The following is a 55885-nucleotide window of genomic DNA, read 5'->3' as shown; positions in this document are numbered from 1 at the left end:
ACGCGACCGTCGCCGGCGGCCAGATGGCCGGGCTCAACGTGCTGCGCTACGGCGCGCACCTCATCGGCGGCGGGCACGCGGACGTGCTCCTCGCCGGCGCCGTCGAGGAGTTCAGCCCGCACATGGCGTGGGGGCACCGGGCCCTGACCGAGGGGTACGACGTGCCGCTGGGCGAGGGCTCCGCCGTGTTCGTCGTCGAGGACGCCGAGCGGGTCCGCTCCCGGGGTCGGACCCCGGAGGCGGAGGTCCTGGCGTCGGCGTTCGGCACCGGCGGGCCCGACGACACCGCCCGCACCCTGGAGGCGAGCGTCGTCCGGGCCCTGCGCCTGGCGGGCGTGGGCGCCGACGAGGTGTGGGGGGTGGCCACGGGCGAGCACGGCGTCGAGGGCCTGGACGGGGCCGAGGACGCGGGCGTGCGGGCGGCCCTGGGCGACGGGCCGGTCCGCATCCGCGTCAAGCGGCTGGTCGGCGAGTGCAACAGCGCCTCCGGCCCGTTCCAGCTGGCGGCGCTGCTGGCCCACCACCGGACCGACCCCGGCCTGGACGGGCGGGTGTCCGTGCTGACCTCGGTCTCGGCCGACGGCGCCGCGGGGGCGGCCGTCGTCCGCGGACACCGCCTGCCGGACGGCACCGTTCCCGCGGAGACGCACGACGAGGAGGGTGACGAACTGTGAGGAAGCCGCCGAGACTGTACTTCGCGTTCCGCAGCCCGTTCTCGTGGATGGCGCTGCGCCGCCTGGAGGAGCTGTACCCCGAGGCGGTGGACACCGTCGAGTACCGGCCGTTCTGGGAGCCCGACGCCGACCTGCTGGCCCGGCTGCGCGCCGGTGGCGGCGAGTTCCTGTACACGCCCATGAGCAAGGCCAAGCACCTGTACATCCTCTACGACACCAAGCGGTTGGCGGCCTCGTTCGGCTACACGATGTCGTGGCCGGTCGACGTGGACCCGTGGTGGGAGGTCCCGCACCTGGCGTGGCTGTACGCGCGCCGCGAGGGGAAGGAGCGCGAGTTCTACCGCGCGGTCACCGAGGCCAGGTGGGAGCGCGGCGAGAACGTCTGCGACCCGGCCCTGGTCAAGGACCTGGCCGCGTCGGTCGGGCTGGACGGCGAGACGGCCGCGTCGGCCGCCCACGACCCGGACCTGCGCGAGGAGGGCCTGAAGGCGCTCCACGACCTGTACCAGGACGACGTGTTCGGGGTCCCCTACTTCCGGGTGGGGCGGCACCGCTTCTGGGGGCTGGACCGGCTGGACGCGGTCACCGACGCGCTCGGGCTGGAGCGGGAGGCGCGGGCCGCCGACCCTCCGTCCCTGGCCCGGGTGCCCGTCCCCGACCTGTCCCCGCCGCCGACCGACCTCGACACGGACACGGCCGGGGGCTGCGGATAGGACGGCGGCCGGGACCGCCGCCCGGGCGGGGCCGCGGACACCCCTTCCCGGTCCGCCGCCCTCCCGGACGGGCCGGGAGGGCCCGCGGCGGCCCCGGCCCCCGCCGTCCGGCTAGCCTGTGCGCATGCGGGAAGGCACACGCGAGACCGTGCTCCGGTGGGGCCGCCCGGCCGCCGGGGCGGCCCTGTGGACCCTGCTCGGGGCGCTCACCGTCGTCGAGCTGTTCGACTCCCGCGACCGGCCCCCGGTGTTCGAGGCGCTCGCCCTGGTCCTCGCCCTGGCCGTCTCCGCCGTCCTGTCCCGTCCGCACCCGCTGACCGCCCTGGCCGTCATGCTCTGCGCGGCGGTCCTCCAGATGACGGCGTCCGGGGTGCTCCTGGTGGAGACCTTCGTCCTCACGCCGTGGCTGGCGCTGCTGCCGCTGGCGTTCCTGGCCGGGCTGCGCTCCGAGCGGGTGCGCCCGGTGACCGCGATGGTGGTGGCGGCGTGCGTGTTCACCCTGGCCGTGTTCGCCGCCGCGGGACTCCTGTCCGGGTACGACACGCGCACCTTCCTGTCCCGCTCCGTGGACTGGCTGGGCGGGGCGCTGACCGTCGCCCTGACCACGGTCACCCCGTGGCTCCTCGGCCGCTACCTGCTGCTGCGCGGACGCCTGGCGCGGGACGGCTGGGCCATCGCCGAGCGGATGGAGCGCGCCCGCGCCGCGGACGCCGACCGCGCCCGCCTCCGGGAGCGGGCCCGGATCGCGACGCGGATGCACGACTCCCTGGGGCACGACCTGGCGCTGATCGCGGTGCGCGCCGCGGCCCTGGAGATGTCCGCGCCCGACGGCTCGGACCGGCGGAACGCCGCCGCCGAACTGCGCACCGCCGCCCACGAGGCCAACCTGCGCCTGCGCGAGGTCATCGGCGTGCTGCGCGAGGGCGACGGCGACGCGCCCGCCGAACCGGTGTCCGCCCTGGTACGGCGCGCCGCCGACGCGGGCATGCCGGTCCGGCTCCTGCGGGAGGGGACCGACCCCGACCCGGGTTCGCCTGGCGGCGCCGCCGTGCACCGGGTCGTCCAGGAGGCGCTCACCAACGCGGCCAAGTACGCGCCGGGGTCCGAGATCACCGTGAGGGTCGTCCGGGAGGGCGGGCTGACCCGGGTGTCCGTCCTCGACACCGGGCCTCCGGGCGCGATGCCGGCCCTCCCGGCCCGCCGGGGTCCGGAGGGGTCCGGCCTGGCCGGGCTGCGCTCCCTCGTGGAGGGGTTGGGCGGGGAACTCGCCACCGGGCCCGCCGACGGCGCCCCCGGCCGGGGGTTCTCCGTGCGGGCGACCGTCCCCGACGCCCCCTCCGGCGGGGACGGCGCCGTGTCCGCGCCGGGGGACCCGGCCGGGGCGGACGCGCCGTCGCAGACGCGGCGCGCCCACGCCGAGGCCCGGGCCCGCGCCCGCCGGCGGCTGGTGGCCGCCGTGGCCGTCCCCGCCGCCCTCGGGGCCGGGGCCGCCCTGGCGGGGTTCGCGCTGCTGTGGTGGGTCGGGACGAACAGCGTCCTGCCGCCGGAGGCGTACGGACGGATCTCCGTCGGCGACGACCGGGCCCTGGTCGAACAGGAGCTGCCCCGCTTCGCGTACCCCCGCCAGTCGGTCGACGACCGGCCGCCCGACCCGCCGGGCTCCGTGTGCTCCTACTACCTGGTCCGCCACGAGAACGGGCTGCCGCCGGTCTACCGGCTGTGCTTCGCGGACGGCGTCCTCGTCGCCAAGGACGAGATCCGGCGCTTCGAGTGAGGGGGCGCGCCGCCGGTAGGGTGTCCGGGTGAACGCGACAGACGGTGGACGCGACGCGGGCGTCGCGGGCACGACGCTGCGCGTCGTCCTCGCCGACGACGAGGCGATGATGCGCGCGGGCCTCCGCGCCATCCTGTCCTCGGTGCCCGGCATCGAGGTCGTGGGAGAGGCCGCCGACGGCGCCGCCGCCGTGGCCCTGGTGGCGGAGCACCGGCCCGACATCGCCCTGCTCGACGTCCAGATGCCCGGCACGGACGGCCTGGCGGCGACGGAGGCGATCGTCGCGGAGTACCCGGGGACGGCGGTCGTCGTCCTCACCACCTTCTCCGAGGACGCCTACATCGGCCGGGCCCTGGCGGGGGGCGCCGACGGGTTCGTCCTCAAGAGCGGGGACCCCCAGCAGCTGGTGGCGGGGCTGCGCGCCGTCGCGGACGGCGGCGCCTACCTGTCGCCGGAGGTGGCGCGCCGGGTGATCGACGAACTCGACGCCTCCGGCCCCCGCCTGTCCCGGGCGTCGGCCGCCCGCGAGCGGGTGGGCCGGCTCACCGCGCGCGAGCGCGAGGTGCTGGCGCTGGTCGGCGAGGGCTGCTCGAACGACGAGGTCGCCCGCCGCCTCGCCATCGCCCCGGGCACCGTGAAGGTGCACGTGGGGGCCATCCTCACCGGGCTCGGCGTCCGCAACCGGGTCCAGGCCGCCGTCCTCGCCCACGAGGCCGGACTGCTCCGGGGGCGCTGACGCCGCCCCGGCCGGGCTCTGCTGCTCCGCGGCTCCGCGCCCCTCCCGCGACCACCGGGCGGTCCGCCCCGCCGGAGCCGCCGACCCGGCCGCCGGGGAGGCGCGGCCTTCCGCCCGCCTACCCCTTTGTGCCTATCCGCCCGCTGCCGTCCAGGCGATGTGCGGGGGCGCCCCGGAGGGCGAGGATGCTGCACATGATCAGCACTGGCTCCGCCGGGAGGAAGCGCGCGCTCGCCTACGGGTCCGCCGCGCTCGTCCTCACCGCGACGTTCTCCGCCCCCGCCGCCATCACCGCCGCCACCAACCCGGGAAGCGTGGTCCTCCACCCTCCCGAGCCCACCGGTCCGCACCCGGTCGGCCGCACGGAACTCCACCTCGTCGACCCCGGCCGCGGCCACCCCTGGGCGGAGGGCTCCGACGACAGGGACCTCACGGTGAGCGTCTGGTACCCGGCCGTGGACGGCGGGGAGGAGCGGGCCCCGTACATGACCAGGTCTCTCCAGGGAACGCTGCGGAGCGAGCTGGAGCAGGTCGGGCTCCACCGCGACACCGTGGACCTGGAGTCGTCCCGCGCCAACGCCCTCCTGGACGCGGACGCCGCGGTTGACGCGGGCCCCTTCCCCGTCGTCCTCTTCTCCCCCGGCTTCCGGATGAACCGGTTCCTCAACACCTCGAACGCCGAGGAGCTCGCCTCCCACGGCTACGCGGTCGTGTCCATGGACCACACCTACGAGACGCCCGCCGTCGACCTGCCGGACGGGCGCGTCATCCGGACCCGGGTCCCGGACACGGAGACGGAGACCTACCAGGAGGCCATCGCGGTCCGGACGGCGGACGCCCGCTTCGTCCTGGACCAGGTGGCGGAACTGGCTGCCGGGCGCAACCCCGACGCGGACGGCCGGGAACTGCCCGCCGGCCTGGGCGGTTCCCTCGGCACCGACGCCCTGGGCATGTTCGGCCACTCCGCCGGGGGCCTGACCACGGCCGAGACGATGCTGGTGGACGACCGGATCGACGCGGGCGTCGACCTGGACGGCACCCTCTCGTACCACACGGGCGACGGGGTGTGGGCGGACTCCACCCTGGAGGGGGCGGACCGGCCGTTCGCGATCCTCGACGCCGGGCTGTCGGGTATCCGGCGCCTGCCGCACAACAGCGGGTACAACGAGGCCTTCCAGAGGTTCGTGCAGGCCTCGTCCGCCCCCGTCCTGGAGCTGTACACGGCCGACGGCGAGCACATGGGCTACACGGACCACCAGTGGATCCTGCCCGCCCTCGCCGAGGTCCACCGCCCGGACTCGAACGCGTGGCACGAGGCGGTCGAGGCGGGCATCGGCACGATCGACCCCGAGGAGTCGGTGCGGACCCAGCGCGCCTACATCACGGCGTTCTTCGACGCCCACCTGCGCGGCGAGGACGTGCCGCTGCTCGACGGGCCCTCCGCCGACTTCCCCGCCGTGGAGTTCGTGGAACAGCCCTGACCGGCGCCCGCCCCGGGCGAGGGGTCGGGCGGTCGCGAACCCGGAATGATCTGCGGCCGGGGCCCTGATTCGTGAATTGGTCGGCAATGCGGGGAGGACGCGCCGGGGCGCGGGACGCACGGAAGCGGACGGCGCCGCCTCCGCCGCGGACCGCCGCAACGGAGGCGGCGCGCACGGGCACGCGCCCCGGGCCCCGCCGATCAGCCCGCTAGACGTCGCGGACGCGCAGCTCGGTGCGGGCCACGATCTGCGCGGCCACGGCCCAGCCCACCACCGCCAGGATGTTCACCGGTCCGTCGTAGGGCGCCGTGTAGAACCCCACGTCGCCCCCCGCGTAGAACTCGACGCCGGCCAGTCCCGGCATCAGCGACGCGGCGTCGTTGATCGCCTGCACCTGGGACAGCTGCATGACCATCGGCAGGCCCAGCAGCACCAGGAAACCCAGGGTGATCGTGCCCGGCATGCTCCGCAGGGCCGTACCGACGCCGGTGAACAGCACCGCGAACAGTGCCATGCACAGGCCCGCGCTCAGCGCCGCCACCGCCGCCTCCGGCACGTCGACGCCCGTGTACGGGGCCACGAACCCCGCCAGCACCGTCACCCCCACCAGGGTCGAGAGCACCCCCACCGCGAAGGCCAGGACCGCGGACACCAGTGTGCGCGCCGCCAGCACCACTCCCCGCCTCGGCCGCCACAGCAGCGTGCTCGTGACGCTGTGGTTGGCGAACTCACCGGTGGAGGCGAGCGCCGCGAGGACCAGCACCGCGAACTGCACCAGGTAGTAGTGCCCCTGGGAGGTGAGGCGCATGAACGCGGCGCTGTCCGCCTCGTCCGGGTTCTCCAGGATGCGCGTCAGCTCGGTGTACCCCATCAGGGCCGCGAACACGGCCATGCCCGCCAGCGCCACCGCGACCACCGCCCAGGTGGACCGCAGCGACGACTGCCGGACCCACTCGGCCCCGGTCTCCCGGAGGAGTTCGGCGCCGGCCCGGGGCGGCCCCTCCCCGCCGACGCTCCGGGGCGCCCCGGCCCCCGGCCCCCTTCCGCGGGCGACCGCTCCGCCGGTCTCCTCCCCCGGAGCCCCGTTCCCCCGCCCGGCCCGTCCGACCCTGCGCGTACCGCTCATCCCGTCCCGTCCTCGCATTCCGCCGCCTCCGGTGCCCTCTCCGTCCCGCCGCCGTCCCGTCCGCATCAGGCCGCCGTCCCACCGGTCCCGACCGGGGACGCCGGACCCGCCGCCCCGGCGCCGTTTCCCGTGCCGGAGGCCCCGGCGGACCGCCGCGCGGTCCCCGCCGCACGGGAGCCGTACTCGACGGCGTCCCCCGTGAGCTCCAGGTAGGCCTGTTCCAGCGACGCCTCCACGACCCGCAGGCCGTGGACCCGCGCGCCCGCCGCGTGCGCGTGGTCGCCGACCTCCTCCGCGCCGAGTCCGAACACGCGCAGCCCGGCGGCGGGGCCGCCGCGCTCCCCCGCCGCCCGTCCCCGGCCCGGTGCGCCGGGGACCGCCTCCCCGCCGGTTCCCTCCCCCTCACCGGGGCGTTCCGCGCCGACCGCGCCCCCCGCCCCGCCCCCGCCGTCCCCGGACACGTCCTCGACGCGCACCCCCGGGCCGGCCTTCTCCAACCGCTCCCGCAGCCGACCGGCGTCCGGACTGTGCACCAGGACGTGCTTGCGCGACCACGCCGCGATCACGTCGTCGAGGGGGGCGTCCGCGATCAGCCTCCCCCTGCCCACGACGACCAGGTGGTCGGCGACCATCTCCATCTCGCTCATCAGGTGGCTGGAGACGAACACCGTGCGGCCCTCGGCGGCCAGCCCCCGCGTCAGGTCGCGCATCCACCGCACGCCGTCCAGGTCGAGCCCGTTCACCGGTTCGTCGAACAGGAGCACGCCCGGGTCGCCCAGCAGGGCGTCGGCGACGCCCAGCCGCTGCCTCATGCCGAGCGAGTACCCGCCGACCCTCCTGCGGTCGACCTCCGCCAGCCCGACCTCCCCCAGGACCTCGTCCACGCGGCGCCGGGGGATCCCCGCCCCCACCGCCTTCGCGGTGAGGTGCGCGCGGGCGCTGCGGCCCGGGTGCGCGGCGTCCGGGGACAGCAGTGCGCCGACCTCGCGCGAGGGGCGCGCCAGCCGTTCGTAGACCCGCCCGTTGACCAGGGCCTCCCCCGACGTGGGCCGGACCAGGCCCAGCAGCACCCGCATCGTGGTGGACTTCCCGGCGCCGTTGGGGCCCAGGAACCCGGTCACCCGCCCCGGCTCGGCCGTGAACGTCAGCCCGTCCACGGCCTTCCCCCTCCCGTAGCGCTTGGTCAGGTCTCGTACGGTGATCACCGCGTCCCCCTCTTCTCTCCGGAACCTCGGTGCACCACGCTAGGAACCGGCGGCCCCTCCCCACATCTGTGGTTCGTCGGGGCCCGACTACTCACTTGTGCCTAGAGTCCGGAGGCGCCCATGCGCGAGACCGACCGCCGCCACGCGGAACTGCTGTGGAGGCACCACCTCATGGGTCACGGGACGCGCCCCGCCGACATCGCCGTCGCGCTGGGCAGCACCAACCTGGGGGTGGCCGCCCACGCGGCCGGGCTGTACCACCGGGGCCTGTTCCCGGTCCTCGTCCTGAGCGGGGGCAACAGCCCCTCGACCCTCGCCCGGTTCCCGCGCGGGGAGGCCGTCCACTACCGCGAGCACGTGCTCTCGCTGGGCGTCCCGGACGAGGCGGTGCTGGTGGAGCCGGACTCCGCCAATACCGGGGAGAACATCGCCTTCACCCGCGACCTCGTCGCCCGGAGCGGGCTGGACCCGCAGACCGTGCTGGTGGTCTGCAAGCCGTACATGGAGCGGCGGGCGTACGCGACCGTCCGCAAGCTGTGGCCGTCCGTGGAGCCCGTGTGCTCCTCCGCCCCCCTCTCGCTCGACGAGTACATCGCGGACATCGGCGACGCGAAGCTGGTGGTGGACATGGTCGTGGGCGACATGCAGCGGGTGATCGAGTACCCGGCGCGCGGTTTCTCGATCCCCCAGCCGGTGCCGGAGGACGTGCTCGCGGCCTTCGACGCGCTCGTCCGCGCCGGGTACAACGGCCGACTCATCGCCCCCTGAACGACCTGGCCGGTCGGTCTCCCCGGTCGGTGGGACCGGTCCCGGACCGGCGGGCCGCCCGGGAGGGCCCCGGTGTCCGGGGTGCGCCGGCCCCGCCCGTTTCACGGGGCCGGGACCGCGGGTAGGCCCCGTTCGAGGCCGGACCGACCCGGCCGGAACGGGGGAGGACATGCGGGCGTCCGTCGGCGACCACGTGCACATGCACGGCGTCACCAGCACAGAGGGGCAGCACACCGGGGAGATCGTGGAGGTGCGCGGGGCCGAGGACGGCCCCCCGTACGTGGTGCGGTTCCCGAACGGCCAGGAGCGGTTGATCTACCCCGGCCCGGACACGGTGGTAGAGCCCCGCAACCCGGTGGACTGACGGCGGCGCGGGGCGGCGGGGCGGCCGCCCGTCCGGGAGCGGGACCCCGACCGCCCCGCACTCGGTGGTCCCGCCGTCCGGTCATTCGGTCATTCGGTCACGCGGTCACGCGGTCACGCGGTCACGCGGTCCAGGAAACCCGCCAGGTTGGTCGTGGCCCGCTCGATCTGCTCGTCCACGGTGAGGGACTCCTCGAACCGGCCGCCGGTCTCCGGCGCCTTCTTGCCGCGCACGTACAGCGAGCAGGCGAAGTCCGTGCACATGTGCAGTCCCACCGTGTTCCCCTCCCGCCCGGCCCGCCCCGCCCGGGGCGCGGCCATCAGGGTCACCCCCTGGCCCGGGTGCGTCGTCAGGCACACCGAGCACATGCTGCGGCGCAGCCCCGTTCGCACGCTCGGCAGCCGGAACGCCACCCCCACGAGCCCCTCGTCCCGTTCGATGACCAGGTAGGCGCGCTCGTGCGCGGTGTGGTCACGCCAGCCGAGGAAGTCCAGGTCCTCCCACGGACGCGTCGCGAGGTCGCGCGGCAGGGCCAGCCTCGTCGCCTCCCCCTTGGAACAGTTGACGAACGATCCGCGGATCTCCTTCTCGGTCACAGCTCTCATGGTGGAAACGCTAGACCTGCGCGGACGTCCCCGGCAACGGGATATCCACCGCGGGAGCCGGGCCCCGTGCCGTCAGGCGTCCGGGGGGACACCCTCCCGGCCCCACGCGGCCAGCACCCGGTCGATGCGGTCCGCGATGCGGGAGCGCGCCTCCTCGCGGGGGACGCCGGCCATCAGCAGTTCGTCGTAGTCGGTGTCCTCGTGCCGGATCGACGCCACGACCGCGCGGCGCACCGCCCCGGGGTCCAGGGCGCGGCCCGCCGCCGACCGGCCCACCCTTCCGCTGCCGCGGGTGCCCGCGTGCTCCGCGATCCGCAGCGCGCGGCCGTCCGGGCACCCCGGGAACCTGAGGGCGATCTCCTCGGCGAAGCGCCCCTGGAACTCCACGTCCTGCGCCGCGCGGCGGACCGCGTCGCGCTCGCGGCGGCGCTCCCGGACGTCCTCGTCCGCCAGGCACAGGGTCTCGGCCCTCTCCAGCGCGCGCTCCTCCACGAGCAGGCCCGTCCTCCGGTGCTTGCGGCGGGAGGGGACCCAGCGCATCACGACCGCCGAGAGCCCGCTCTCCTTCTTCGCGCGGCGGGTGAGCGCGGCGTCGCCCGCCGGCAGGAAGACGAGGTGGTCCATGTCGGTGCAGGACAGGCAGTGCGCGGCATCGTCCTCCACGCACCGCAGGTCCGTCCCGGGCTCCCCGCAGGAGGCGCACTCCCACGGCCCCGCGGACTCCAGCACGACGAGGTCGGGGGCCTTGGTACGGCGCTTCTCCTCCCGCTTGCGCTGCGCCCCGGTCGCGTCGGGCGATATCCAGTGGGAACGGAAGGCCTCTTCCCAGTGCGGATCCCCGTCGGCCGTGAACCGCAGGTCGCGCCGCTCACGGGACGCGGCGAGGTACTCGCCCTCCTCCCGCGTCATGCGCTGCCGCTCGGCCCACGCGCGCAGGAGCTCGACGGCCTCGCGCTGCCGGGCGGCGGGCGCCTGGACGAGCGCGTCGAGGGAGTCGGCGCGCCCCTGGCGCCAGGTGTCGAGGGCCTTGTCCGTGACCCATCCCAGGGAGGCGAACGCGTCCAGCACGGACACCGCCCCGCGCCGTGCGACGGCGCCGGTCGCGGCGGCCTCCACCCTGCGTCCCAGCTTCGTCCCCAGATCCGGCTGCATGCCCGTGTTCCCCGACCGTTCCGCTCATCCGACGTCTCGGCGCACCAGCCTAGTGTCGCCTCCGCCCTGGGCGGTCCGGCCTTCGCACCCGGCGGCCGGGGCGGCGGGGCGGGGCGCCGGGACACCCGTCGACGTGCCCGGGGGCGCGGCGGAGCCGGGGCTCAGTCCCGCCCGAGGAGGCGGGCGACGTGGAGAACGGCGCCGGAGGCGAGGGCGGCGAGTGCCAGCGAGGCGGCGAAGGAGGCGCCCCAGAGGACGACGCCCTCCAGCGCGACCCACTCCTCGAGGGCGCGGCGGGTGGCCTCCCGGGACACCATGAACACGAGCACGAAGACCGCGAAGGAGACGACGGAGGAGATCCTCACCCGGTTTCCTCCCCACTGTCCGGTGCCGGCGCAGGCACGGCGCACACCCTATCGGGGGCGCACCGGAGGCCGTGAACCGGGACGCCGCCGCGACCGGCCCCGCCCGCCGGGCCGGGCCGACCCGGCGGGCTCCGCGATCCCGGAGACCTCCGCCTCCTCCTCCCGGGGAGCCCCGTCCGGAGCACGGCCGCCCCCGCCATGACCGGGAGCCGACCCCGCACCGTTCCACCGTCCCCGCATCCGGTGACGCAGGTCACGGTCGCCGACACCACCATCCCGCCATCACCTTATGAATATGCTTGGATACTAATAGTCATGAAACATGACGGCGTCCTCCCCCTCGCCTCCCCCGAGCCCCTCGTCCGGCCGGCCCCGGTCGCCGACCCGGACGAGGAGCTGCGCGCGCAGCTCACGCACACCCTCTACGGCCCGGCCCCGGAGTTCGCCAGGATCCACGCCCCCTGGCGCGCACTGGTGGCCGCACCCGCGTTCGGCCCCCGTCCCGGACTCGGCCCGCAGGAGCGGACCGCGCTCTCCTACGAACGCCTCCGCCTGCTCAACGACACCCTGGGCTCGGCCCGCGACCTCGCCGCCTGCCCGGACCGCCTGGCCTCCCTGCACGAGTGGGCGTCCTTCGTGGACGGCGGTCTGACCACCGTGGCGGGCATCCACTACAACCTCTTCCTCGGCAGCCTTCTCGACCACGGGCACGAGGCGCTGGACGGGTTCGGGGACATGCACCGGATCGGCACGTTCCTGTGCACCGAGCTCGACCACGGGAACGACGCCGCCTCGCTCCGCACCACCGCCACCCGCGACCCGGACACCGGCGGATTCGTCCTGGACACCCCCGCGCCCGGGGCCCGCAAGTTCATGCCCAACACCGGCGCGGCGGGCGGCCCCAAGTCCGGGGTGGTGGCCGCGCGCCTGGTCGACCGCGGGCAGGACCTCGGGGTGTTCCTGTTCCTCGCCCCCCTGACCGGGGCGTCCGGCCCGCTGCCCGGCGTCACCGTCGAGCCCCTGGACGACAAGTCCGGCAGCCCCGTCGACCACTGTCTGACCTCGTTCGACGGCGTCGTCCTCCCCGCCGCCGCCATGCTCTCCGGCGAGCACGGGCGCTTCGACGGCGACGTGTTCACCAGCACCCTGGGCAACCGGCGGGGGAGGTTCCTGCGCGCCATCGACCGGGTCACCGTCGGCAAGCTGTGCATGAGCGCGGCGGCGGTCGGCGCCACCAGGGCCGCCGTCGCGATCGCCGTCGCCCACGGCCTGGCCCGCGAGGTCACCGCACCGCACGGCGGGAGGCGGATCCCGGTGTTCGCGATGCGCAGCCACCACGGTCCGCTCGTCGGGGCCGTCGCGACCGCCTACGCCATGACCCTGCTCCACCGGGCGACGTGCAGGGCCCACCGGGAGGGCGCGGAGCACGCCGAACGCCTCGCCGCGGTCACCAAGGGCTGGACCACCTGGAGGGCCCGGGAGGTGGTGACGGAGTGCCGCGAGCGCACCGGGGCCCGCGGCCTGTTCCGCGCCAACCGCCTCGCCGACCTGCGCACCGATATCGAGGGGATCGTCACCGCGGAGGGCGACAACGTCGCCGTGTGGGTCAAGGCCGGCGCGCAGATGCTGCTCGACCACCCGCTCACGCCTCCCCCCGCCGCACCCGCGGGCCGCGACCTCTCCGACCCCGTGTTCCTCCTCGACCTGCTCACCGCCGTGGAGTACGTCCACCTCTCCCGCGCGCGCCTGCGGCTGCGGCGGGCAGCCGCGGGCGACCCCCTGAAACGCTGGAACGCGGCGGCGCCCCACGCCCTGCGGGCCGTCGACGCGCACGCGCAGCGGCTCGCGGCCCGGGAACTCCTGGCGGCCGCCGTGGAGGGCCCCGCCTCTCCCGTGCTCACGGACCTGTTCCGGCTCTTCGCCCTGGAACGGCTGTCCCCGCACACCGGCGACCTGCTCGCGGAGGGGTACCTCTCGGCCGGTCAGGTCACCGGGCTGCCCGACCTCGCGGAGGACCTCGTCGGCGCCCTCGCGCCGCGCACGGAGGTCCTGGTCGCGGGGTTCCACATCCCCGCCCCGGTCCTGGCCGCCGTGCCCGTCGCCGACGGCCGCGCCGACGAGGGGCTCCTGTCGCACCGGCGGTGACGGAAGCCGGGCGGCACGCGTCCCGGCCGTGTCACACCCCGGCCCGGCCGGGGCCGCGGGCACACACTGGGCACGGGCCCGGACACCGCCGGGCCCGCGTCGAGGAGGACACATGGAACTCGGTCTGCACATAGCCGACTTCACCTGGGCCGGCGGGGCCCCCGCACTGGGCCGCACGCTCGCCGAGACGGCCCGCCACGCCGAGGCGGCGGGGATCGCCCGCATCACCGTGATGGACCACCTGTGGCAGATGGGCGACGCCACCGGCCCCCGCGAGAACGACATGCTGGAGGCCTACACCACCCTCGGGTTCCTGGCCGCGAACACCGAGCGGGTGCTGCTGCACACCCTGGTCACGGCGGCCGTGTACCGGCATCCCGGCGTCCTGGCCAAGCAGGTCAGCACCCTGGACGTGCTCTCCGGCGGCCGGGCCGGGCTGGGCATCGGCGCCGCCTGGTACGAGGACGAGGCGCGCGGGCTCGGCATCCCGTTCCCGCCGACGGCCGAGCGGTTCACACGCCTGGAGGAGACCCTCCAGATCTGCCTCCAGATGTGGGGCGACGGCGACGGCGCCTACCAGAGCGAGCACTACCAGCTGGCCCGCACCCTGAACTCGCCGCAGAACCTCTCCGTCCCGCACCCGTACCTGATGGTCGGCGGCACGGGCGAGCGCAAGACCCTGCGGCTGGTCGCGCAGTACGCGGACGCCTGCAACCTCTTCGGCGGCCCCGAGGCCCGGCACAAGCTCGACGTCCTCAGGGGCCACTGCGACGCGGTGGGCCGCGACTACGACACGATCGAGAAGACCGCCACGTTCCCCTTCACGCCGAACACGACCCGGGGCGCCCTGGTCGGACAGCTGCTGGACCTGCGGGAGGCCGGGTTCACTGTGGCGTACGCGTTCGGCCAGGGGTTCCCGGACCCCCGCCGCGCGATCGACCTGCTGACCTCGGCGCTCCCCGAGGTCGCCGAGGCGTAGGCCGCGCCTCCGCGGCCCGGCCCTAGCGCTCCCCGGCCTCCAGGTCGGCGACGATCCCGGCGACGGCCTCCTTGGCGGTGCGGCCCGCGCCGATGAGGGTGGCCGAGGCCGCCCCGGTCCAGTCGCCGTACCCCAGGAGGGTCAGGCGCGGCTCGTCCGCGGAGCGGGTCCCGTCCAGGGCGATCCGCCCCTCGCCGGCCGACGGCACGAGCGGGGCGAGGTGGTCGAGTACCGGACGGAAGCCGGTGCACCACAGGATCGCGTCGCAGTCCAGGACCGTGCCGTCGGCCCAGGCCACGCCCGTGGCGGTGACCCGGTCGAACATCGGCTCCGCCTCGAGGGCGCCTCGGGCGCGGGCCTCGCGCACGCCCGGCACGGCGACGATGTCGCCGAGGTCCCCGGGGCCGGGGGCCCCGGCCCCCGAGCCGTCGCGAACGGCCCTCTGGCGCCGGGTGGCGATGGCGAACAGCGCCCGGCCGTCCACGTCGTCGGGCAGGAACCGCGGCGGCCGGGAGGTCGTCCACGTGGTCGTGGCGACCTCGGAGAGTTCGGCGAGGATCTGCGCGGCCGAGTTGCCGCCGCCGACGACCACCACCCGCCGCCCCGCGAACGCGCCGGGGCCCCGGTAGTCCGCGGTGTGCGCCTGGACGCCCCCGAAGTCCTCGCGGCCCGGGACGGAGGGGATGTACGGGGCCCTCCACGTCCCGGTCGCGCTGACGACGTGCCGGGCGTGCCAGGTCCGCGTACCGGCGCGGACCGCGAGTCCGCCGGGTTCGCGCTCCACGCCCGTGACGGTCACCGGGCGGCGCACCGGAAGCCCGTAGCGCCGCTCGTACGCGGACAGGTACCGGGCGACGTGCCCGGCCGAGGGGTACTCCCGCCCCTCCTCCCGCGGCATCCACCAGCCGGGCAGCATGCTGTGCTCAGCCGGGGAGAACAGCCGCAGCGACCCCCAGTACTCGTTCCAGGACCCGCCCGGCCGCCTCCCGGCGTCCAGGACGACGAAGTCGGCCCCCGCCCTCCTCAGGTAGTACCCCGCGGCGAGCCCGGCCTGGCCTCCGCCGACCACCACCGCGTCGAACCTGTGGTCACGCGCGTCCATCCCGTCCCCTCCGTGCTCCGTCCCACCGTGCCCGTCCCCGCCGCCCGGTCCTCCCCCGGCGGCCCTCCTACCTCCGACCGGGGGCGAACCTCCGCCGCCAGGCCAGGGAGACGTAGACCAGGGCGATGAGCACGGGTACCTCGATGAGGGGGCCCACCACTCCGGCCAGGGCCTGGCCCGAGGTGACGCCGAAGGTCGCGATCGCCACCGCGATGGCCAGCTCGAAGTTGTTGCCCGCCGCGGTGAAGGCCAGCGTGGCGGTGCGGTCGTAGTCCAGGCCGATCGCCTTGCCGAAGGCGAAACTGCCGAACCACATGAGGGCGAAGTAGGCCAGCAGCGGAACGGCGATGCGCACCACGTCCAGCGGCCGGCCGGTGATCCTGTCCCCTTGCAGGGCGAAGAGCAGCACGATGGTGAACAGCAGCCCGTACAGGGCCCAGGGGCCGATCCGGGGCAGGAACGCCGACTCGTAGCGCTCCCGCCCCATCCTCCTCTCCCCGAGCAGGCGGGTCAGGAACCCCGCCGCCAGGGGGATACCGAGGAAGACGACCACGTTGAGGGCGATCGGCCAGGGACCGACGTCCAGCCCGTCGGTGTCCAGGCCCAGCCACCCGGGGAGCAGGTCGAGGTAGAACCAGCCGAGCACGCCGAACACGAGCACCTGGAAGACGGAGTTGAGCGCCACCAGGACGGCGGCGGCCTCGCGGTCGCCGCAGGCCAGGTCGTTCCAGATGACGACCATGGCGATACAGCGGGCCAGGCCGACGATGATCAGGCCGGTGCGGTACTCGGGCAGGTCGGCCAGGAAGATCCAGGCCAGGGCGAACATCACCGCGGGGCCCACGACCCAGTTGACCACCAGGGAGGACACGAGCAGCCGGGTGTCGCGGGTGACGGTGTCCAGCCGGTCGTAGCGGACCTTGGCCAGCACCGGGTACATCATGACGAGCAGGCCCAGGGCGATGGGCAGCGAGATCCCGCCGACCTCCATCGCCGCCAGGGCCCCGTTCAGCCCGGGGACCAGGCGGCCCAGGCCCAGGCCGACAGCCATGGCGAGCAGGATCCACACCGCCAGGAACCGGTCCAGGACCGAGAGCCCGGCGGCGACGGACCCGTCCGTGCCGCCGGCCGTCTTGTCGGTCGGGGTCATCAGCACGGCCTCCGGTTCCCGGCCGCGCCGGAGGAACGGGCCGTGGCGGCCAGTCCGGCCAGCCCCTCGGAGAGGGTCTCCAGGGCCTCGGGGCGGAGCCGGTAGTAGGTGAACCGGCCGCAGGGCTCGGTCTCCACCACCCCCGCCTCGCGCAGGATCCGCAGGTGGTTGGACAGGTTGGTCTGCCGGGCCCCGGTCTCCTCCACGAGGTGGGTCGTGCACAGGGTCTCGCGGGCCAGCAGGGTCACGATCCTCAGGCGCAGGGGGTCGGAGAGCACTCTCATCGAGTCAGCATTCACTGATATCAGCACATGCTGATACTATCGCACCGTCAGCTCCCGAGCACACGTGCCACCGCACCCGGAACCCGACAGGGGCCATCACCATGGGCGACCACGACAAGCCGTCGGTCCTGTTCGTCTGCGTGCACAACGCCGGACGCTCCCAGATGGCCGCGGCCTGGCTCCGCCACCTGTCCGGGGGCCGGATCGAGGTCCGCTCGGCGGGCTCCGCCCCCGCCGACTCGCTCAACCCCGCCGTCGTCGAGGCCATGGCCGAGGTCGGCGTCGACATCACCGGCCAACGCCCCCGGGTCCTCACCCCCGAGGCCGTCGAGGCCTCCGACGTGTGCGTCACGATGGGATGCGGCGACGCCTGCCCGTTCTTCCCCGGCAAGCGCTACCTGGACTGGGACCTGCCCGACCCCGCAGGCCGGGGCGTGGAGGCCGTCCGCCCCATCCGCGACGAGATCAGGAGGCGCGTCGAGGCCCTCGTCGGCGAGCTCGTGCCCGGCGGAGCCTGACCGCCGCGCCCCTCCAGCCGGGACCGCCGCGGCGGGATCCCCCCTCCGCCCGGCGCCCGCCCCGGACGCCCGGGTATCGGACCCGCGCTGCTCACACCGCGTGCATGACCGATACACCGCGCCCGCCGGGGGCCTTGCCCCGGCTTCCCCCGGTCTGCACCCGGCCCCGGGGCCCGTGACGGGCGGCCGCGTTTCCACGGGCACCGTACGGCGCAGACCCTTCACACACAGCAACCGATGTGAAGGATTCCCTTGCGCCCGTCAGCTCTCACCGCAACCGCCGGCGCCCTCGGCCTCGCCGTCCTCGCCCTCACCCTCTCCCCCGCCACCGCCCACGCGGCCGCGCCCGTCCCCCTCGCCGACGCCGTCGCGGCGCTGCCCGTCGCCGGCGAGAGCCGGGAGGGCTACGACCGCTCCCTGTTCCCGCACTGGACCGACCAGGACCGCGACGGCTGCAACACCCGTATGGAGGTCCTGATCGCCGAGGCCACCACCGCCCCCGAGGCCGACGAGCGGTGCCGCCTCACCGGGGGCGAGTGGCAGAGCTACTACGACGACCGCGTCCACACCGAGGCGCGGGGGCTCGACATCGACCACATGGTGCCCCTCGCCGAGGCCTGGGACTCCGGGGCCTCGGAGTGGACCACCGAGCGGCGCCGCGCCTACGCCAACGACCTCGACGAGGAGGTCGCCCTGGTCGCGGTCACCGCGGGGGAGAACCGCGCCAAGGCCGACAAGGACCCGGCCCAGTGGCTGCCCCCGTCGGAGGCCGCCCTGTGCAGGTACGTCACCGAGTGGACCACCGTGAAGACGCGCTGGTCGCTCAGCGTCGACCAGGCCGAGGCGGACGTGCTCGCGACGACCGCCGCGGAGTGCCCCGACGCCGTGGTCGACACCGTGCCCGCGGCCTGACCCGCCCGCCCGGGCGGGCGGGTCAGGCGTCCGCCTTCTCCCGCTCCGCCCGGGCGGTCCCGCGCCGCGCCCTGAACAGCTTCTGCGCGAGCGGGAGGAGGACCACGACGGCCAGCAGCAGGAACAGCGTGCCGGAGATCGGCCGGGTGAGGAACCCGGTCGGGTCCCCGTCGAAGACGAGGAGCGAGCGGCGCAGCGAGGTCTCCAGCAGGGACCCGAGGACGAACGCGAGCACCAGCGGGCCGGGCTCGAAGCCGAACTTCTTCATCAGGTAGCCGACCAGGCCGAACACCACCACGAGGGCGATGTCGAAGACGCTGTTGCGGACCGTGTAGACGCCCACCAGCGTGATCAGCACGGTGATCGGGGCGAGGATGCTCCCCCGGACCCGCAGGATCTTCACGAACAGCCCCACCAGCGGGATGCTCATGATCAGCAGCAGGATGTTCCCGATGTACATCGAGTTCACCACGCCCCAGAACAGGTCGGGGTCCTCGGAGACCAGCTGCGGCCCGGGGGTCACGCCCTGGATCATGAGCGCGCCGAAGATCATCGCCATCGTGGCGTTGGCGGGGATCCCGAGCGTGAGCAGCGGGATGAAGGAGGAGGTCGCGGCCGCGTTGTTCGCCGACTCCGGCGCGGCCACGCCCTCGACCGCTCCGTGGCCGAAGCGCTCGGGCGTCTTGGACCGGCGCTTCTCCAGCGCGTACGCCGCGAGGGACGACAGCGTGGCGCCGCCGCCGGGGAGGATGCCGAGGAAGAAGCCGAGCACGGAGCCGCGGCCGATCGCCCCGGACGACTGGCGCAGGTCGGCGCGGGAGGGCCACGCGTTGGCCACCCTGGCCGGGGCGACCGCGCCCTTCCTCCGCTCCTCCAGGTTGTAGAGGATCTCGCCGAGGCCGAAGACGCCCATCGCGATCGGGACGAAGTCGAGCCCGTCCGCCAGGGAGAGGGACTCGAAGGTGAACCGCTCCGCGCCCGTGAACATGTCGCGTCCGACCGTGGCCAGGAGGAGGCCGAGGCACGCGGCGACGATCGCCTTCACGCGCCCGCCGTTGCTGACCGTGGCGACCAGCAGGATGCCCAGCAGGGCCAGCGCCGTGTACTCCGGGGGACCGAAGTCCAGGGCGAAACCCGCGACCACGGGCGCGAGCAGCGACAGGGCCACGATCGACACCGTGCCGCCCACGAAGGACCCGATCGCCGCGATGCCGAGCGCGGTCCCCGCCCTGCCCTTGAGCGCCAGGGCGTGGCCGTCGAAGACGGTCACCACGGAGGAGGCCTCGCCGGGGAGCCGGAGCAGGACGGAGGTGATGGTGCCGCCGTACTGGGCCCCGTAGAAGATGCCCGCGAGCATGATGATCGCGGTCACCGGCTCCACCCCGAAGGTGAGGGGCAGCAGGATCGCGATGGTCGCCGCCGGGCCGAGTCCGGGGAGCACGCCGACCAGCATCCCGACCACGACGCCGAGCAGGCAGTAGAGCAGGTTGGCCGGTTCGAGGACGACGCCGAACCCGTCGATCACGGGGGTCAGGAAATCCATCGTCGCTCCTAGAAGAGATGGGGGATCGGCACTGCCAGGACAGCGACGAAGAGCAGGTAGAAGGCGACCACGATGCCGAGGCTGGTCAGGACGGACAGGCGCCAGGACTCGCCGCCGATGAACCGCAGCCACACGAAGGCCAGCACCGCGGCCGGGATCTCGAAGCCGATCACCCCGACGAGGGAGGCGAAGGCCGCCATGGTGGCCAGGCCGGCCAGGACCGCCCAGCTGGACGAGGAGAACCTCTCGGCGTCCCGGGTCCGCCGCGCCTGGAACACCAGGGCGGCGCCGAGGCAGGTGATCGCCGCGCTGACCAGGAACGGCCACATGCCGGCGGAGGGGGCCGACGCCTCGCCCAGGCCGAGCGACCACGAGCCGGCCAGCCCGGCGGCGCCGAGGGCGACGACCACGAGGGCGACCACGATGTTGGTCACGGGTCCCGCGGGGGGCGGTGCGGGCTCCTCGGCCGTCTCCGGTTCGCCGGGACCGGGCCCGGACGGTTCACCGGTCTCCGCCCCGTCCGGGCCCCGCCGTCCGTCGGGGGCCTCCGTCGCGCCGGAGGCCCCGGCGCCGCGGCCGGACCCCTCCGGCGCCCCCGGCACGGCGGCGGTCCCCTCAGCGCCCGCGCCGGCCTCCGGGCTCCCGCCCCGCGAGGTGATCACTGCGAACCGCCGAGGTCGATGCCGTACTCCTCCGTCATGGACCGGTACGACTCCAGGGAGGACGTCCACTCCTCGACCACCTGGTCGCCGGGGATCTCGTGGGCGGTGAGCAGGTTGTCCTCGTTGAAGGCCCGGTACTGCTCGGTGGCGAACGCGGCCTCGCACGCCTCGCGCAGGCGCTCCAGGACGTCGTCGGGGGTACCGGAGGGGGCGACGAGCGCGCGGTACTGGGCCACCTCGACCTCGTACCCCTCCTCGACGGCGGTGGGGGTGTCCTCCAGGAACTCGTTGCGCTCCGCGGAGAAGGTGAGGAGGGCGTTCAGCTCACCGGCCTCGATCTGCCCGATCGCCTCGCCGAGCTGGATCGCGGCGACGTCCACCTGGTCGCCGAGGACGGCGGTGAGCGTGGGCGCGCCGCTGTTGAAGGGGACGGCGGTGCCGGAGATCCCGGCCTGGTTGAAGAGGAGCTCCTGGGCGAGCTGACTGCCCGTGCCCACCCCGGTGGTGCCGAACTTGAGGTCGTCCCCGGCGTCCTCCAGGTCCGCGAGCGTCTCCAGGCCGGAGGCGGGGGACGAGACCAGCACGTAGTCGTCGCGGGAGATCCCGGCGACCACCTCGAAGTCGTCGATGGCGACGGCCTCGTCCTCGGAGACCGCGAGGGGGGTGATCGCGGTCAGGGAGGCGTTGACGAGCAGCAGGTTCTGCCCGTTCGGCTCCTGGCCCGCGACCTCGTTGGCCGCCAGGGCGCCGTTGGCGCCGGGGGTGTTGACCACGGGGGCGGCGACGCCGAGGTCGTCCGTGAGGCCCTCGGCCAGGGCGCGGGCGATCAGGTCGGTGCTCCCGCCCGGGTCCTGCCCGACGGCGATCGTGATCGGCCCGCTCGGGAACTCGCCCCCCGCCGCGCCGCCGGACAGGTTCCCGCCGCACGCGGCGACGGAGAGGGACAGAGCCGCGGTGAGCCCGAGGACCGCCCCTGGACGTGTGGTTCTCTTCCCTGGCGCCTGGGTCATGCGAACTCCTTCGATCCGGCGGGTGCCCGCCACTTCGTGCACTGTGAGTGCCGTCACGTTCGTGAGTGTCTGGCAGCCTAAGAGGAGTCATCCATGCATGTCCAAGGCAAATACGGCATAAGATGATACCTTTCTGGCATCATGTTCTCCTTCGACCAGCTGCGCGGTTTCGTCGCCGTCGCCGAGGAACTGCACTTCGGGCGGGCGGCCGAACGGCTCTCCATGACGCAACCCCCTCTGAGCCGCCAGATCCAGAAGCTCGAACGCACGGTCGGCGTGCAGCTGCTGGAGCGCGACCGCCGGCGCGTGTCCCTGACCGCGGCGGGCGAGGCGTTCCTCATCGAGGCCCGCCGTCTGCTCACCCTGGCGGAGAGCGCGCCGGACCACGCCCGGCGGATCTCGGCGGGGTCGAGCGGGACGCTCAGGATCGGGTTCACCGCGGCGTCGTCCTACGGCCCCCTCGGCGGGCTCCTGAACCGCCTGGAGGAGGTCCTGCCGGAGATCAACATCGAGCTGTTCGAGATGGTCACCCGCGAACAGGTGGCGGCGCTCCTCAACGAGGAGGTCGACCTCGGTCTGGCGCGGCCCCCCTTCGACACCGAGCTGTTCGGCTCCCGGGTCCAGCACCGCGAGCGGATGCTGGTCGCCGTGCCGGAGGGCCACCCCCTGGCGCGGCACGCGGGCCCCGTGGCCGCGGAGGAGCTGGTCGACGTGCCGCTGATCATGCACTCGCCGACCAGGGCCCGCTACTTCTACGACCTCGTGGTGCGCCTGGTCCCCATCTCCCACCAGAACGTCGTGCACACGGTCAGCCAGGTCCTGACCATGGTGTGGCTGGTGGCCGCGGGGAGGGGGGTCGCGTTCGTGCCCCGGTCGGCGACCGGGCTGGGCATCGACGGCGTCGTCTACCTGGAGATCGCGGACCTGCCGGAGGACCCGGTCGAACTCCACCTGCTGTGGCTGCGGGAGTCGCGCAACCCCGCCGTGCGGCGGGCCCTGGAGGCATGGCCCCCGGAGGGGGCCGCCTTGCCGTGATACCCGTCCGGTATCAGTTAATGCCCAACAACTCTTGGACAGCATCGAACGCTTCTCCGTACGGTAACGGCAACACCGCCCCGGCCCCTGCCAGGGAGACCCCGACCTGCCGACCTAAGGATGACGTGTGACTCTGATGCACCCCGGTGAGCTGGCGACCCGGCTCAAGTCCGGCCTCCTCTCGTTCCCCGTCACCCACTTCGACCAGGACCTCGCGTTCGACGAGACCCGCTACCGCGAGCACCTCGCGTGGCAGTCGGGCTTCGGCGTGGCCGGGCTGTTCGCGGCCGGGGGCACGGGTGAGGGCTTCTCGCTGACCTCGCCCGAGATCGACCGGGTCGTGCGCGCCGCGGTCGACGAGGTCGCCGGGGCGGTGCCCGTGCTCGCCCCCGCGACCGGCGGGACGGCGACGGCGAAGGCGCAGGCCAGGTCCGCCCAGGAGGCGGGGGCGGACGGGATCCTGCTGCTGCCCCCCTACCTGACCGAGGCCGGGCAGGCCGGGCTGGTCGAGCACGTCACGGCCGTCTGCTCGGCCACCGACCTGGGGGTCATCGTCTACAGCCGCGCCAACGCGGTGTTCACCGACGAGAGCGTCGCGGCCCTCGCCGACCGCAACCCCAACCTGATCGGCCTCAAGGACGGCGTCGGGGACGTCGAGCTGATGACGCGGATCTACGCCAAGGTCGGCGACCGGCTGATGTACGTGGGCGGGCTGCCCACCGCGGAGACCTTCGCCCTGCCCCTGCTCCAGCTCGGGGTCAGCACGTACTCCTCCGCGCTGTACAACTTCCTCCCCGAGTTCGCCCTCGGGTTCTTCGAGTCGGTGCGCGCCCAGGACCGCGAGGCGGTCTACCGCAAGCTCAACGACTTCGTGATCCCCTACCTCGACATCCGCGACCGGACGCGCGGCTACGCCGTGTCCATCGTCAAGGCCGGCCTGAACGCCGTCGGCCGCGACGGCGGCCGGGTCAGGCCGCCCCTGAGCGACCTCAGCCCCGCCGAGACCGACGAGCTGGCCGCTCTCATCGCCAAGGTCTCCTGAGCCGGAACCCCGGACAGAACCCGCCGCACCCCTACCAGGAGGTACCGCAGTGCCCGTCGAAGGAAGATCGCTCGTGGCCGGGGAACCGGTCGAGGGGAACGCCGGTTCCCTCCTCGCCACCGACCCCGCCACCGGTGAGGAGGTCGGACCGGCCTTCGGCCTGGTCGGTTCCGCGCAGATCGAGGCCGCGACGCGGGCGGCGGAGGCCGCCTTCGACGCCTTCCGGGCCCAGACCCCGGCGGAGCGGGCCGCCTTCCTCCGCAGGATCGCCGACAACATCGACGGGATCGGCGAGGAGCTGACCGCGCGGGCCGTGCGGGAGACCGGCCTCCCGGCGGCGCGGCTGGAGGGCGAGCGGGGCCGCACCGTCGGCCAGCTGCGGATGTTCGCCGACGTGGTGGAGCAGGGGGACGCCCTCCAGGCGCGCATCGACCCCGCCCTCCCCGACCGGCGCCCCGCCCCCCGCCCCGACATCCGCCAGGCCCACGTGCCGCTGGGCCCCGTGGTGGTCTTCGGGGCGAGCAACTTCCCCCTCGCCTTCTCCACCGCGGGCGGCGACACCGCCTCGGCGCTCGCGGCGGGCTGCCCGGTCGTGGTGAAGGCCCACAACGCCCATCCCGGCACCGCGGAGCTGGTCGGCCGGGCGGTCGCCCGGGCGGTCGCGGACAGCGGGCTCCCCGGGGGCGTGTTCTCCCTGCTGTTCGGCGAGGGCAACGGGATCGGGCAGGCCCTCGCGGCCGACCCGCGCGTCAAGGCCGTGGCGTTCACGGGCTCGCGCGCCGGGGGCCTCGCGCTCATGCGGACCGCCGCCGCCCGTCCCGAACCCGTCCCCGTGTTCGCCGAGATGTCCTCCTCCAACCCGGTCGTCGTCCTGCCGGGCGCGCTGGCCGGCGGCGCGGCCGAGGAGCTGGCGGAGGCGTACGTGGGCTCGCTGACCCTCGGAGCGGGCCAGTTCTGCACCAACCCGGGGCTCGTCCTCGTCCCCGCCACGCCCGACGGCGACCGCTTCTTCGCCGCCGCCGAGCGGCTGGTCACGGAGGCCACCGGGCAGACCATGCTCACCGGCCCCATCGCCGCCGCACGCGCCGCGGGCACGGACGCCCTCGCCGCCGAGCCCGACGTCGAGACGGTCGCCACCGGGACCGACGGCCCCGGCCCGAACGCGCTCGCGCCGATGCTCCTCGCCACCGGCCTGAAGTCGTTCACCACCCGGCCCCGCCTCCAGGAGGAGGTCTTCGGCGCGGTCGGCCTGCTGGTCCGCTACCCCGCGGACGGGCTGTCGGCCGAGGCCCTTGCGGAGTCTCTCGCCGAGGCGCTGGAGTCCTTGGAGGGACAGCTCACCGCCACCCTGCACGCCGACCCCGCGTCCGCGGACGACGCCGTCGCCGTGCGGCGGCTGATCCCCGTCCTGGAGCGCAAGGTCGGCCGCATCCTCTTCGGCGGCTGGCCCACCGGGGTCGAGGTCAACCACGCGATGGTGCACGGCGGCCCCTTCCCCGCCACGTCGGACCCGCGCAGCACCTCCGTCGGCAGCCTCGCCGTCCACAGGTTCCTGCGGCCGGTCGCCTACCAGTCCGTGCCCGACGCGTTCCTCCCGCCCGCCCTGCGCGAGGCCAACCCGTGGGGACTGAGCCGCCGCGTGGACGGCTCCGTCGTACCGGCGGAGGGGCGAGCATGAGCCCCCGGACCCCGACCGTCGTGGACGTCGAGGTGGTGCCCGTCGCCGGGCACGACAGCATGCTGCTCAACCTCAGCGGCGCCCACGGCCCCTTCTTCACCCGCAACATCGCGATCCTGACCGACAGCGAGGGCCGGACCGGGGTCGGCGAGGTCCCCGGCGGGGAGCCCATCCGGCGCACCGTCGCCGACGCCGCCGGGATGGTCGTCGGCCGCCCGGTCTCGCACGTCCACCAGGTGCTCCGCGAGATCGGGGAGGCCTTCGCCGGACGGGACGCGGGCGGGCGCGGCGAGCAGACCTTCGACCTGCGGACCACCGTCCACGCCGTCACCGCCGTCGAGTCCGCGCTCCTGGACCTCCTCGGCCAGCACCTGGAGGTCCCCGTCTGCGATCTGCTGGGGGAGGGCCGGCAGAGGGACCGGGTCCCCATGCTCGGCTACCTCTTCTACATCGGCGACCGGGACCGGACCCCGCTCCCCTACCTCGCGGAGGCCGACCCGAAGGACGACTGGGAGCGCCTGCGACGCGAGGAGGCCCTCACCCCCGACGCGGTGGTCGCGCTCGCCGAGGCGGCGCGCGAGAGGTACGGCTTCCGCGACTTCAAGCTCAAGGGCGGGGTCCTCGCCGGGGAGGAGGAGGTGGAGACGGTGCGGGCCCTGGCCGCCCGCTTCCCCGACGCCCGGATCACCCTGGACCCCAACGGGGGCTGGCTCCTGGAGGACGCCGTCCGGCTCTGCTCGGGGCTGGACGGGGTGCTCGCCTACGCCGAGGACCCGTGCGGGGCCGAGGGGGTGTACTCCGGCCGCGAGGTGATGGCGGAGTTCCGCCGGGCCACGGGCCTGCCGACGGCGACCAACATGGTCGCCACGGACTGGCGGCAGCTCGCCCACAGCGTGCGCTCGCACGCGGTGGACATCCCGCTCGCGGACCCGCACTTCTGGACCATGCGCGGATCGGTGCGCGTCGCCCAGCTGTGCCACGAGTTCGGGCTCACCTGGGGCTCGCACTCCAACAACCACTTCGACATCTCCCTGGCGATGTTCACGCAGGTGGGCGCGGCGGCGCCGGGGAAGATCACCGCCCTGGACACCCACTGGATCTGGCAGGACGGCCAGGCGCTCACCCGCGAGCCGCTCCGGATCGCGGACGGCGCGATCGAGGTGCCCACCGCCCCCGGGCTCGGCGTGGAACTCGACAGGGACGCCCTCGCGGCCGCCCACGAGCTCTACCTCGAACACGGGCTCGGGGCGCGCGACGACGCCGCGGCGATGCGGTACCTCGTCCCCGGCTGGTCCTTCGACCCCAAGCGGCCCGCGACGGTCCGGTGAGCCCCGCGTCCCCCCGGGGCCTCCCCGGACCCCGCACACACCCGGGCCGCTACGGTCGGGGCGTGTACGCGCGGCGGGACCCCGCCGCCGCAGCCCTCCCGCACACCCACACCCTGGAGACACGATGACCGCCCAGCCCGGAACCGACAGCGGGACGAGCCCCCGCGCCCACGCGGCCGCGGACAGGATCAGCGAGGTCACGCTCTCGCGCGTCGACCTGCCCCTCGCCTCCCCCATCAGCGACGCCAAGGTGCTGACCGGGAGGCAGAAGCCGCTCACGTCGGTGTCGATGCTGTTCGCCGAGATCCGCACCGAGGAGGGCCTGGAGGGGGTCGGCTACACCTACTCCAAGCGCGCGGGCGGCTTCGGCCAGTACGCGCACGCCCAGGAGATCGCCCCCGAGCTGATCGGCGAGGACCCCAGCGACATCCAGCGGATCTGGACGAAGCTGGTGTGGGCGGGCGCCTCGGTCGGCCGCAGCGGACTGGCCACCCAGGCGATCGCGGCGATCGACATCGCCCTGTGGGACCTCAAGGCCAAGCGCGCGGGGCTGCCGCTCGCCAAGCTGCTGGGCGCCCACCGCGACGCGGTGGACTGCTACAACACCTCCGGCGGGTTCCTGTCCACGCCGCTGGACCAGGTGCTCGACAACACCCGCGCCGCGCGCGCCAGCGGGATCGGCGGCATCAAGATCAAGGTCGGCCAGCCGGACTGGCGCGCCGACCTGGCCCGCGTCTCCGCCGTCCGCGAGGAGCTGGGCGACTTCCCGCTGATGGTCGACGCCAACCAGCAGTGGAACCGCAGCACCGCCGTGCGGATGGGCCGGGTGCTGGAGGAGTTCGACCTCATCTGGATCGAGGAGCCCCTCGACGCCTACGACTCCGAGGGCCACGCGGCGCTCGCCCGGGAGCTGGCGACGCCGATCGCGACCGGCGAGATGCTGACCAGCGCGGCCGAGCACGAGGAGCTGATCCGGGCGGGCGCCGTCGACTTCATGCAGCCGGACGCCGCACGCGTCGGCGGGATCACGCCGTTCCTGAAGATCATGGCCCGCGGCCAGCAGGCGGGGATCCGGATGGCGCCGCACTTCGCCATGGAGATCCACCTGCACCTGGCCGCCGCCTACGAGATCGACCCCTGGGTGGAGCACTTCGACTGGCTCCAGCCGCTGTTCGACGAGCGGCTGGAGATCGAGGACGGGCGCATGCTCGTCCCCGGCCGCCCCGGCCTGGGCTTCACGATCAGCGACCAGGCCCGTGCCTGGACCGACCAGAGCGTCCGCGTCGACGCCGACGGGCGCACCACCCTCTCGGGCTGACCCCGCCCGGCAGGACCGGCCGGGGCCCGCCCCGGCCCGCGGGGCCCGCGCGACACCGCGCGGGCCCCGCGGCGTTCCCGCCCGGAGCCGTCCCGGAGCGGTCAGTTCTCGCCGTCGTACCGCTCGCGTGCGCGCTCGACGCCGTCCATGTTGTCGGTGGTCCAGCGCAGGAGCGCGTCGATCAGGTCCTGGAGGGTCTTGCCGAGCGCCGTGATGCGGTACTCGACGGCGATCGGGCGCGTGCTCGTGACGACGCGCTCGACCATCCCGTTGCGCTCGAGGCGCCGCAGCGCCGCCGTCAGCGACTTCTGCGTCACGACGGGGATCGCGCGGCGCAGCTCGTTGAAGCGCTGGGGCTGCTCGCACAGCTCCTCCATCACCTGGAGCGACCACTTGTCGAGCACCTGGTCGAGGAGCTCTCGGTGCGACGCGGTGATCCCGGAGGCGTAGGAGGCGAAGGGGGCGGTTTCCTGCATGACACCTGGTCTCGTTGAAGTTCCCTTTGTGTACCTAGTAGACATGGGATACCACCAAGGCGCAACCGGAGGGATCTCCCATGACCGTTCAGCTGTTCTCCCCCGAGGGCATGATGCAGCCCGTTCCCTACAACCACGTCTCGGTCGCCACCGGCAGCCGCCACGTGCACGTCGCCGGGCAGATCGCGCGCGACGCCGACGCGAACCCCGTCGCGACGGGCGACCTGGCCGGCCAGGTCGCGCAGGCCCTGCGCAACACGGCACGCGGCCTGGACGGAGCCGGGGCGACCTTCGGCGACGTCGTGCGCCTCAGGTTCTTCGTCACGAAGTGGCAGCCCGAGATGATGGACGACTTCATGGCGGGCGTCGAGAGCGTCGCCGGGGAGCTGGGCCTCCCGCAGCCCTTCCCGCCCGTGTCGCTCATCGGCGTCGACTACCTCTTCGAGCCCGACGTGCTCGTCGAGGTCGAGGCGTACGCCGTCCTCGACTGAGCGGACGCCGGCGGCCCCGCGTCCCTCCGGACGCGGGGCCGCCGGCGTTCGCGGGGCGGGGCCGCCGCGGGCGCGCTCCCCGTCCCCGACGGTCACCCCCGTGGGCGATGCTGGAGTCATGACCGACCCTGACCAGCCGCGCATCCCCGAGCCCGACGTCGAACACCTGGCCGCCACGCTCCGCCGGCGCCGCGAGGAGCTCGCCCACGCCTCCGGCGTCCGGATCGGACGCGGGGACGTGGTGCACAAGCTCGCCACGCACATGTGGGCCGGTGTGGCCGTGCCCGCCATCGCCTGCCACGCGGCCGTCGACCCCCTCCGGCTGACCGCCGCGGCCGGCCCCGTCACGTGCCGCCGCTGCCTGGGGCGCGGCCGCGGCGAACGCGACCGCCAGACCCCGGGCCAGACCGTCCTGGACCTCTGACCCGCGCAGGCGGGAGGGCGCGGCCGGAGGGCCCCGTCGGGGCGTGCAGCGGGAGGAGCCGGGCTCGCCGGCGCCCTCACGGGGGAGGTGGGCGGAGGTTCCCCGCCCCGGCACTCCGGGTGCGGTGGCCGCCCCCGTACGCACGGAGGGCGGCAGGGCGCGGCCGAGCCGCCCGACAACGCGGCACCGGGGCCCGTGACGTCTCAGGCCTCCCTGGCCGCCCCACCAAGGGCCCTTGCCGCCGGGGGCGGCCTCCTCTCTCCGACACGGGGTCGTGACCTGCGACTTCGTTTTGAAAAGGTCTGCTCATAGGCGCACACCGAGCAGCTTCCCGACCGGGGATCCCGAATAGTTTCTCCTTTTCACTCTAGAGAACCATACGCCGGATATGGTAACTTCCTGATCTCGTAGGGGTTAATGCACGCCCCCGGCAGCCCGACATCGCCCCCTCGTCCAGAACGGCCTGGCCGATATCAGCGCCCCGCGGTCAGATACACGCAGAACCACAACTGTCTCAGGAAAGGTTCCACCATCCGACCCCAGCCGGAGTGGAGCCAATGCGCCTTCGAGCAGATAGGTTTGCCGAGCTTGAACAGAATTATGTCTGTGCATCCTCGTCCGGCTTCCACCCGGGGAGGTCGTGTTGATTGACGGTCGGCCGAGCGCCGTGCTGTTCGATGTAGGGTCCACCCTGATCCATATCGATCCGGCGGTCCTGACCGCCTGCCTGACCCGGCACGGCGTCTCCGGTGTCGCGGAGCACGACGCATCGGCAGCCTTCCTGCTGTCCCTCGAGGCGAGTCGGGAGCGGCTTCCGCTCGGGCAGGACGACCTCGGCAAGGAGGCGATGCGCTGGGCCCAGCTGCTCGACGTCCCGAGCACCCCGGCATGCGCCGCCTTCAAGGAGGCGGTACAGCGACCCGATCTGTACAGCCGTCTCGCACCGGACGCCAAACCGGTGCTCGCCGCGCTGCGGGCGTCCGGAGTGACACTGGTAGCGGTGGCCAACGACGACGGCGGCCTCGCCGCACAGCTGGCCAGGACGGGCCTGGCCGAATTCTTCGGCGCCGCAATGGACTCAACGGTGTTCGGCGTCGAGAAACCGGACGGCGAGATCTTCCGGGCCGCCTGCCACACGGCTGGCGTTCTTCCGTCCGAGGCGTGCTTCGTCGGTGACGGCCTCATCAACGACCTCCTCGGAGCCTGGGCCGCCGGCATTGGCAGATGCCTGCTGTACGACCCTCACCGCCTGAGACCAGAGATCCCCGAAACCCTACGCATCAACAGTTTGACCGATATTTTAGGCATCGTGTCCGCAGCCAGCGACGAACGCCCCCGAGGGGAAATCCGATGACCGGGAAAACCACTGTCATAGTCGGATTCGGGCATGTGGCGCGAAACGCTTACCTACCCCTTCTCGCCAAATCGGACACCCGCGTGAAGGTGGTCGACACTTCCGAGGACGCGCGTGCCGATGCCACGCGAATCGGGCTTGATGCATTGGCCGAATTACCGCCCGCAGCACCAGGCGACCAAGCGATTATCCTTTCCCCCATTCCCAGTCACCTCACGTTGGCCGAGGCCGCTGTGGCCCACGGCTACCACGTCCTGGTCGAGAAGCCGCCGGCGCCCACCGCCCGGACGTGGCTCGACCTGTGCGCCCGGGCCCGCGCCAGGGGCCTCGCGGTGGCAGGAGCACCGTTCACCGCCTCCGGTCGGAGCATCGAAACGATTCGACGACTCTGGGGGGACGGAAGTCTGGGGCAGATCACCGACGTCAGAGTCGACTTCGCCAAGACCGGACCCTACGTGAACGGCGCCGTCGAGCCGCGGCGGGCATGGTTCCTCGGCCCCGGGGCCGGACCCGCGCGGGATTTCGGCCCCTACCCGCTCACCTTGTTGGTGGGCCTCTTCGGACCCCTTCAACAGGTGGCATGGGAAGTCGACGACACCCCCGAAGCCGGACACGTACTGACGGGCAGCTTCAGCGTCGAAGGAACCTCTGTACCGCTGCACGCCGACTTCCGCTACGCGGAGCCACGCGGCGCGCCCCCTGTGGTCATCACCGGCTCACGCGGCCGGCTGGTGCTCGACAGCGAAATGGTCGACGGGCCGCTCCTGGAGACCCCTCCTGCCCCCGGCCACACGCCGTCGGCGGTTCCGCGGTCGAAGTACCGGCTCGCTCTGGACCGGTTCGAGCACCTGATCACCGACGAGGCGGCCCTGCTCACGCACCAGCACCTGGTCGGCGAAGTGCTGAACGTTTTACACAAGCTCGACTCACCTGTGGGAGACGCCCGTTGACCTCATACGAAACCCGAGAGCCGACGGCGGTGGCGTCCCATGAGCTCTCCCTGGACGAAGCCGACGTCGACGCCGTGGTGGAACGGATGAGGTCGGCACTCACCGGGGGGGACCTCACCGCGGGACCGCAGGTCTCCGAGTTCGAGGGTGCGCTGCGCGAGTACACCGGCCGGAGAGCCGCGGTCGCCGTGGCGAACGGCACCGCAGCACTCGAGCTGGTCCTACGCGCCCTCGGGGTCGGGCCCGGACACGAGGTCCTCGTCCAATCGGGCAGCTTCATCGCCAGTGCCGCGGCCGTGGCCTCCGTCGGCGCCCACGTGAGGTTCGTCGACATGGCCCCGGACCAGCTCGGGCCGACAGCCGCCCAGGTGGAGGCCGCGCTCGGACCGGCGACCGCCGCCGTGCTGGTCACCCACCTGGGCGGACTGATCAGCGGACACCTGGACGACGTGGCGCGGCTGTGCCGGGAGAGGGGGCTGCGGCTGATCGAGGACGCGGCACAGGCCCTCGGCAGCCTGCACGACGGACGGGCGCCGGGAAGTTGGGGGGTGGCGGCGACCTTCTCCTTCTACGCACGCAAGGTACTGACCACGGGTGAAGGCGGCGCCGTGGTCACCGACGACCCCGACCTGGCCCGACTGGTGCGGCTGTTGGGCGATCAGGGCCGCTCTCCGGACGGGGTCCACCGAATTTTCGGCACCAACGCCAGGATGACCGAGTTCCAGGCCGCCCTGGGGCTGGTCCAGTTCGACCGACTCGACGAGCGCCTCGCCGCACGGCGGGCCATCGCCGCCAGGTACGACGCCGCCTTCGGTCCCCACCGCCGGCCGGTCCCCCCGCAGGTCCGGCCGAACCACTACAAGTACTGGCTCGAACTCCCCACCGAGCGGCACCGCGACGACTTCGCGGCAGCGCTCGCCGAGCAGCTCGTGGAACTACCCGGTCCGCTCACCGGTCATGCCCTGCCCATACACAGGCAACCCGCGTCCGCCGACCGCTCCACGCCCGAGGAGCTACCGGAGACCGACCGCTTCGCGAGCACGCATGTCTGCCTGCCGGTGTATCCGGGGTTGACGGAGGATCGTGTCGAACGGGTCATCGCGGCCGGGAGACGCGCGCTCGACGGCGTCGGCTCCGGGAACGAGGAGGAGTGAGGCATGAGAGGCGCACACGGGGGAAGAATCGGCTACCTCGTCCTGGGCTCACCACGCACGGGTACCAACCTCCTCTGCCATGCCCTGCACGCCACGGGACAGGCCGGTGAACCCGCCGAGTGGTACGGGACCTCCTCCCTGCACGAGAACCTGGCCGCCCAGGAACTCGCGCATCCGGACTCGCGCCCGGGGGCGCCCAGAGCGACGGACTGGGCGGCCTACCAGCGTGCGCTGCTCGGCCGGACCGGTTCCGGAAACCGGTTCGGGGTCAAGGTCTTCCTCTACCACCTGGAGCCACTGCTGAAAACCGGCCAGATGGCCTCTCCGGTCGACCTGCTCCCCGACGGCTACCGCGACGACGTCCGCATCATCACGGTCAGCCGCAGGGACGTGGTCGCCCAGGCGGTCTCGATGATCATCGCGAGCCGAACCGGAATATTCGTGGATGTGCCGGGGGTGGCACCGCGGCGGGTCCCCACGACGACGACCTGGTGGCGCGAGGGTCCGCCTGCGGCCCTCGTCACGAACCCGGAGGAGCTCACCGCGGACCTTTTCGATTCGGCCGAGGTGCACCAACTCATCACCGCGATCCGGCGGCATCACTCCACCTGGTCCGACTGGCTCGCCGATACCCGGTTCCCGACGCTCAGCGTGACGTACGAGGACCTGGTGGACCGGCGAGAATCGGTACTCAGTTCCACCTTTGAGCTGCTCGGCATCCACACACGTGCAGCAGAGTTCACCGACCCCGGTCCACGACGCCAGGCCACGGCCCTCAACGACGAGCTGGCCGCACGGTACAGGCTCTGGCTCGCCGACCGCCCGGGGGCGGCCACCACCACAGGGAGGCAGCTGTGAGCAGTCAGGGCGGCAGCGCGGACAGCGCGACGAAAGCGATGCTCCTGGCCCCCGGGGACCTGGCCGACCGCGGCGGCGGAGCCCCCATGCGGTGGCGCGCTCTGCACTCCGCGCTCTCAGCGTTCCTGCCGACCGAGTACTACCCCGTGACCTGCGCGTCCCCTGACCTCATGTGTCAGCACCCGAAGGGGGACGTCCAGGACATCGACGGCCTCGAGGACCCGTTCGCCACCTCCTACTGCCCGATACAGAGCGAGCACCTGGTCTCACGTGTGGTGGCCGAGGCCCCCTCCTTCGTGGTTGCCAGTGAGCTGCGGCTGCATCGGTACGCCGAACAGATCAGACTCCGCACCGGTGTCCCGGTCGTGGACGACATGCACAACGTCGAGTACACGCTCCGGCAGGAGCTGGCTGCCCACCGGATGGCAAGCCGGTACACGGAGGAGCACACCCGGCAGATCTTCGCGGTCGAGGAGAAGGTCCTGCGGCAGGCCGCCGGGGTCTGGGTCTGTAGTGGGCACGACCGGGAAACGCTGCTGAAGCTCCACGGCTCCAGCCGATCCGACGCCGTCCACGTGGTGAGCAACGCGATCCCGGTGACGACCGCCACCGTGCCCGAGAACGAGATCGAGGCCGCCGCCTTCACCGGCCTGATCAGTTACGGGCCCAATGAACAGGCCGTGCGCACACTGGTGGAAGAGGTCCTGCCGCTCCTGCGCGGGGCCCCGTCCGCACTGCCACTCGTCATCGCGGGCGCGCGCTGCCCGGACTGGTTGTCACAGGCCGTGGAGACGACACCGGGCCTGCGTGTTCTCCCCGACCCCGACGACTTGAGCGAGCTGATCGGACGGAGTGCGCTCCTCATCCCGCTTCAGGTCGGCGGAGGCACCAGGTTCAAGGTGCTCGAGGCGTTCGCGCTCGGCGCTCCCGTCGTCTCGACGGCCAAGGGCGTGGAAGGGCTCGGCCTCGTCCATGGGCTTCACTACCTGCGGGCCGACCGACCGGACGAGTTCGCGGCCGCCTTCGAGCGGTTGCGGTCCGACCGAGCGCTCACCCGCCGGCTGCGGACCGCCGGACACGAACTCGTCACACGACGCTTCTCCTTCCAGGCGGTCACCGCCCAGGTGGGCGCCGCCATCTCCGCCCTGCCCGGTCCACCCTCCACCGGAACCACCCCCGAAACGACGAGGAGCGCCCTGTGAGCCGTCCCTCCACCGGAATCGCGGTCGTCGGATGCGGCTACGTATCGGACTTCTACCTGAACCCGCTCATCGACCACCCGGAGCTGACGTTGGTCGGAGTGCACGACCGGATCACAGAGCGAGCCGCCGCCGTCGGCGAGCGGCACGGCGTCGAGGTCTACCGCACGCTTTCCGAACTGCTGTCCGACGACCGGGTACAGATCGTCGTCAACCTGACCAACCCCGAGAGCCACGCCGACGTGACGCTCGCCACCCTCGCCGCGGGCAGACATGTGTACACGGAGAAACCGCTGGCCACCGACGTGGCTGACGGGCGGCGTATCGTAGAAGAGGCCGACCGGTCCGGCCTGCTGGTGGCGTGTGCCCCGGCGAACGTCCTCGGTGAGGCCTTCCAGACCGTGTGGCGCGAGGTCAGGAAGGGCTCGGTCCGCACCCCACGCCTCGTCTACGCCCAGCTCGACGACGGCGCCGTCCACTTGATGGACTTCCCGACCTGGCACAACAGCACGGGCAGCCCCTGGCCCTACAAGGACGAGTTCGCCCTGGGCTGCAACATCGAGCATTCGGCCTACCACCTCTCCGCGCTGACGACCCTGTTCGGCCCCGTCGACCGTGTTGTCGCGGACCACGCCACCCTCATGCCCGACAAACTGCCTCCGGGCGAAGAGGGGGGCGTCGGACCCGACTACGTGACGGCTTCGCTGAGATTCGGTTCCGGGGTCGTAGCCCGGCTGACGTGCAGCATCGTCGCGCCTCCCGACCGCTCACTGACCGTCGTCGGGGACGGGGGCGTACTGCGCCTCGACAACTGCTGGGACTTCGGATCGCCGATCACGCTGCGGACGGCCACCGACCCGGGGCACGACTACCTCCTGCCGGAGAACGAAGTCGAACACGTACGCCCCTTCGTCTACCGCAAGCACTACTCGGCCGACCACCGGATGAGCTTCCCCCGGGGCATCGCCGACCTCGCGTCGGCAGTGGAAGAGGGACGGACCCCGCGGCTGTCCGCGCGGCAGGCGCTGCACGTCCTCGAGGTCACCCTCGCCATGACGTCCCCGACCAACGTCACCGCGATCTCCTCGCGGTTCGACGCACCGGAGCCGCTTCCATGGGCTCTGTGAACATCCCGGGGCGCGCATCCGGACCGAAGGCCGCCCCGACGGTCTCCTGCGCGATCATGGCGCACCCCGCCCGGCGTGCCTCGGCGGAGGAGATCGCCCGGCGCCTGAGCGCGCTCTCGCCCCGGATCGTGTACGACCCCGACCCGACCGGCCCCAGGTCGACCCTGCGCACCGCGCTCGCCGCGTGGTCCTCCACCGGCCCCGGCGCCACCCACCATCTCGTCGTGCAGGACGACGTCCTACCCGTCGACGACTTCGTACCGCGGCTGCTGGCCTCGGTCTCCCAGCATCCGGACAAGGTGCTCTGCACGTTCGCGGAGTGGGGCTGCCAGACGGCGACCATGATCCGCTGGGCCGCGCTGCACGGCGTGGGCCTGGCCGAATGCATCGACACCTACGTGCCCACACAGGCCACCGTGCTTCCCGTGGCCGACGCTCGGGCCTTCGTCGCGGACGCGGCCGCCCACTTCTCCCCGGACGTACCCGACGACATCGCCCTGCGCCGCCACCTCGCGGCCCAAGGGCGGTCAGCCTACGCGCTCGCGCCCCAACTGGTGGACCACGACACCGTACCGAGCCTGGTGGGAAACGAATCCGACGGTGTTCGACCGGCCACGTGGCTGCTGGAACCCGAGGCCCCGGAACCCGCTCCGGGAGTCTTGCACGCTCCGTTCCGCATACCGACCCAGACATGGAGCAAAGGGCGGTCCCTGTGCTTCTCCTACGACCCCAGAACCCTGCGCATGGAGGACGAGGGACCGACCCGAAGAGAGCTGGCGGAGCTCGGCCTCCCCCCTGCGGAGATCGCGGCGGGGCTGGACCGGGAGCTGGAGCGCAGCCGCGGAACCGTCGACCTGGAGCTACGCCTCGGCTACGGTCTGCTTCACGAGTTGTGGATCACGGCGATCGCGCTCGGGGCGCTCCTGCCTCCGGCACCCGGCCCGCCCCCCCACCGCGCTCCGTCCCCGGGAGCAGCCCCGCGCCAGGCACTGCGCACGATGGGCCCCGGAGCGATGCGCCGCTTCGCCGATACGGCGGTCCTGAACGCATGCGAGGAGCCGCTGACCGATCTGGTGGTGGAAGGGGTGAGCTGTGGGCTGGCGATCCGCAATCGTCTCTAAGCGGACCTTCGTCCGCTCCGTGGGCGCCGAATTGCGCCAGATCGCCGGTCTCCTGCCCCAGGGCGGCCCGGGGCCGGTGCTGGCCGTCATCGTGTGCAACGTGCTGCTCGGAGCACTTCCGGTGCTCTTCGTGGTCGGCACCAGCGTCATGCTCGGGTTGATACCCGCGGCCGCGGAGGCCGGTACCGGCTCGGCGCAGTGGTCGGCCGTGGTGTTCGCCTTCGTGCTGGCCTCGGTCGCGTTCACCGCCCACCAGGCACTGGCTCCGGCCCAGAGAACACTGGGCGACCACCTGGCCCGGCGCATCGACGGACGGCTCTTCGACCGGATCATCACCGCTTCGCTGCGGGGGTCCGGCCTTGCCGCCCTGGAGAACCAACACCTGATCGAACGTCTCGGAGAGGCGAAACAGGATCTCGAACTCGGCATGGACAGCCCTGGCAGGGCATGTGCCGGCGCGCTCCACCTGATCTCACGAGGCGTTCAGCTGCTCGGCTACCTCCTCGTCATCGGCATCGGCTTCTCCTGGACGGCCGGGGTCGGCGTGGTGGCCGCCGTGCTCATGTTCCGCTACGGGCTGCGCAGCGGTCTGCGCAAGTACAGCGAAAGCTGGGAGAGGCTGACGAAGGAGCGGCGTGAGGCACGCTACCTGCGGCAGCTGGCCATGGGCGCGGCGGCCGGGAAGGAGATCCGGACCTTCGGACTGGTCGAGTGGTTGCGCGATCGCCACCGAGCGGTCTACCTGCGATGGCTCGCACCGACGTGGGCGGAGCGGCGCCGGCTCCTGCTCTGGCCCTACCTCAGGTACACGGCGCTGGGACTGGGGATCACCATGGGGGTACTCGTCGCCGTCGCGAGCGCCGGCGCCGGCGGGGCGTCCCTCACCTCCCTCGCGCTGGTCACCCAGGCGGTGCTGAACTGCCTCAGACTCGGTGAGTTCTACCCCGAGTCGGACATGCAGACCCTGCACGGCATGAGGGCCTACCGGGCGCTGACCGAGTTCGAACAAGGCGCGGAAGCGCTCAGGAGGGCCCGGGAACCCGTGGCCGCCGGCGGGACGGCGGGGTCCGGCGCCGCCGATCCCACACCGCGTCAGGAGATCAGGTTCTCCCACGTGTCCTTCCGCTACCCGGGCGGGAAGCACCAGGTGTTCGACGAACTCGACCTGAGCATTCCCGCGGGGATGTGCACGGCGATCGTGGGAAGCAACGGCGCCGGCAAGACCACCCTGATCAAGCTCCTCACACGGTTGTACGAGCCCGACGAAGGCACGATCACGATCGACGGCGTCGACCTGGCCTCCTTCCCCCTGGACGCCTGGCGGTCCCGCACCGCCGTGGTCTTCCAGGACTTCAACCGCTATGAGACCAGCGCCGCCGACAACATCGGCTTCGGCGACGTTCGGCACGGGGACGTCGCCGGTGATCGCGACGAGATCCGTGGAGCCGCCAAGGACGCCGGGATACTCGACACCATCGAGGTCCTTCCCGACGGACTCGACACACCGCTGGCGAAGCACATGGCACGAGGGGTCGACCTGTCCGGCGGACAATGGCAGCGGCTCGCACTCGCCAGGGCCCTCTTCCGGCTCCGGCACAACGGCGGAGTGCTCGTACTCGACGAGCCGACGGCAAGCCTCGACGCGCGCGCCGAGGCACGGTTCTTCGAGGAGTTCGTCCGGCCCGCCAACGGTGCGACCACCCTGCTCATCTCGCATCGGTTCTCGACGGTGCGACACGCCGACCACATCGTCGTGCTCTCGGACGGCCGCGTGACCGAAGCGGGATCACATGACGAGCTGGTCCGGGCCGACGGCAAGTATGCCCGCATGTTCCGGCTGCAGGCCGCCCGCTTCACCACGGCGACCTCCTCATCGACCGACGAATCGGAAGGGCACGGATGAGACGCCTCCTCATCGCCGCTGGCGGCCTGCTGGCCATGTGCTGGCGGCAGAGCCCGGGCAAGACCCTGGCGGCGGTGGGCCTCATGATAGCCAGCGGAACCGCGATGCCACTGGCCGGCATCAGCCTCCGCCAGTTGGTCAACGCGGCTCTCGACGGCAGGATCGGGGAGGCCGTGCTCCTGGGCGTCCTGATAGCGGTGCTGCTGATCGCGGCGCTCACCTGCTCGCATTTCGCGCACATCGCGTACTACGAGCTCGCCGAACTCAACATGCTGCGTTACAACCACCAGCTGATCACCCTGGCCAACGGCTCCTCCAGCCTCGAGGCACACGAGAACCCCGAGTACGCCGACCGGCTCACCGTGCTGGAACGCGAGGTCCTCCAGACCCGCAACACGCTCCAGGCACTGCTCGCCACGTCGGGGCTCGCCTTCGGGATGCTGCTGACCGCCGTCATGCTCGCGTTCCTGCACCCGGTCCTGTTCCTCCTGCCGCTGCTCGCGGTACCCCCGATCCTTGCGGGGCGCCGAGCCGAGCAGATCGTCGACGCCTCCAGGGGCAGGACCGCGGAACCCACCCGGCGAGCGCTCAACCTCGTTCACCTGACCACGGCCTCCGCCACGGCCAAGGAGCTCAAGGTCTTCCAGCTGGAGGACGAGGTGCGACGGCGGCACTCGGAGCTCTGGGATCTGACCAGCGGCGACCTGTGGAGAGCACAGCGCCGTGCCACCCTTCTGCGCGCCCTGAGCCAGCTCGTCTTCGCCACCGGATACGTGAGTGCGGTGCTGTTGGTCGCCCACGGAGCGATCACGGGCCGCAGCACGGTGGGCGACGTGGTGCTGGTGGTCGTTCTCGCCTCACAGGTCAACTCCCAGGTGGCCCAGGTCGTCGCCCTGGTACCCGACCTCCAGAGGCTCAGCGGCGTCGACCGCCGGCTCCGCGAACTCCAGGACGCCCTGGGCCGACCGGCTCCGGCCCCCCCACCGGCCCCGGACGCCGGGACAGCGGCCCCGGACCGCCTCCGGAGCGGCATCACCCTCAGGGGGCTGTCGTTCGCCTACCCGGGCACCGAGGCACTCGTGCTGCGCGACGTCGACCTCCACCTACCGGCCGGTGCCACGGTCGCCGTCGTCGGCGAGAACGGGGCGGGCAAGTCGAGCCTGGTCAAAATGCTCTGCGGGTTCTACCGGCCCACGCACGGCGACATCCTCGTGGACGGCACCCCTCTACGGGCCATCCCCTCCAAGACGTGGCACGCGCGCATGTCGGCCGGATTCCAGGATTTCGCCAGGTACGAGTTCGTCGTCAGGCAGACCGTGGGAGTGGGCGACCTGCCACGTGAATCCTCCGAGAGCGCGGTCGTGGAAGCACTGCGTCGCGCACACGCGGAGGACGTGCTGGCCCCGCTCCCGGACGGCCTGGGGACCCAACTCGGCAAGAGCTACTCCGACGGCGCGGAACTCTCCGGAGGCCAGTGGCAGAAGCTGGCGCTCGGTCGCGCGTTCATGCGCGACCGGCCGCTCCTGCTCGTACTGGACGAACCCACCGCGGCACTCGACGCCGAGGCGGAGGACGCCCTCTTCAAGCGCTACATCACCCAGGCGAGGAAGATCGCAGCCGATGGGGGGATCACCCTGCTCGTCTCACACCGGTTCTCGACCATCAGCACGGCCGACATGATCGTGGTGGTGGCGGACGGCCGTGTCGCGGAGGCCGGCGACCACGGTGAGCTGATCCGCCGAGGCGGGCTCTATGCGGAGCTGTACGCGCTCCAGGCCCGGGGCTACCGGTGAACCGCCCCCCTCCGAACACCGGAGCCGGCCCCCAGAGCCCAGCCCACCGCCTCACGGATGTCCGAGGCCACGAAATCCGCCCGGGTGTCGTGGGGTCCGCACCCCGGAGGACGGATCAGGACGGTGGCAGAGCCGGCCGTGCGGCCGGCTTCGACATCGGTCGCGGAGTCCCCGATCAGACAGGACGCGGCCAGGTCCAGTCCGAGATCGGCCGCAGCACGCACCAGCATGCCCGCAGCCGGTTTCCGGCAGTCACAGCTGTGCAGCGGGTGCGGGCAGACGTAGCGGGCGGTGAGCCGGGCGCCGTGCTCCATCAACAGGGCGCTCAGCCTGGCGTCCACCGCCTCGTAGGCGCGCCTGTCCGCGGCCGGCTCCGAGAGCCATCGCTGGTTCGTGACGAGTACCGCGTGCACACCCGCCTCGTTGATGTGGCGGACGGCCTCCGCCGCTCCCGGTAGCAGTTCCAGGTCCTCAGGACGGCGAACGTACTGGCCGGGAGCGGCGGACCTGTTCAGGGTGCCGTCCCTGTCCAGGAAGACGGCGCTCCTCAACGGCATCGGACGCTCACAGCATGCCGAAGTGCAGTGCGTGCAGGAGAGCGACCGAGGTCAGCGCGCCCGGCACCTTTCCGTCGCGGAGCAGCGACGACAATTCGTCGGGACGGAACCAGACCCGTGCGGACGACTCGTACGCGTCGACGGGCTCTCCGGTCTGTTCGTCCGCTGTCGCCAACACGAAGTGGAAACGCTGGTCGCTGACCCCGTCGGAGGGGTTGCAGACCAGCATGCGGCTCATGTCCCGCACGGTCCACCCGGTCTCCTCCAGCACCTCGCGGGCCGCGGCGTCCTCGACGCCCTCGTCCTCGTCCAACGCGCCCGCCGGGATCTCGAAACCGGATGTGTCGGTGATGAATCGATACCGGTGGAGCAGCAGGACCCCGCGGTCGGGGTGACGCAGCACCACCCCGACCGCGTCGGCGACACGAGCCACGTGGTGCTCATAGGGCTCCCGTCCCGGCGGGACCACCTTCACAAGGTCGAGGCCTATCCAGGGGCTGCTGTACAAGGAGCGGTTTCCCAGCACCTTCCAGCGTTCCGGCTCGGGCAGCCGGTCGCCGTCGGCGGACCCGAAGTCGTTCTGCATCCGCGGTTCGTTCCTCTCGGTCATTTCCCCGGTCACCGGGCTCCGGTCGTGGGGCGCCGGGTGGCCAGGAGCGCCCGGGCCGTCTCCCTGACGGCCTCCTCCGACGTCGACCGGGGCCGCCAGCCGTGCTCCTCCAGCGCCTCCGGCCTGATGAGCAGGGACGGGATGTCCCCGCGCCAGCCCTGGCGCCCGCCCTCGTATGTGATCTCCGGTGTGCCGTCAGGGAACTCCTCGGCGACGATCTCCGCCACACGGTGCGCGCTGATCGCGTCCTGGTTGCACACGTGGAAGACGGAGAAGTCCCCGCCGTCCGACTCCGCTGCCGCGGCGACGGCACGCAGGGCCGCCACGCAGTCCCGGACATGGAGATAGCTACGGGTCTGTCTGCCGTCCCCGAGCAACCTGATCTCCCCCGGATCGTCATGCAGGCGTCGGACCAGATCGGCGATGATGCCACGTCCCATCCCCGGGCCGACGACGTTGGAGAGCCGGCCGACGGCGGCCTGCAGCCCGCACTCGTTGGCGTAGGCCTCGAGGAACGCCTCCGCGGCGGCCTTGCCCGCGGCGAAGCGGGTGGTGGGCCGCAGCAATCCGCTCCCCTCGGCGACCGTGGTCCCTTCGGGCACCGGGCCGTAGACGAGCTGGCTGGACGTCATCACGACGTTCACGGGACGCGGAGCCTCCCTCAGCGCCTCGAGCAAGGCGATGGTCCCGCCGACGGTGTCGGTGAAGTCGGCCGTACGGCCCGCCCTGTCGGACCTGTTCTCGGTGTTGGCCGACAGGTGGTAGACATGCGTGGTTCCGGAGAACAAGGGTTCCAGCTGCTCGATGTCGCGCATGTCGGCGGCGTGGTAGGTGAGTTCGCCCGTCCCTGCCAGTCCGTGGAGTCGCACCGCGTCCTGCCAGGGTGCGCGGTCGACCACCGCCACCGGTACCCCGTCGTGCAGGAGCGCCGACACGAGGGCCGCGCCGATGAAGCCGGCCCCTCCGGTGACGACAGCCCGTCCTTCTCGTGTCATATCCCTGCTTCCTTCGCCGTTCCTGCCGAGAGATGGGTGGCCAGTGCCTGATGGCGCCGAGGTGTTCCGATGTCGAAGAACCGCTCCCCGGTGACGGCGGCCGCCAGGGCCCCCCTCCCCATGAGGGCGTGGAACAGCTCGTGCAGGTCGGTTCGCTCCCGTGCACGCTGCAGGACGTCGAGTGCCGACCTGCGCAGCAGCGTGACACCGGTGTCCGTCAGGCCCCCGGGGACGCCGTTCTTGTCGTAGGCGGTGACGGTGCCGTCCCGTACGCCGACGTTGGGGAGTACGTCGTTCGACGCCCGGGTGAGGAGCATCATCCCGAGCGAGTCGGGCGGGAACCGGTCGAACAGGCCGCCGTAGTCGGTGTCCAGGTAGGTGTCTCCGAGCAGGACCATGAACTGTTCGTCCAGGTGGCCGACGCTGTGCAGCAGGGCGCCGGCCGTCCCCAGGGGGGCGGGTTCCGTCTCGGCGGTGGTCTCCCACTCGGCGGGCAGCGTCGCGAGGTGGGCGGCGACCCGGGGGGCGAGATGGCCGAGGCAGAAGTGGAACCTGCGCAGGCCGCTCGCCGCCACGGGCTCGAGCATGACGTCCAGGAACGGACGGCCGAGGACGTCCTGCAGCACCTTCGGCCTGTCCGCGCCCATCGGCCCCAGGCGCGTGCCGAGTCCTCCCGCCAGGACCACGACCTGCTCGCTGCGGGGCTCCGTCATTCCCCTGTCCGCGAGGCCGGGCCGGACACGCCGCCGAGGAGTTCGGACACGTCCTCGCGCAGCAGGAGGTCGGCGCAGAACTTGAAGTGGCCGTCCTGCCCCTGCGGGTCGTAGGCGTTGCTCGCGATGATGCCGTAGACGGCTCGGTACAGGGCCATGCGCTCGGGGGGGCAGCCGAACCGTTCGACGACGGCGGCGTCGAGGTAGGCCTCCGTCTCGTGCGCCTGGGGGCCGTACATGTCGAAGATGCTGGCCGTCAGCGCGGCGTCGAAGACAGGGTCGCCGACGGTGGAGAGGAACCCGAAGTCGAGCGTGCCGACCACCTGGCACTCGTCGTTCACGAGTACGTTGTCGGGTACCAGGTCCCCGTGCATGAGGCCGAGCGGCACATCACCGAGATCGCCGACGAGTTCGAGGATCCGGGCCAACTTGCCGTCGAAGCCCGGAACCGCGGCGCGCAACTGGTCCCCGAACAGGGCGAGCCTGCGGTGGATCAACGCCGTCAAGGCGTCAGGCCAGGAGGTGTGCCCCTCCCAGAAGGGCGAGGCCTCGTCCAGGACGGCGAGGCCGCGCAACGCCGGGGAGTCCGCTGTCGAGATCTCGCCCAACACGTCGAGCATGCATGCGGCGGCTTGCGGCCACAGCTCGGGGCGCCGCGGGTCCATGTCGGCCAACGGCACGCCGGACAGCCTCTGTTCGATGCTCACGAAGCGCCCGTTCTCGTACAGCACTTCTTCGATGCGCGGCGTTCGGAAGGCCAGCTGGGCCTTGGCCAGATCGTCGTAGAAGCGCTGGAGCCGTTCCAGCTCCTCCCCGGACCGCACACCCCAGACCTTGGCGACCAGGTCGTCGTTCAGGGCGTAGACGGCCCCCTCCATCCCCGCCGCTAGTTCCGCCGCCTCGGGGTACCCCTTCGCCTCGAAGAAGCGAACCCAGGCCTCGTCGTGCTGCTGCATGCCGATCTCTGCTTTCCTTGTCGTGGTTTCCGTTGCCGGACGCCGTTCTTCCGGCACCTGCTGCTCCTGGCGCCGGACCGCCCCCGCGGAGGGTTTCGCGCGGTGTGCACTCCTCACAAGGGCGGGGAACCGGTACTGCGGTCCTGAAGGTCGGGGCCGGGAGGCGCGCTCGACACCGTGTGGAGCATCGCCGGGTCGACCGGGTCCTGCTGACCGGCGCAGATGTCGAGGTAGAGGGCTCTGACGCCCTCGGCCACGGGCCACGTTCCACCTCCGATCGGCACGGCGTCGACGCTGCTGACGATCCGCACCTCGTCGAGCGTGCCGCACACGAACACCTCGTCCGCGACGTACAGTTCGGAACGCGGCACGGAGCGCTCGACCACCTTCATCCCCCACCGCGAGCGGAGGAGGTCGATGACGATCCCCCTGGTGATGCCGTCCAGCACACCATCGGCGAGCGGTGGTGTGACGACCGTGTCTCCCCGCACGAGGAAAACAGCCGCGCCTCCGGTCTCGGCGACCGTGTCGTTGGTGTTGAGCAAGATCGCCTCGTCGGCTCCCGCCATGGCCGCCTCGATCCTCGGCAGCCGGAACGCCTGATAGGCCGCCCCGACCTTCGCCAGGGGCGAGACGGCGAGGTCCGGAGAGCGCCGCCATGAGCTGACCACGCAGGACATGGGCCGATCCACACGCGGGTCGGTGGGGTAGCCGGCGATGTAGCAGCCCAACTTCACCTGACCCGAGCGCCATCCGTAGCGGCCCTCGTCGATGTACAGCGTAGGTCTGAGGTACAGGTCGCCCCTGTGCCGGAGGGCCCGGATCAGCTCCGGCACTCCGTCGAGCAACCGGGCGACCGACTCCGCGCTCTCGGCCTGCGGCAGCCTGATCAGCCGAGCGGACTGTGCGAGCCTGGCGAGGTGCCGGTGCAGATGCACGACGACGTGCTGCTCCGACTCCGGCTGCCAGTACGCTCGCAGCCCCTCGAAGACGTTGGTGCCGCGCATCGCCACCTCCGAGGTGACGTGCACGCGGGCCCGGTCCCACGGCACCAGGCTCCCGTTCCACCAGATGGTCTCCGGCGCCTTCTCATACATGTCCGGCCTCCCGCCGGGTCGACCGGGTGAGCAGGACCGACTCTGTTCGCTCCACCATGCGCTGTTTGGAGAACGAGCCCACCACGTGCTCGCGGGCGGCCTTGCCCAACCGCGACCGCTCCTCGGCGCTCCCGGCGAGCTCGATGAGGACGTGCGCCAGCGGTTCCGGGGCACCCGGCGGGACCACGCGCGCGACACCGGGAGCGGTGAGCAGTTCCCTGACACCGACGATGTCCGTCGTGACGACGGGTTTGCCCATGCTCATCGCCTCGAGCACCGAGATCCCGAGCCCCTCCTCGAAGCTGGGTTGGACGACGACGTCCGCGGCGGCCAGGACTCCCGGCATCCGATCGAAGGTGACCGTTCTGTCGATGGTCACGGTCTGTTGCAGGTCCAGTGCGGCGATGTCGGCGTCGAGCTGGGCCGAGTAGTCGAGGGAGGCCGAGCTGACACTGCCGACGATGAGGAGCCGGGCCCCCGGACAGGCACGGCGCACACGGTCGAAGGCACTGATCGCCTCACGAATGCCTTTGCGCGGTTTGAGCCTGCCCGCCAGGACGAACAAGGTCTCCTGGTCGGTGAGGCCGTGGTGCTCCCGCACGGGACGCCCGTCGATACCCGGGTGGAAGCGCTCGGTGTCGACGCCGTGGTAGATCAGTTCGACAGGGTTTCCGGGACCCCACTCGGCGGCGCGTTCGGCGTAGAACGCGCCCCCGGCGAGAACCAATGACGGCTTGAGGACGCCATGGACCAGCCGGAGCCGCCCGGCCCCGAGCGGCTCGTCCTGCGGGGAGTGCTCGTGGAACGTCGCCACCCAGGGAATGCCGCGGTCGAGGGACACCGTCTTGCCGAGCAGTGCTGCGTCCATGCTGTTGGTGAGCACGAGGTCGGGACGGAATTCGTCGATGACGTCGCGTATCTCCGGCATCAGGCCGTAGGCCATCTGTTCCCAGTGGATCTTGCTCGGGTCGGCGAGGATTTCGTGGTACCGGCTGAGTCGGCGCACATCGACCCCTTCGGGATCGCCTGCGAACACTTCCCCGGCATGGTGTCCGCGGGGGAGGTCCGTGACGACCACGACGTCGTGTCCACGAGCGGCGAGCCCCTCTGCCACCTCCCAGGCATAGGTCTCCGCACCGCCGATGACCGGATGGAAACTCGAGGTGATGATCAGCAGCCGCACCGCGACCCCTTCGGCTCGTAACGTGTGCTCACCGGTATCGGCACCGAGATGTGAGCGCCCTTCTTCCGAATTCCTCGGGATGCCGCTCATTTGACCGCCACGAGAACGCACCTGTCGCTCTCCTCGGTCAGGGGACCACCGTTCTCGTCGTAACCGCGGACCGAAACGAAACCGGCCTGCAGGGCGAGTGCGCGCATCTCAGGGAAACCATACCGGCGGACGAACGAAGTCCTCTCGATACGGCGTCCATCAACGAGAAGCGTCTGCCGGCTCTTTTGGACTCCGTTCTGGGCATCGTAGGTATGGTACTCGACAAGGAAGTCATCGCCCTTGGAGCGTACCGTAACGGGATCGAACCGACGAGCCATTCTGTCCCAATGCCGCGTCTCCAGCAACAGACGGCCACCCGGCTCCAGACAGCCAAATATCTGACGCAGCACCTGAGCGTTTTCCGCGTCGCTGAAGTAGCCGAAACTGGTGAACCACAGCAGTGCACAGGCAAAGCCGTCCATACCCCACAAGTTGCGCATGTCCCGCTGGCGGAAGTCAGCCTGGACATCCAGCGCGCGAGCCCGCGCCCGTGCCTCGTCCAACAGGAAAACGCTCAGATCCACCCCGGTGGCATCGAATCCGGACACCGTAAGGCTATTCGTCATCCGCCCGTAGCCGCAGGCCACGTCCAGTATTCGGTCGCCCGGTCGCAGACCGGCGAGCTCCAGCACGAGGCCGACATCGCGCTTCAACCGGTCATCGGCCAGCTCCCCTTCCCAGAAGCGCAGGTAGTACTCGTCGAAGAGTTCCGACGCAGACGTGGCCTGCGAACGGCTATCGGATTCGGACTCGTGCACTTTCGACTGCCCCTCCCCTTGAACTTCTCTTCTGGGTGGAACTTGGGTATGACGCGGCGAAACGCCGCGCACACCGAGTTCATGCCTGGCCCTCACAGGGGAAATTCCACGGCAGTTGTACCGGTGTCCGCGATCGAGAACTCCAATTCCCGAGAACCGGCTGCCGACATGGCCTTCCTCAGCCGTTCCTGTTCTCCTTGGCGACAGCTGAAAAGAAGGAATCCGCCGCCGCCCGCACCCAGGAGCTTCCCGGCCTCAGCACCCGAGTCCAGAGCAAGTCGGTGGAGTTCGTCGATGCGCGGCAGCGACACCGTCTCGCTGAGGCGGGACTTGGCCAGCCAGTGCTCCGCGAGGACGTGGCCGATGGACTCGACCCGGTCCTCGCGCAATTCGTCGAGCAGGGTGTCGGCGAGCGCCCGGATGGAATCCAGGCGTCGCAGCACCCCCGGCCCACGCGCGCGGGTCAGACGGTCCTGGGCGGCGAGCATCCGTCCGGCGTCGCGGCTGACACCCGTGGAGAACAGGAGGAGCCGATCGGCGACATAGGATCTCAGGCGGTCCGTGATCGGCAGCGGCGTCTGGCGGACACGGCCCTCCGGCTCGAAGGCCAGGGCCCTGAGACCGCCGAAGGCCGCCATGTAATGGTCGTGCTTCCCGACCGGACGCCGCAGGTCGATCATCTCCACCGCACTGGCGTCCTCGGCCAGCGACACGGGGTCGTCCCCGCCGATCCCGTCCATGCGCCGCACAGCATGGAGCATCGCCACGGTGAACGCTCCCGAACCGCCGAGCCCACTCCCGCTCGGCACGTCGGAGAACGTACCGATCCGGACTCCGCCGCCGGCGCCGGACCTGGAGAGCACGGCCCGGGCGAACGGGTTCTGCAGCAGGTCGGCATCCGTGGCGCTCTCGGCGTTCCCCGGGTCCTCGAGGTCGGCGAACCCGATCCGGGCAGTGCCGTCGGACACCCCGGGATGGGCGGCGACGCACACCCACCGATCGATCGCCAGGCTGATCACCAACCCCGTACGCAACCCGGAGTAGCTGGGCAGATCGGTTCCGCCACCCGCGAGCGAGACTCGCAGGGGTGCCTTGGCGACGATCATCCGCGGCCTCGCCCCCTTCACCCGGCGCCCGCCTCGGGGAGTGGCCCCGCATCGCGACGGTCTCTCGCGCCGATCAGCCCTCCGTGGACGAGGGCTCCCGGTGGGACGACCGCGCCGGGCAGCAGGACCGTGTGCGAGAGTCCGGCCCCCGAGCCGACGCGCGTTCCGGCGCCGATGACGACCGGCCCGCGGAAGACCACGTCCTCCCCCAGTTCCGCGGTCGGGTGGACGAACACGGGGGGCTCACCCGAACCGGGTCCACCGGCACCGCTCCCCTCTGGAAGGAGCCGGGGGATCCGGCCGCTGACCGCGTCCAGGTTGGCCCCGAGCAGAGAGTCCGGCGTACCGATGTCACGCCAGTAACCGCGGAGGGGGTGGCCTGAGACCCGGCGTCCCCCGGCCATCAGGACCGGGGCCAGGTCGCGGGCGTAGTCGACGCCGGGCATGCCACCCGCCAGAAGATCGGCTGTCACCCCGACGAGTCCCGTGTCGAGGCAGTAGGCGCCGGCACTGATCCAGTGTTCCTCCTCGTCAGGGACGTCCGGCTTCTCCACAGCCGAGAGAACCGTTCCCTCGCCGTCCAGTTCGAGGACACCGAACCGGCGTGCTCCCCGGCTCCGGGTGACACCGAACACGAGATCGGCCTCACCGCCGGCACAGGCAGCGGCCAAGTCCTCGAAGCCACCGTCCGACACGATGTCCCCCGAGACCACCAGGACCGCGTCGTAGGCGGCCAGGGTGTCGGCGAAAAGGGTGAGCGCACCGGCAGGTCCGGTCAACTCCGGCTCGACCCGGTGGTGTACCGGCACGCGGCAGGCGCGGGTGGACAGATAGGACGCGACCCGGTCCGCTTGATGGTGGAGGTTGACGAAGACCTCCTCTGCGCCCGCCGCCGCGAGTTGGTCGAGGAGCTCACCGAGAAGCGGGCGGTCGAGCACGGGCACCAGCGGTTTGGGGATGTCGTCGGTGAACGGGGCCAGCCTGCTGCCCACGCCGGCGGCGAGCACCATACCCGCCAGCCTCATGACACCCCCCTCTTTCCGTCCGTGTCCCTTCTCTTCGCCCACCGGTTCGGGGTGGCCTCGTCCGGCCGGTACACCTGGGGGACACCGCCCTGCATGGCTCTGACGACCATGTGGTTGACGGCGATGTGCAGGTCCTCGGCCAGCCCGTAGTCGCCTTCACCGAGCTCGATCCAGGTGTCGCAGAGATTCGCCAGTGCTCCGGGATATCCGACGAGTGCGAGCACTCCGATGTCCAGGGCCCTCGCCGACTTCACCGCCCGCACGAGGTTCGGGGACTGGCCGCTGACACTGAGCAGCACCAGCAGGTCACCGGGCCGCCCCATGGCTTCCACCTGGCGCGAGAACACCTCCTCGAAGCTCGTGTCGTTGGCCAGCGAGGTCAGCCGGGCCGTATTGTCCGACAGGCAGTGGACGTTGACCGGTCCACCCAGCATGTTGGTCGCCGCGGCCCAGTCACTCGCAATGTGGGAGGCGGCTGTCGCACTGCCGCCGTTGCCCGCGACGAAGATGCCGCGGCGCTCGGTCAGCGCCTCGACCACCGTGACGACGAAACGTTCGAGCGCCGCGACGTCGATCCTGGCGATCGCGTTGGTGAGGTCTGCCAGGTACGTGGCGGCAGGACCGATGTCCCGTGAGGCCCCAGGCTCGTGGGGAGCGCTCCCATTCACAAGCGGATCGATTCGGTCTTGACAGCAGAAGGTCGGTAGGCGATGGCCGCACGCGGGTTCGTGGAGAAGACCGTTCTGATCTCGTCCTCCGCCAGACCGATGTCGATCATGTTGCGGCGCTGCTGCTCGTATCCCTGCGATCCGGCCGCGACCGCCCCGTCGTCACGACACCAGAGTTCCTGGCTGCCGATACGTGAGAGTTGTTCACCGGCCATGACATCGACTTCGGTGTGGTCGGTCAGCGCAATCAGGTTCTCCGGCCCCAGATAATCGACGGTGCGGCGGCAGATTTCAAGGTCGACATGCCTGCCATCGAAATTAAGGCAGGGAATGAGGCGCTTCGCCCGAGCCTCGTTCAAGAGGGTGGCAGGGACGGGACCGAGCAGCCTTGACACGTTATCCTCCACCCATTCCTCCTCCATCACCGCCGATAACTCGCGATCACGACGACCCCATTCCTCCGGTGTCCGCCAGGCGTGGGAGAAGTTCCTGGGCATGTCGTTGTAAAGATGATCTGTCAACACAAGGTACGGTGAGGACTCATAGTGCCCGTGCAGGAATTCAACGACATTGAGTGTCAGTTCCGAGCTTCGCCTCGGGTTATCGTGATGAAAATGACCCAGGGCAATCTTTATTCCGTTTTCATAGAAACTCAGCATGAGGTCCGAGAAAAGCAGTCCGTCGTCGATCTCCTCATCGAGCTCCATGGCATCCGGGGCTATCACCACATACCGGAGACCATGCTTCCCCAGCTCAGAAAGCTTCTGCCACTCCTCGGCCGAGGGAAGCCACTTCCCGGACCTCGGAATACCGCCATGCGGACCCAGAATGGGTCCCTCGACGGCAAACCCGGCCACATTTGGAAGAAGCCCCTTTGCGCTCTGCTCTCCGAACGCGCGAACCACCTCTAAAAATTCTTCCTGCTTTTCGCGCCCGAGGAAGGCCGTCGGAAGAATCTCCAGGTCGCGCTCTTGAGATAATTTCTGGATCCCCGAAAGGTCCTCAGGAACCAGGGAAGAGAAGTCGTATTGGCCTATCCCGTGCGAATGGTAGACAAACGCTTTCATATCATCCTTGCTGATCTTCTCATCCGAAGCCGGACAGTCGATCGCAGAGGAACGGCCGCTCAGCCTTTAAATAGAAAAAAACCAGGGAAGCAAATTTATGACCCGCAGAAAAAAATTTCCACAGAGTCAAACGGTCTCAGGATCCAATAAGGCCAGAAATTAACACGTTGAAGCAAGGGATGTCAATAGGTTCACGGCTTCGGTCCGAAAGATGCCGGATCCGGCCACTTCGGAAGCCGACTGCCCGGCGGGAACTGTGTCAGCGAAGCGCAACAAAAACGCAGGCCAAAGGTGTCGGACAGGGTTGAATGGAGCAATCGCCGACGCCATGGGCTCCGGTGGGAACTACCGCGGTCGGCCGAGGTGTACCCGTCGGCGGTGATGAGGGGCTCGCCCCCGGCCCGTGGGGACAGCGGACCGGGAAGGGTGCGCCGTGCCGCTCGGCGGGTCCGCCGCCCGGCACGGATCGCCCCGGGGAACGGCGCCGAACGGACCACTGCCGAGCGGACCGGTCTCCGGACGCCGGGGCCCGGGCGGGGGCGACAGCCTTTGGCACCAGGTCCCCCGCAAGCGTGCGGGGGCGTCACCGTCGGCAGGGGAAGCGAGCCAGGCGGCGAACCCGTCCACGCACCGGCAGGGAAAGGCTCCACGGACGTCCTGAAGGACGTAGGAAGCCGCACCGCCCCCGTCCGCGTCCCGAGGAGAACAGGGGCGCCCTGACGTCGGTCATGTCCGAGACCGGCGAGGCACGGTCCCTGCAGTTTCCCCGCAGGACGCGGGCCGTTCGCCGACGGCCGCACCCACCGGCCGCCCGACCTGCCGCTTTGTCGCTCAAGAGAGCCGACGAGGGGACTTGAACCCCTAACCTATCGCTTACAAGGCGATTGCTCTGCCAATTGAGCTACGTCGGCCGACCGCCCGGGACCCCTGGCCCCGGGTGCGTCCACCCGAATGGTACCGGTTCGGACGACGCCTGGCCCACTCGGATACGGAACGGGCCCGAAGTCTGCCGATACGTCCCCACCTGGTCACCCGTGGCGACGGGGCGGACACGAACGGGGGCGCCCAGGCTACGAACGCACCCGATCCGGCAAAAAGACGCCCGGAGCGTTTCGACGTCCGATTAGCCACCTTCTCCCCCGGAAACGGGAGGGGGACATGCCCCTGCCGCGGGGCGGAGAGGTGGGAAGGACATGGCCGGCAACAGAGGCGTGGTGTACCAGGGACCCGGCCGGGTCGAGGTCGCCGACATCGCCTACCCGGAGTTCGTCCTCAGGGACGGGCCCGGCGTCAACCCCGCCAACGTGGGGCGGCAGCTCCCCCACGCGGCGATCCTCAAGGTGGTCGCGACCAACATCTGCGGGAGCGACCAGCACATGGTCCGGGGCCGCACGACCGCACCGCAGGGCCTGGTCCTCGGGCACGAGATCACCGGCGAAGTGGTCGAGACGGGGCCGGGCGTGGAGTTCGTCGGGGTCGGCGACCTCGTCTCGGTCCCGTTCAACATCTCGTGCGGCCGGTGCGTGAACTGCAAGGCGCGCCGGACGGAGATCTGCCTCAACGTCAACCCCGACCGCCCCGGCTCCGCGTACGGCTACGTCGACATGGGCGGCTGGGTGGGCGGCCAGGCGAAGTACGCGCTGGTGCCCTACGCCGACTGGAACCTGCTGAAGTTCCCCGACAGGGACCGGGCGCTGGAGAAGATCCTCGACCTGACGATGCTCTCGGACATCTTCCCGACCGGCTACCACGGCTGCGTGACCGCCGGCGTCGGCGTGGGGTCGTCGGTGTACGTCGCGGGCGCGGGGCCCGTCGGGCTGGCGGCGGCGGCCTCGGCCCTGCTCCTGGGAGCCGCGGTCGTGATCGTCGGCGACATGAACGAGGCACGGCTCGCCCAGGCCCGCGGCTTCGGGTGCGAGACGATCAACGTCGCGGAGGGCGACCCGGGAGACCAGATCGAGCAGATCCTCGGCGTCCCCGTGGTGGACTGCGCGGTGGACGCCGTCGGCTTCGAGGCCCACGGGTCCGGGAAGGACGCCGGGAAGGAGGCGCCCGCCAGTGTCCTCAACACCGCGATGGAGGTGACGAGGGCGGGCGGTTCGATCGGTATCCCCGGCCTGTACGTGACCGGTGACCCCGGCGCCGCCGACGAGGCCGCGAAGGTGGGCTCGCTGTCGATCCGGTTCGGGCTGGGCTGGTCCAGGTCGCACGCCTTCTTCACCGGCCAGTGCCCGGTCATGAAGTACCACCGGGAGCTGATGGCGGCGATCCTCGCCGACCGCGTGCGCATCGCCGACGCCGTCAACGCCGTGGCGATCCCGCTGGAGGAGGCCCCGCAGGGCTACCGCTCCTTCGACGAGGGCGCCGCGAGCAAGTACGTGCTCGACCCCAACGGCTATCTGGGCGCCGCCGCGTCCTGAGCCGCCCGAACCCGGGGCGGCGCCCGGCCGCCCCGGCTCAGGCGTCGGGGTGCTCGCGCAGCAGGCGCAGCACCTCCGCCTCGACGGGGCCGCGGGTGGCGAGTTCCCCGACGGGCGTCCTCCTCCCCAGCTCGGTGAGGGAGACGTCGACGGTGATCCCGCGCTCGCGGAGGCGGAAGACCCGGGGGTCGATGTAGGAGGCCCGGGCCACCGCCTCCGTGTTTCCCAGGTGCTCGGCCACCTCACGGGACACGTGCGCCGCCGGCCTCCGGTGCGCCGCCTCGCCGTCCGGGTCGGCCGCCACCGCGAGGCCCACCGCCGCGAGCACCGTCGCGTGCCACGTGCGGAACCCCTTGACCGTGCAGTCGCCGCCGGAGACCTCCCGGAGATAGGCGTTGAGGTCCTCACTGCGCACGTCGTGCCAGCCCTCCGGCACGCGGTGGGCGAACAGCCCCTGCCCCGGCGAACGGGCCCGCCGGAGGGAGGCGACGGCCCGGCACACGCCCGGTTCGGCGCACTCGAAGCGCTGCTCCCGGCCGGACTTGCCGGGGAACTCGAACACCACGGCGCCGCCCTCGCGGCGGGCGTGCTCGCGCAGCAGGGTCGCCACGCCGTAGGAGTCGTTGCGGGCGGCGTACTCCTCGCCCCCGGCGCGGAGGAAGCCCAGGTCGATCAGCCGGACGGCCGCGGCCAGGACGCGTTCGCGCCCGAGTCCGCGCCCGGCCAGGTGTTCGGCGGCCCTGTCCCTGATCCCGGGCAGGAGTTCGGCGAAGTCCAGCATCCCGTCGTACTTGGCCTGCTCGCTGCGGTGCCGCCACTCCGGGTGGTAGAGGTACTGGCGGCGTCCCGCGTCGTCGGTTCCGCACGCCTGGACGTGCCCGTCCGGCGAGGGGCAGATCCACACGTCCCGCCAGGCCGGCGGCACCGCGATCCCCTTGACGCGCCGCACCTCGTCCGGGTCGGTGACCGGCTCCCCGGAGGCGTGGTGGTAGCGGAAGCCGCGCCCGCGCCGTACCCGGGTGATGCCCGGGGCGTCCGTGTCGCTGCGCCGCAGCCGGGGCCTCCCCGGCCGGGACGGCGGGTCGGCCCGGCCGCTCACGGAGCCGCCCGGGGACGGTGCCCGGTTCCGCCACGGGCGGCCGCGTGGACCGCCCCGTCCTCCGGCATCGCGCTCAACCGCCTCCTCGTCGTCCGGGAAGGATGTGGGTGCACAGCTACCCGGGCCGCGGAGCGTGAAAACGGGACGGCCCCCACTGCCGGACCCGGCCCCGCGGCGGCGGGCGGCGGGCGCGCGCCCCCGGGACCGGTGCGACCGGCGGGCCTGCGGCCCGGGACGCCGACGGCCCCCGGTCGGGGTGACCGGGGGCCGTGCTCACGCGTGCGCGGGTCAGACCGCCTCGGCGCGGCGGCGGGACACCGCGTAGAGGGAGACCCCGGCGGCGACGGAGGCGTTGAGCGACTCGGCGTTGCCGATCGGGATGCTCGCGACGACGTCGCAGGCCTCGCGCACCAGGCGCGACAGGCCCTTGCCCTCGGAGCCGACCACGATGACCAGCGGCCCGGTGGCCAGTTCCAGGTCGGGGATCTGGGCGTCGCCGCCGGCGTCGAGGCCGACCACGAACAGCCCGGCCTTCTTGAAGCCCTCCAGCGCCCGGGTCAGGTTGGTGGCCTGGGCGACGGGCAGCCGGGCGAGGGTGCCGGCGGAGGTCTTCCACGCGGTCATGTTGACACCGGCCGAGCGGCGCTCGGGGATGACCAGGCCGTGCGCGCCGAACGCGGCGGCCGACCGGGCGATGGCCCCCAGGTTGTGCGGGTCGGTGACCCCGTCCAGGGCGACGATCAGCGGAGGGGTGTCGGAGTCCTTCGCGGCGTCCAGCAGGCCCTCCGGGGCCCAGTACTGGTACGGGCGCACCTGGAGGACGAGCCCCTGGTGGACGGCGCCGGGCTGGCCGTTGCTCTCACAGCGGCGGTCGAGCTCGGTCTTGGTGACCTCGACGACGTCGATGCCCCGGGCGCCGGCCATCTTCGCGGCCTCGTTGACGCGGTCGTCGGGGTCGAGGCTGTTGGCCAGGAACAGCCGGGTGGCGGGCATTCCGGCGCGCAGCGCCTCCACCACCGGGT

54 protein-coding genes and 1 tRNA gene (2 of these 55 cut by a window edge) are annotated in these 55885 nt (G+C 72.1%); 28 read left to right on the top strand and 27 right to left on the bottom strand.

Annotated elements, in window-relative coordinates; translation table 11 throughout:
• The 5 genes from OUQ99_RS02860 to OUQ99_RS02840 form a co-directional block, all read left to right on the top strand.
• A protein-coding gene (locus OUQ99_RS02860; protein WP_267947862.1) for a beta-ketoacyl synthase N-terminal-like domain-containing protein crosses the window boundary here: on the top strand, positions 1-674 show its 3' portion. Its footprint begins 487 nt before the window's first position; 674 of the gene's 1161 nt are visible here — the last part of the coding sequence; its start codon lies beyond the left edge, outside the window; it ends in the stop codon at positions 672-674.
• Complete coding sequence (locus tag OUQ99_RS02855; protein ID WP_267947861.1) at positions 671-1387, top strand: 2-hydroxychromene-2-carboxylate isomerase; 717 nt, start codon at positions 671-673, stop codon at positions 1385-1387. The genes OUQ99_RS02860 and OUQ99_RS02855 overlap by 4 nt, the downstream gene beginning before the upstream one ends.
• A 124-nt stretch (positions 1388-1511) precedes the next feature.
• Positions 1512-3161 carry a sensor histidine kinase gene (locus OUQ99_RS02850; RefSeq protein WP_267947860.1) on the top strand — a complete coding sequence of 550 codons (1650 nt, stop codon included), beginning with the start codon at positions 1512-1514 and terminating at the stop codon, positions 3159-3161.
• A 28-nt stretch (positions 3162-3189) separates the two neighbouring features.
• Positions 3190-3897: a response regulator gene (locus OUQ99_RS02845; RefSeq protein ID WP_267947859.1), complete on the top strand. Its 708-nt coding sequence runs from the start codon at positions 3190-3192 to the stop codon at positions 3895-3897.
• Positions 3898-4091: 194 nt separating this feature from the next.
• Positions 4092-5378: an alpha/beta hydrolase family protein gene (locus OUQ99_RS02840; RefSeq protein ID WP_267947858.1), complete on the top strand. Its 1287-nt coding sequence runs from the start codon at positions 4092-4094 to the stop codon at positions 5376-5378.
• Positions 5379-5586: 208 nt separating this feature from the next.
• Here the strand turns inward: OUQ99_RS02840 and OUQ99_RS02835 are convergent, their stop codons facing one another.
• Both OUQ99_RS02835 and OUQ99_RS02830 read right to left on the bottom strand, forming a co-directional pair.
• On the bottom strand, positions 5587-6504 hold the full coding sequence (locus tag OUQ99_RS02835; RefSeq protein ID WP_267947857.1) for an ABC transporter permease: 918 nt from the start codon (positions 6502-6504) through the stop codon (positions 5587-5589).
• Between the two features lie 65 nt (positions 6505-6569).
• Positions 6570-7709 (bottom strand): ATP-binding cassette domain-containing protein, encoded by a 1140-nt coding sequence (locus OUQ99_RS02830; protein ID WP_267947856.1) that lies wholly within the window; start codon positions 7707-7709, stop codon positions 6570-6572.
• Between the two features lie 120 nt (positions 7710-7829).
• On the opposite strand from OUQ99_RS02830, the gene OUQ99_RS02825 reads away from it, so the two are divergent.
• Together OUQ99_RS02825 and OUQ99_RS02820 are read left to right on the top strand one after the other, a co-directional pair.
• The gene (locus tag OUQ99_RS02825; RefSeq protein ID WP_267947855.1) at positions 7830-8477 is read left to right on the top strand and encodes a YdcF family protein; all 648 of its coding nucleotides are present in this window, start codon (positions 7830-7832) and stop codon (positions 8475-8477) included.
• A gap of 169 nt (positions 8478-8646) precedes the next feature.
• Complete coding sequence (locus tag OUQ99_RS02820; protein ID WP_267947854.1) at positions 8647-8841, top strand: DUF1918 domain-containing protein; 195 nt, start codon at positions 8647-8649, stop codon at positions 8839-8841.
• A gap of 113 nt (positions 8842-8954) precedes the next feature.
• On the opposite strand, the gene OUQ99_RS02815 is transcribed toward OUQ99_RS02820, so the two are convergent.
• The 3 genes from OUQ99_RS02815 to OUQ99_RS02805 all read right to left on the bottom strand — a co-directional run bounded on the left by OUQ99_RS02815 (position 8955) and on the right by OUQ99_RS02805 (position 10963).
• Positions 8955-9446 (bottom strand): FBP domain-containing protein, encoded by a 492-nt coding sequence (locus OUQ99_RS02815; protein WP_267947853.1) that lies wholly within the window; start codon positions 9444-9446, stop codon positions 8955-8957.
• Positions 9447-9518: 72 nt separating this feature from the next.
• The gene (locus OUQ99_RS02810) at positions 9519-10598 is read right to left on the bottom strand and encodes a DUF2293 domain-containing protein (protein WP_267947852.1); all 1080 of its coding nucleotides are present in this window, start codon (positions 10596-10598) and stop codon (positions 9519-9521) included.
• A gap of 161 nt (positions 10599-10759) precedes the next feature.
• Positions 10760-10963, bottom strand: a complete 204-nt coding sequence (locus OUQ99_RS02805) for a hypothetical protein (protein ID WP_267947851.1) — start codon at positions 10961-10963, stop codon at positions 10760-10762.
• Positions 10964-11278: 315 nt separating this feature from the next.
• On the opposite strand from OUQ99_RS02805, the gene OUQ99_RS02800 reads away from it, so the two are divergent.
• Both OUQ99_RS02800 and OUQ99_RS02795 read left to right on the top strand, forming a co-directional pair.
• On the top strand, positions 11279-13108 hold the full coding sequence (locus OUQ99_RS02800; protein WP_267947850.1) for an acyl-CoA dehydrogenase: 1830 nt from the start codon (positions 11279-11281) through the stop codon (positions 13106-13108).
• A gap of 112 nt (positions 13109-13220) precedes the next feature.
• Entirely contained in the window at positions 13221-14087 is an 867-nt protein-coding gene (locus OUQ99_RS02795) for an LLM class F420-dependent oxidoreductase (protein ID WP_267947849.1), read from the top strand.
• Positions 14088-14109: 22 nt separating this feature from the next.
• Here OUQ99_RS02795 and OUQ99_RS02790 read toward each other — a convergent pair whose 3' ends face one another.
• The 3 genes from OUQ99_RS02790 to OUQ99_RS02780 form a co-directional block, all read right to left on the bottom strand.
• Entirely contained in the window at positions 14110-15189 is a 1080-nt protein-coding gene (locus tag OUQ99_RS02790; RefSeq protein WP_267947848.1) for an ArsO family NAD(P)H-dependent flavin-containing monooxygenase, read from the bottom strand.
• Between the two features lie 67 nt (positions 15190-15256).
• A complete protein-coding gene (arsB, locus tag OUQ99_RS02785) occupies positions 15257-16339 on the bottom strand; it encodes an ACR3 family arsenite efflux transporter (RefSeq protein ID WP_267947847.1) in 1083 nt (360 codons plus the stop codon).
• Entirely contained in the window at positions 16339-16623 is a 285-nt protein-coding gene (locus OUQ99_RS02780) for an ArsR/SmtB family transcription factor (RefSeq protein ID WP_267947846.1), read from the bottom strand. The genes arsB and OUQ99_RS02780 overlap by 1 nt, the downstream gene beginning before the upstream one ends.
• A gap of 101 nt (positions 16624-16724) precedes the next feature.
• Between OUQ99_RS02780 and OUQ99_RS02775 the strand changes: the two genes are divergently transcribed.
• Together OUQ99_RS02775 and OUQ99_RS02770 are read left to right on the top strand one after the other, a co-directional pair.
• A complete protein-coding gene (locus OUQ99_RS02775; protein ID WP_267947845.1) occupies positions 16725-17141 on the top strand; it encodes an arsenate reductase ArsC in 417 nt (138 codons plus the stop codon).
• A 252-nt stretch (positions 17142-17393) separates the two neighbouring features.
• Positions 17394-18053 (top strand): HNH endonuclease family protein, encoded by a 660-nt coding sequence (locus tag OUQ99_RS02770; protein ID WP_267947844.1) that lies wholly within the window; start codon positions 17394-17396, stop codon positions 18051-18053.
• 22 nt (positions 18054-18075) lie between these two features.
• Here OUQ99_RS02770 and OUQ99_RS02765 read toward each other — a convergent pair whose 3' ends face one another.
• The 3 genes from OUQ99_RS02765 to OUQ99_RS02755 form a co-directional block, all read right to left on the bottom strand.
• Positions 18076-19596 (bottom strand): tripartite tricarboxylate transporter permease, encoded by a 1521-nt coding sequence (locus OUQ99_RS02765; RefSeq protein WP_267947843.1) that lies wholly within the window; start codon positions 19594-19596, stop codon positions 18076-18078.
• 8 nt (positions 19597-19604) lie between these two features.
• Positions 19605-20030, bottom strand: a complete 426-nt coding sequence (locus OUQ99_RS02760) for a tripartite tricarboxylate transporter TctB family protein (RefSeq protein ID WP_267947842.1) — start codon at positions 20028-20030, stop codon at positions 19605-19607.
• A gap of 224 nt (positions 20031-20254) precedes the next feature.
• Entirely contained in the window at positions 20255-21268 is a 1014-nt protein-coding gene (locus tag OUQ99_RS02755) for a Bug family tripartite tricarboxylate transporter substrate binding protein (RefSeq protein ID WP_267947841.1), read from the bottom strand.
• Between the two features lie 141 nt (positions 21269-21409).
• Here OUQ99_RS02755 and OUQ99_RS02750 point away from each other — a divergent pair, with 141 nt between their 5' ends.
• The 5 genes from OUQ99_RS02750 (at position 21410) to OUQ99_RS02730 (ending at position 27669) form a co-directional block, all read left to right on the top strand.
• The gene (locus tag OUQ99_RS02750; protein WP_267947840.1) at positions 21410-22303 is read left to right on the top strand and encodes a LysR family transcriptional regulator; all 894 of its coding nucleotides are present in this window, start codon (positions 21410-21412) and stop codon (positions 22301-22303) included.
• Positions 22304-22439: 136 nt separating this feature from the next.
• On the top strand, positions 22440-23345 hold the full coding sequence (gene kdgD / locus OUQ99_RS02745) for a 5-dehydro-4-deoxyglucarate dehydratase (RefSeq protein ID WP_267950226.1): 906 nt from the start codon (positions 22440-22442) through the stop codon (positions 23343-23345).
• Between the two features lie 73 nt (positions 23346-23418).
• Positions 23419-25023, top strand: a complete 1605-nt coding sequence (locus tag OUQ99_RS02740) for an aldehyde dehydrogenase (NADP(+)) (RefSeq protein ID WP_267947839.1) — start codon at positions 23419-23421, stop codon at positions 25021-25023.
• Positions 25020-26351, top strand: a complete 1332-nt coding sequence (locus OUQ99_RS02735) for an enolase C-terminal domain-like protein (RefSeq protein WP_267947838.1) — start codon at positions 25020-25022, stop codon at positions 26349-26351. The genes OUQ99_RS02740 and OUQ99_RS02735 overlap by 4 nt, the downstream gene beginning before the upstream one ends.
• 124 nt (positions 26352-26475) lie before the next feature.
• Positions 26476-27669: an L-talarate/galactarate dehydratase gene (locus OUQ99_RS02730; RefSeq protein WP_267947837.1), complete on the top strand. Its 1194-nt coding sequence runs from the start codon at positions 26476-26478 to the stop codon at positions 27667-27669.
• A 101-nt stretch (positions 27670-27770) separates the two neighbouring features.
• On the opposite strand, the gene OUQ99_RS02725 is transcribed toward OUQ99_RS02730, so the two are convergent.
• Positions 27771-28145, bottom strand: coding sequence for a winged helix-turn-helix transcriptional regulator (locus OUQ99_RS02725; RefSeq protein ID WP_267947836.1), 375 nt, complete (start codon positions 28143-28145; stop codon positions 27771-27773).
• 80 nt (positions 28146-28225) lie between these two features.
• On the opposite strand from OUQ99_RS02725, the gene OUQ99_RS02720 reads away from it, so the two are divergent.
• The 11 genes from OUQ99_RS02720 to OUQ99_RS02670 all read left to right on the top strand — a co-directional run bounded on the left by OUQ99_RS02720 (position 28226) and on the right by OUQ99_RS02670 (position 40519).
• On the top strand, positions 28226-28636 hold the full coding sequence (locus OUQ99_RS02720; RefSeq protein ID WP_267947835.1) for a RidA family protein: 411 nt from the start codon (positions 28226-28228) through the stop codon (positions 28634-28636).
• A 118-nt stretch (positions 28637-28754) separates the two neighbouring features.
• Entirely contained in the window at positions 28755-29060 is a 306-nt protein-coding gene (locus OUQ99_RS02715) for a hypothetical protein (RefSeq protein ID WP_267947834.1), read from the top strand.
• Between the two features lie 640 nt (positions 29061-29700).
• Entirely contained in the window at positions 29701-30414 is a 714-nt protein-coding gene (locus OUQ99_RS02710) for an HAD family hydrolase (RefSeq protein WP_267947833.1), read from the top strand.
• Entirely contained in the window at positions 30411-31364 is a 954-nt protein-coding gene (locus OUQ99_RS02705; protein ID WP_267947832.1) for a Gfo/Idh/MocA family protein, read from the top strand. The genes OUQ99_RS02710 and OUQ99_RS02705 overlap by 4 nt, the downstream gene beginning before the upstream one ends.
• The gene (locus OUQ99_RS02700; RefSeq protein ID WP_267947831.1) at positions 31361-32518 is read left to right on the top strand and encodes a DegT/DnrJ/EryC1/StrS family aminotransferase; all 1158 of its coding nucleotides are present in this window, start codon (positions 31361-31363) and stop codon (positions 32516-32518) included. The genes OUQ99_RS02705 and OUQ99_RS02700 overlap by 4 nt, the downstream gene beginning before the upstream one ends.
• A gap of 3 nt (positions 32519-32521) precedes the next feature.
• On the top strand, positions 32522-33376 hold the full coding sequence (locus OUQ99_RS02695; protein ID WP_267947830.1) for a Stf0 family sulfotransferase: 855 nt from the start codon (positions 32522-32524) through the stop codon (positions 33374-33376).
• Complete coding sequence (locus OUQ99_RS02690; RefSeq protein ID WP_267947829.1) at positions 33373-34578, top strand: glycosyltransferase family 4 protein; 1206 nt, start codon at positions 33373-33375, stop codon at positions 34576-34578. The genes OUQ99_RS02695 and OUQ99_RS02690 overlap by 4 nt, the downstream gene beginning before the upstream one ends.
• Entirely contained in the window at positions 34575-35702 is a 1128-nt protein-coding gene (locus OUQ99_RS02685) for a Gfo/Idh/MocA family protein (RefSeq protein ID WP_267947828.1), read from the top strand. The genes OUQ99_RS02690 and OUQ99_RS02685 overlap by 4 nt, the downstream gene beginning before the upstream one ends.
• Complete coding sequence (locus tag OUQ99_RS02680) at positions 35690-36823, top strand: hypothetical protein (RefSeq protein ID WP_267947827.1); 1134 nt, start codon at positions 35690-35692, stop codon at positions 36821-36823. Before OUQ99_RS02685 ends, OUQ99_RS02680 begins: the two co-directional genes overlap by 13 nt.
• 19 nt (positions 36824-36842) lie before the next feature.
• Positions 36843-38726: an ABC transporter ATP-binding protein gene (locus OUQ99_RS02675; RefSeq protein WP_267947826.1), complete on the top strand. Its 1884-nt coding sequence runs from the start codon at positions 36843-36845 to the stop codon at positions 38724-38726.
• The gene (locus OUQ99_RS02670; RefSeq protein ID WP_267947825.1) at positions 38723-40519 is read left to right on the top strand and encodes an ABC transporter ATP-binding protein; all 1797 of its coding nucleotides are present in this window, start codon (positions 38723-38725) and stop codon (positions 40517-40519) included. The genes OUQ99_RS02675 and OUQ99_RS02670 overlap by 4 nt, the downstream gene beginning before the upstream one ends.
• On the opposite strand, the gene OUQ99_RS02665 is transcribed toward OUQ99_RS02670, so the two are convergent.
• The 13 genes from OUQ99_RS02665 to OUQ99_RS02605 form a co-directional block, all read right to left on the bottom strand.
• Positions 40510-41076 (bottom strand): D-glycero-alpha-D-manno-heptose-1,7-bisphosphate 7-phosphatase, encoded by a 567-nt coding sequence (locus OUQ99_RS02665; RefSeq protein WP_267947824.1) that lies wholly within the window; start codon positions 41074-41076, stop codon positions 40510-40512. The two genes, OUQ99_RS02670 and OUQ99_RS02665, sit on opposite strands and share 10 nt — an antisense overlap.
• Before the next feature lie 7 nt (positions 41077-41083).
• Complete coding sequence (locus OUQ99_RS02660) at positions 41084-41662, bottom strand: NUDIX hydrolase (protein ID WP_267947823.1); 579 nt, start codon at positions 41660-41662, stop codon at positions 41084-41086.
• Between the two features lie 32 nt (positions 41663-41694).
• Complete coding sequence (locus tag OUQ99_RS02655; RefSeq protein WP_267947822.1) at positions 41695-42681, bottom strand: NAD-dependent epimerase/dehydratase family protein; 987 nt, start codon at positions 42679-42681, stop codon at positions 41695-41697.
• Positions 42678-43394 carry a sugar phosphate nucleotidyltransferase gene (locus OUQ99_RS02650; RefSeq protein ID WP_267947821.1) on the bottom strand — a complete coding sequence of 239 codons (717 nt, stop codon included), beginning with the start codon at positions 43392-43394 and terminating at the stop codon, positions 42678-42680. Before OUQ99_RS02650 ends, OUQ99_RS02655 begins: the two co-directional genes overlap by 4 nt.
• Positions 43391-44350, bottom strand: a complete 960-nt coding sequence (locus OUQ99_RS02645; RefSeq protein WP_267947820.1) for a phosphotransferase family protein — start codon at positions 44348-44350, stop codon at positions 43391-43393. Before OUQ99_RS02645 ends, OUQ99_RS02650 begins: the two co-directional genes overlap by 4 nt.
• A gap of 113 nt (positions 44351-44463) precedes the next feature.
• A complete protein-coding gene (locus OUQ99_RS02640; protein WP_267947819.1) occupies positions 44464-45447 on the bottom strand; it encodes an aminotransferase class IV in 984 nt (327 codons plus the stop codon).
• Positions 45440-46630: a glycosyltransferase family 4 protein gene (locus OUQ99_RS02635; protein WP_267947818.1), complete on the bottom strand. Its 1191-nt coding sequence runs from the start codon at positions 46628-46630 to the stop codon at positions 45440-45442. Before OUQ99_RS02635 ends, OUQ99_RS02640 begins: the two co-directional genes overlap by 8 nt.
• A gap of 86 nt (positions 46631-46716) precedes the next feature.
• A complete protein-coding gene (locus OUQ99_RS02630; RefSeq protein WP_267947817.1) occupies positions 46717-47478 on the bottom strand; it encodes an SAM-dependent methyltransferase in 762 nt (253 codons plus the stop codon).
• A gap of 92 nt (positions 47479-47570) precedes the next feature.
• On the bottom strand, positions 47571-48584 hold the full coding sequence (locus OUQ99_RS02625) for a hypothetical protein (RefSeq protein WP_267947816.1): 1014 nt from the start codon (positions 48582-48584) through the stop codon (positions 47571-47573).
• Between the two features lie 17 nt (positions 48585-48601).
• A complete protein-coding gene (locus tag OUQ99_RS02620) occupies positions 48602-49609 on the bottom strand; it encodes a nucleotidyltransferase family protein (protein ID WP_267947815.1) in 1008 nt (335 codons plus the stop codon).
• Positions 49606-50277 carry a D-sedoheptulose-7-phosphate isomerase gene (locus OUQ99_RS02615; RefSeq protein WP_267947814.1) on the bottom strand — a complete coding sequence of 224 codons (672 nt, stop codon included), beginning with the start codon at positions 50275-50277 and terminating at the stop codon, positions 49606-49608. The genes OUQ99_RS02620 and OUQ99_RS02615 overlap by 4 nt, the downstream gene beginning before the upstream one ends.
• Positions 50274-51344, bottom strand: a complete 1071-nt coding sequence (locus tag OUQ99_RS02610; protein ID WP_267947813.1) for a hypothetical protein — start codon at positions 51342-51344, stop codon at positions 50274-50276. Before OUQ99_RS02610 ends, OUQ99_RS02615 begins: the two co-directional genes overlap by 4 nt.
• 838 nt (positions 51345-52182) lie before the next feature.
• Positions 52183-52255 (bottom strand) — tRNA-Thr (locus tag OUQ99_RS02605).
• 282 nt (positions 52256-52537) lie between these two features.
• Here OUQ99_RS02605 and fdhA point away from each other — a divergent pair.
• Positions 52538-53764 (top strand): formaldehyde dehydrogenase, glutathione-independent, encoded by a 1227-nt coding sequence (fdhA, locus tag OUQ99_RS02600; protein ID WP_267947812.1) that lies wholly within the window; start codon positions 52538-52540, stop codon positions 53762-53764.
• Positions 53765-53801: 37 nt separating this feature from the next.
• On the opposite strand, the gene OUQ99_RS02595 is transcribed toward fdhA, so the two are convergent.
• Entirely contained in the window at positions 53802-54863 is a 1062-nt protein-coding gene (locus tag OUQ99_RS02595; RefSeq protein ID WP_267947811.1) for a DNA topoisomerase IB, read from the bottom strand.
• Positions 54864-55151: 288 nt separating this feature from the next.
• Positions 55152-55885, bottom strand: partial view of a 23S rRNA (guanosine(2251)-2'-O)-methyltransferase RlmB gene (rlmB, locus tag OUQ99_RS02590; RefSeq protein WP_267947810.1) — the 3' portion only. Its footprint extends 220 nt past the window's final position; only the last 734 of its 954 coding nucleotides appear in the window; its start codon lies off the right edge, out of view; it ends in the stop codon at positions 55152-55154.

Origin of the sequence: Streptomonospora nanhaiensis (assembly GCF_026642255.1) — a bacterium.
GTDB classification, from domain to species: domain Bacteria; phylum Actinomycetota; class Actinomycetes; order Streptosporangiales; family Streptosporangiaceae; genus Nocardiopsis; species Nocardiopsis tropica.
This window is presented reverse-complemented; position numbering and strand designations above follow the sequence as displayed.

Excerpts from the sequence above, each read along its gene's own strand:
- OUQ99_RS02850 (WP_267947860.1), top strand. The coding sequence starts at position 1,512 with ATGCGGGAAGGCACACGCGAGACCGTGCTCCGGTGGGGCCGCCCGGCC.
- OUQ99_RS02840 (WP_267947858.1), top strand. The coding sequence starts at position 4,092 with ATGATCAGCACTGGCTCCGCCGGGAGGAAGCGCGCGCTCGCCTACGGG.
- OUQ99_RS02835 (WP_267947857.1), bottom strand. The coding sequence starts at position 6,504 with ATGAGCGGTACGCGCAGGGTCGGACGGGCCGGGCGGGGGAACGGGGCT.
- OUQ99_RS02825 (WP_267947855.1), top strand. The coding sequence starts at position 7,830 with ATGCGCGAGACCGACCGCCGCCACGCGGAACTGCTGTGGAGGCACCAC.
- OUQ99_RS02820 (WP_267947854.1), top strand. The coding sequence starts at position 8,647 with ATGCGGGCGTCCGTCGGCGACCACGTGCACATGCACGGCGTCACCAGC.
- OUQ99_RS02815 (WP_267947853.1), bottom strand. The coding sequence starts at position 9,446 with ATGAGAGCTGTGACCGAGAAGGAGATCCGCGGATCGTTCGTCAACTGT.
- OUQ99_RS02810 (WP_267947852.1), bottom strand. The coding sequence starts at position 10,598 with ATGCAGCCGGATCTGGGGACGAAGCTGGGACGCAGGGTGGAGGCCGCC.
- OUQ99_RS02800 (WP_267947850.1), top strand. The coding sequence starts at position 11,279 with ATGAAACATGACGGCGTCCTCCCCCTCGCCTCCCCCGAGCCCCTCGTC.
- OUQ99_RS02795 (WP_267947849.1), top strand. The coding sequence starts at position 13,221 with ATGGAACTCGGTCTGCACATAGCCGACTTCACCTGGGCCGGCGGGGCC.
- OUQ99_RS02790 (WP_267947848.1), bottom strand. The coding sequence starts at position 15,189 with ATGGACGCGCGTGACCACAGGTTCGACGCGGTGGTGGTCGGCGGAGGC.
- arsB (WP_267947847.1), bottom strand. The coding sequence starts at position 16,339 with ATGACCCCGACCGACAAGACGGCCGGCGGCACGGACGGGTCCGTCGCC.
- OUQ99_RS02780 (WP_267947846.1), bottom strand. The coding sequence starts at position 16,623 with ATGAGAGTGCTCTCCGACCCCCTGCGCCTGAGGATCGTGACCCTGCTG.
- OUQ99_RS02775 (WP_267947845.1), top strand. The coding sequence starts at position 16,725 with ATGGGCGACCACGACAAGCCGTCGGTCCTGTTCGTCTGCGTGCACAAC.
- OUQ99_RS02765 (WP_267947843.1), bottom strand. The coding sequence starts at position 19,596 with ATGGATTTCCTGACCCCCGTGATCGACGGGTTCGGCGTCGTCCTCGAA.
- OUQ99_RS02755 (WP_267947841.1), bottom strand. The coding sequence starts at position 21,268 with ATGACCCAGGCGCCAGGGAAGAGAACCACACGTCCAGGGGCGGTCCTC.
- OUQ99_RS02750 (WP_267947840.1), top strand. The coding sequence starts at position 21,410 with ATGTTCTCCTTCGACCAGCTGCGCGGTTTCGTCGCCGTCGCCGAGGAA.
- kdgD (WP_267950226.1), top strand. The coding sequence starts at position 22,440 with ATGCACCCCGGTGAGCTGGCGACCCGGCTCAAGTCCGGCCTCCTCTCG.
- OUQ99_RS02735 (WP_267947838.1), top strand. The coding sequence starts at position 25,020 with ATGAGCCCCCGGACCCCGACCGTCGTGGACGTCGAGGTGGTGCCCGTC.
- OUQ99_RS02730 (WP_267947837.1), top strand. The coding sequence starts at position 26,476 with ATGACCGCCCAGCCCGGAACCGACAGCGGGACGAGCCCCCGCGCCCAC.
- OUQ99_RS02725 (WP_267947836.1), bottom strand. The coding sequence starts at position 28,145 with ATGCAGGAAACCGCCCCCTTCGCCTCCTACGCCTCCGGGATCACCGCG.
- OUQ99_RS02720 (WP_267947835.1), top strand. The coding sequence starts at position 28,226 with ATGACCGTTCAGCTGTTCTCCCCCGAGGGCATGATGCAGCCCGTTCCC.
- OUQ99_RS02715 (WP_267947834.1), top strand. The coding sequence starts at position 28,755 with ATGACCGACCCTGACCAGCCGCGCATCCCCGAGCCCGACGTCGAACAC.
- OUQ99_RS02705 (WP_267947832.1), top strand. The coding sequence starts at position 30,411 with ATGACCGGGAAAACCACTGTCATAGTCGGATTCGGGCATGTGGCGCGA.
- OUQ99_RS02695 (WP_267947830.1), top strand. The coding sequence starts at position 32,522 with ATGAGAGGCGCACACGGGGGAAGAATCGGCTACCTCGTCCTGGGCTCA.
- OUQ99_RS02680 (WP_267947827.1), top strand. The coding sequence starts at position 35,690 with ATGGGCTCTGTGAACATCCCGGGGCGCGCATCCGGACCGAAGGCCGCC.
- OUQ99_RS02670 (WP_267947825.1), top strand. The coding sequence starts at position 38,723 with ATGAGACGCCTCCTCATCGCCGCTGGCGGCCTGCTGGCCATGTGCTGG.
- OUQ99_RS02665 (WP_267947824.1), bottom strand. The coding sequence starts at position 41,076 with ATGCCGTTGAGGAGCGCCGTCTTCCTGGACAGGGACGGCACCCTGAAC.
- OUQ99_RS02660 (WP_267947823.1), bottom strand. The coding sequence starts at position 41,662 with ATGCAGAACGACTTCGGGTCCGCCGACGGCGACCGGCTGCCCGAGCCG.
- OUQ99_RS02655 (WP_267947822.1), bottom strand. The coding sequence starts at position 42,681 with ATGACACGAGAAGGACGGGCTGTCGTCACCGGAGGGGCCGGCTTCATC.
- OUQ99_RS02650 (WP_267947821.1), bottom strand. The coding sequence starts at position 43,394 with ATGACGGAGCCCCGCAGCGAGCAGGTCGTGGTCCTGGCGGGAGGACTC.
- OUQ99_RS02645 (WP_267947820.1), bottom strand. The coding sequence starts at position 44,350 with ATGCAGCAGCACGACGAGGCCTGGGTTCGCTTCTTCGAGGCGAAGGGG.
- OUQ99_RS02640 (WP_267947819.1), bottom strand. The coding sequence starts at position 45,447 with ATGTATGAGAAGGCGCCGGAGACCATCTGGTGGAACGGGAGCCTGGTG.
- OUQ99_RS02625 (WP_267947816.1), bottom strand. The coding sequence starts at position 48,584 with ATGATCGTCGCCAAGGCACCCCTGCGAGTCTCGCTCGCGGGTGGCGGA.
- OUQ99_RS02620 (WP_267947815.1), bottom strand. The coding sequence starts at position 49,609 with ATGAGGCTGGCGGGTATGGTGCTCGCCGCCGGCGTGGGCAGCAGGCTG.
- OUQ99_RS02610 (WP_267947813.1), bottom strand. The coding sequence starts at position 51,344 with ATGAAAGCGTTTGTCTACCATTCGCACGGGATAGGCCAATACGACTTC.
- fdhA (WP_267947812.1), top strand. The coding sequence starts at position 52,538 with ATGGCCGGCAACAGAGGCGTGGTGTACCAGGGACCCGGCCGGGTCGAG.